The sequence below is a fragment of the Mycobacterium sp. E740 genome (genome assembly GCF_001672895.1).
Classification (GTDB): Bacteria; Actinomycetota; Actinomycetes; order Mycobacteriales; family Mycobacteriaceae; genus Mycobacterium.
The window spans coordinates 1-56,516 of record NZ_LZKP01000080.1; the positions used below are offsets into that span (position 1 = coordinate 1).

General features: G+C 68.2%; 59 protein-coding genes and 1 tRNA gene (1 of these 60 running past the window's edge). 38 read left to right on the top strand and 22 right to left on the bottom strand.

The features are described 5' to 3' along the window. From A5663_RS06935 to A5663_RS06945, 3 genes are all read right to left on the bottom strand, one after another. On the bottom strand, positions 1–1,028 hold a 1,028-nt coding region (locus tag A5663_RS06935), incomplete at its 3' end, for a PP2C family serine/threonine-protein phosphatase (RefSeq protein ID WP_068145771.1). Further along, a complete protein-coding gene (locus tag A5663_RS06940) occupies positions 1,025–1,492 on the bottom strand; it encodes an FHA domain-containing protein (protein WP_068145774.1) in 468 nt (155 codons plus the stop codon). The genes A5663_RS06935 and A5663_RS06940, both read right to left, overlap by 4 nt. A 136-nt stretch (positions 1,493–1,628) precedes the next feature. Then, positions 1,629–3,101: an FhaA domain-containing protein gene (locus A5663_RS06945; protein ID WP_068145777.1), complete on the bottom strand. Its 1,473-nt coding sequence runs from the start codon at positions 3,099–3,101 to the stop codon at positions 1,629–1,631. A 260-nt stretch (positions 3,102–3,361) separates the two neighbouring features. Between A5663_RS06945 and A5663_RS06950 the strand changes: the two genes are divergently transcribed. The 8 genes from A5663_RS06950 to A5663_RS06985 all read left to right on the top strand — a co-directional run bounded on the left by A5663_RS06950 (position 3,362) and on the right by A5663_RS06985 (position 9,635). Beyond that, positions 3,362–3,444: transfer RNA gene (locus A5663_RS06950), tRNA-Leu, on the top strand. 151 nt (positions 3,445–3,595) lie between these two features. Continuing rightward, on the top strand, positions 3,596–3,892 hold the full coding sequence (locus tag A5663_RS06955; RefSeq protein ID WP_068145779.1) for a WXG100 family type VII secretion target: 297 nt from the start codon (positions 3,596–3,598) through the stop codon (positions 3,890–3,892). Then, positions 3,892–5,706: an alpha/beta hydrolase gene (locus A5663_RS06960; RefSeq protein ID WP_068145781.1), complete on the top strand. Its 1,815-nt coding sequence runs from the start codon at positions 3,892–3,894 to the stop codon at positions 5,704–5,706. The genes A5663_RS06955 and A5663_RS06960 overlap by 1 nt, the downstream gene beginning before the upstream one ends. Positions 5,707–5,783: 77 nt before the next feature. Continuing rightward, positions 5,784–6,266, top strand: coding sequence for an LppA family lipoprotein (locus A5663_RS06965; protein ID WP_068145786.1), 483 nt, complete (start codon positions 5,784–5,786; stop codon positions 6,264–6,266). An 83-nt stretch (positions 6,267–6,349) separates the two neighbouring features. Next, positions 6,350–7,510, top strand: a complete 1,161-nt coding sequence (locus A5663_RS06970; RefSeq protein ID WP_231976712.1) for a hypothetical protein — start codon at positions 6,350–6,352, stop codon at positions 7,508–7,510. Positions 7,511–7,564: 54 nt separating this feature from the next. Next, positions 7,565–8,065, top strand: a complete 501-nt coding sequence (locus A5663_RS06975) for a pyridoxamine 5'-phosphate oxidase family protein (protein WP_068145792.1) — start codon at positions 7,565–7,567, stop codon at positions 8,063–8,065. A gap of 4 nt (positions 8,066–8,069) precedes the next feature. Then, complete coding sequence (locus tag A5663_RS06980; protein WP_068145796.1) at positions 8,070–8,549, top strand: nitroreductase family deazaflavin-dependent oxidoreductase; 480 nt, start codon at positions 8,070–8,072, stop codon at positions 8,547–8,549. Positions 8,550–8,675: 126 nt separating this feature from the next. Next, complete coding sequence (locus A5663_RS06985) at positions 8,676–9,635, top strand: hypothetical protein (protein WP_068145799.1); 960 nt, start codon at positions 8,676–8,678, stop codon at positions 9,633–9,635. A 61-nt stretch (positions 9,636–9,696) separates the two neighbouring features. Here A5663_RS06985 and A5663_RS06990 read toward each other — a convergent pair whose 3' ends face one another. The 4 genes from A5663_RS06990 to A5663_RS07005 are packed head-to-tail and all read right to left on the bottom strand — an operon-like array spanning position 9,697 to position 12,278. Further along, positions 9,697–10,500, bottom strand: a complete 804-nt coding sequence (locus A5663_RS06990; protein ID WP_068145803.1) for a thioesterase family protein — start codon at positions 10,498–10,500, stop codon at positions 9,697–9,699. 27 nt (positions 10,501–10,527) lie between these two features. Then, positions 10,528–10,860, bottom strand: coding sequence for a GNAT family N-acetyltransferase (locus A5663_RS06995; RefSeq protein WP_068145809.1), 333 nt, complete (start codon positions 10,858–10,860; stop codon positions 10,528–10,530). A gap of 7 nt (positions 10,861–10,867) precedes the next feature. Next, positions 10,868–11,842 (bottom strand): pirin family protein, encoded by a 975-nt coding sequence (locus A5663_RS07000; RefSeq protein ID WP_068145813.1) that lies wholly within the window; start codon positions 11,840–11,842, stop codon positions 10,868–10,870. Positions 11,843–11,858: 16 nt separating this feature from the next. Beyond that, complete coding sequence (locus A5663_RS07005; RefSeq protein WP_068145816.1) at positions 11,859–12,278, bottom strand: EVE domain-containing protein; 420 nt, start codon at positions 12,276–12,278, stop codon at positions 11,859–11,861. A 93-nt stretch (positions 12,279–12,371) separates the two neighbouring features. Here A5663_RS07005 and A5663_RS07010 point away from each other — a divergent pair, with 93 nt between their 5' ends. Next, positions 12,372–13,940: an acyl-CoA carboxylase subunit beta gene (locus A5663_RS07010; RefSeq protein ID WP_068145819.1), complete on the top strand. Its 1,569-nt coding sequence runs from the start codon at positions 12,372–12,374 to the stop codon at positions 13,938–13,940. Between the two features lie 49 nt (positions 13,941–13,989). Here A5663_RS07010 and A5663_RS07015 read toward each other — a convergent pair whose 3' ends face one another. Beyond that, on the bottom strand, positions 13,990–14,280 hold the full coding sequence (locus A5663_RS07015) for a WhiB family transcriptional regulator (RefSeq protein WP_068145821.1): 291 nt from the start codon (positions 14,278–14,280) through the stop codon (positions 13,990–13,992). Between the two features lie 278 nt (positions 14,281–14,558). Here A5663_RS07015 and A5663_RS07020 point away from each other — a divergent pair, with 278 nt between their 5' ends. Beyond that, the gene (locus A5663_RS07020; RefSeq protein WP_068145824.1) at positions 14,559–15,290 is read left to right on the top strand and encodes a hypothetical protein; all 732 of its coding nucleotides are present in this window, start codon (positions 14,559–14,561) and stop codon (positions 15,288–15,290) included. Between the two features lie 7 nt (positions 15,291–15,297). On the opposite strand, the gene A5663_RS07025 is transcribed toward A5663_RS07020, so the two are convergent. Continuing rightward, complete coding sequence (locus A5663_RS07025; RefSeq protein WP_082973969.1) at positions 15,298–16,605, bottom strand: MinD/ParA family protein; 1,308 nt, start codon at positions 16,603–16,605, stop codon at positions 15,298–15,300. A gap of 308 nt (positions 16,606–16,913) precedes the next feature. On the opposite strand from A5663_RS07025, the gene A5663_RS07030 reads away from it, so the two are divergent. The 13 genes from A5663_RS07030 (at position 16,914) to eccD (ending at position 31,194) form a co-directional block, all read left to right on the top strand. Further along, positions 16,914–17,258 (top strand): ESX-1 secretion-associated protein, encoded by a 345-nt coding sequence (locus A5663_RS07030; protein ID WP_082973971.1) that lies wholly within the window; start codon positions 16,914–16,916, stop codon positions 17,256–17,258. Between the two features lie 56 nt (positions 17,259–17,314). Further along, complete coding sequence (locus tag A5663_RS07035; RefSeq protein WP_082973981.1) at positions 17,315–18,076, top strand: ESX secretion-associated protein EspG; 762 nt, start codon at positions 17,315–17,317, stop codon at positions 18,074–18,076. Positions 18,077–18,097: 21 nt separating this feature from the next. Continuing rightward, on the top strand, positions 18,098–18,529 hold the full coding sequence (locus tag A5663_RS07040) for a secretion protein EspD (protein WP_068145830.1): 432 nt from the start codon (positions 18,098–18,100) through the stop codon (positions 18,527–18,529). After that, complete coding sequence (gene eccA, locus A5663_RS07045) at positions 18,522–20,243, top strand: type VII secretion AAA-ATPase EccA (RefSeq protein ID WP_068145972.1); 1,722 nt, start codon at positions 18,522–18,524, stop codon at positions 20,241–20,243. Before A5663_RS07040 ends, eccA begins: the two co-directional genes overlap by 8 nt. A 2-nt stretch (positions 20,244–20,245) precedes the next feature. Continuing rightward, positions 20,246–21,727 carry a type VII secretion protein EccB gene (eccB, locus tag A5663_RS07050; RefSeq protein ID WP_068145833.1) on the top strand — a complete coding sequence of 494 codons (1,482 nt, stop codon included), beginning with the start codon at positions 20,246–20,248 and terminating at the stop codon, positions 21,725–21,727. After that, positions 21,724–23,958 carry a type VII secretion protein EccCa gene (eccCa, locus tag A5663_RS07055; RefSeq protein WP_068145837.1) on the top strand — a complete coding sequence of 745 codons (2,235 nt, stop codon included), beginning with the start codon at positions 21,724–21,726 and terminating at the stop codon, positions 23,956–23,958. Before eccB ends, eccCa begins: the two co-directional genes overlap by 4 nt. Continuing rightward, entirely contained in the window at positions 23,955–25,712 is a 1,758-nt protein-coding gene (eccCb, locus tag A5663_RS07060; RefSeq protein ID WP_068145840.1) for a type VII secretion protein EccCb, read from the top strand. The genes eccCa and eccCb overlap by 4 nt, the downstream gene beginning before the upstream one ends. Positions 25,713–25,881: 169 nt before the next feature. Further along, complete coding sequence (locus A5663_RS07065) at positions 25,882–26,175, top strand: PE family protein (RefSeq protein WP_068145843.1); 294 nt, start codon at positions 25,882–25,884, stop codon at positions 26,173–26,175. A 53-nt stretch (positions 26,176–26,228) separates the two neighbouring features. Further along, positions 26,229–27,524 carry a PPE family protein gene (locus A5663_RS07070; RefSeq protein ID WP_068145846.1) on the top strand — a complete coding sequence of 432 codons (1,296 nt, stop codon included), beginning with the start codon at positions 26,229–26,231 and terminating at the stop codon, positions 27,522–27,524. Between the two features lie 85 nt (positions 27,525–27,609). Continuing rightward, on the top strand, positions 27,610–27,909 hold the full coding sequence (locus tag A5663_RS07075) for a WXG100 family type VII secretion target (RefSeq protein ID WP_068145849.1): 300 nt from the start codon (positions 27,610–27,612) through the stop codon (positions 27,907–27,909). 28 nt (positions 27,910–27,937) lie between these two features. Next, positions 27,938–28,237: a WXG100 family type VII secretion target gene (locus A5663_RS07080; protein ID WP_068145852.1), complete on the top strand. Its 300-nt coding sequence runs from the start codon at positions 27,938–27,940 to the stop codon at positions 28,235–28,237. Positions 28,238–28,324: 87 nt separating this feature from the next. Beyond that, entirely contained in the window at positions 28,325–29,671 is a 1,347-nt protein-coding gene (locus A5663_RS07085) for a MinD/ParA family protein (protein ID WP_068145856.1), read from the top strand. Continuing rightward, on the top strand, positions 29,668–31,194 hold the full coding sequence (gene eccD / locus A5663_RS07090) for a type VII secretion integral membrane protein EccD (RefSeq protein ID WP_068145859.1): 1,527 nt from the start codon (positions 29,668–29,670) through the stop codon (positions 31,192–31,194). Before A5663_RS07085 ends, eccD begins: the two co-directional genes overlap by 4 nt. Position 31,195: 1 nt before the next feature. Here eccD and A5663_RS07095 read toward each other — a convergent pair whose 3' ends face one another. Both A5663_RS07095 and A5663_RS07100 read right to left on the bottom strand, forming a co-directional pair. Continuing rightward, a complete protein-coding gene (locus A5663_RS07095; RefSeq protein ID WP_068145862.1) occupies positions 31,196–32,578 on the bottom strand; it encodes an acyl-CoA dehydrogenase family protein in 1,383 nt (460 codons plus the stop codon). A gap of 100 nt (positions 32,579–32,678) precedes the next feature. Continuing rightward, complete coding sequence (locus A5663_RS07100) at positions 32,679–32,978, bottom strand: hypothetical protein (RefSeq protein ID WP_068145865.1); 300 nt, start codon at positions 32,976–32,978, stop codon at positions 32,679–32,681. A 239-nt stretch (positions 32,979–33,217) separates the two neighbouring features. Between A5663_RS07100 and A5663_RS07105 the strand changes: the two genes are divergently transcribed. Continuing rightward, a complete protein-coding gene (locus A5663_RS07105) occupies positions 33,218–33,526 on the top strand; it encodes a hypothetical protein (RefSeq protein WP_068145869.1) in 309 nt (102 codons plus the stop codon). Between the two features lie 14 nt (positions 33,527–33,540). Here the strand turns inward: A5663_RS07105 and A5663_RS07110 are convergent, their stop codons facing one another. Further along, positions 33,541–34,932, bottom strand: coding sequence for an HNH endonuclease signature motif containing protein (locus A5663_RS07110; RefSeq protein ID WP_068145873.1), 1,392 nt, complete (start codon positions 34,930–34,932; stop codon positions 33,541–33,543). Next, entirely contained in the window at positions 34,929–35,192 is a 264-nt protein-coding gene (locus A5663_RS07115; protein ID WP_068145976.1) for a hypothetical protein, read from the bottom strand. The genes A5663_RS07110 and A5663_RS07115 overlap by 4 nt, the downstream gene beginning before the upstream one ends. A gap of 91 nt (positions 35,193–35,283) precedes the next feature. On the opposite strand from A5663_RS07115, the gene A5663_RS07120 reads away from it, so the two are divergent. Continuing rightward, complete coding sequence (locus tag A5663_RS07120) at positions 35,284–36,252, top strand: pirin family protein (protein WP_068145875.1); 969 nt, start codon at positions 35,284–35,286, stop codon at positions 36,250–36,252. Here the strand turns inward: A5663_RS07120 and A5663_RS07125 are convergent. Together A5663_RS07125 and A5663_RS07130 are read right to left on the bottom strand one after the other, a co-directional pair. After that, entirely contained in the window at positions 36,233–38,401 is a 2,169-nt protein-coding gene (locus A5663_RS07125) for an FUSC family protein (RefSeq protein WP_231976713.1), read from the bottom strand. The genes A5663_RS07120 and A5663_RS07125 overlap by 20 nt on opposite strands. A 15-nt stretch (positions 38,402–38,416) precedes the next feature. Beyond that, on the bottom strand, positions 38,417–38,983 hold the full coding sequence (locus A5663_RS07130; protein WP_068145882.1) for a TetR/AcrR family transcriptional regulator: 567 nt from the start codon (positions 38,981–38,983) through the stop codon (positions 38,417–38,419). A gap of 108 nt (positions 38,984–39,091) precedes the next feature. Between A5663_RS07130 and A5663_RS07135 the strand changes: the two genes are divergently transcribed. The 9 genes from A5663_RS07135 to A5663_RS07175 all read left to right on the top strand — a co-directional run bounded on the left by A5663_RS07135 (position 39,092) and on the right by A5663_RS07175 (position 47,241). Next, entirely contained in the window at positions 39,092–39,727 is a 636-nt protein-coding gene (locus tag A5663_RS07135) for a TetR/AcrR family transcriptional regulator (RefSeq protein WP_068145884.1), read from the top strand. 76 nt (positions 39,728–39,803) lie between these two features. Continuing rightward, positions 39,804–40,739: a class I SAM-dependent methyltransferase gene (locus tag A5663_RS07140; protein WP_068145887.1), complete on the top strand. Its 936-nt coding sequence runs from the start codon at positions 39,804–39,806 to the stop codon at positions 40,737–40,739. Positions 40,740–40,814: 75 nt separating this feature from the next. Continuing rightward, entirely contained in the window at positions 40,815–42,215 is a 1,401-nt protein-coding gene (locus tag A5663_RS07145) for an aldehyde dehydrogenase family protein (RefSeq protein WP_068145890.1), read from the top strand. A gap of 22 nt (positions 42,216–42,237) precedes the next feature. Further along, positions 42,238–43,101, top strand: a complete 864-nt coding sequence (locus tag A5663_RS07150) for an SDR family oxidoreductase (RefSeq protein ID WP_068145894.1) — start codon at positions 42,238–42,240, stop codon at positions 43,099–43,101. A gap of 6 nt (positions 43,102–43,107) precedes the next feature. After that, a complete protein-coding gene (locus A5663_RS07155) occupies positions 43,108–44,070 on the top strand; it encodes an NADPH:quinone oxidoreductase family protein (protein WP_068145898.1) in 963 nt (320 codons plus the stop codon). Further along, a complete protein-coding gene (locus A5663_RS07160) occupies positions 44,071–44,784 on the top strand; it encodes a haloacid dehalogenase type II (protein WP_068145902.1) in 714 nt (237 codons plus the stop codon). Between the two features lie 55 nt (positions 44,785–44,839). After that, positions 44,840–45,565, top strand: a complete 726-nt coding sequence (locus A5663_RS07165; RefSeq protein WP_068145904.1) for a methyltransferase domain-containing protein — start codon at positions 44,840–44,842, stop codon at positions 45,563–45,565. Between the two features lie 17 nt (positions 45,566–45,582). After that, entirely contained in the window at positions 45,583–46,068 is a 486-nt protein-coding gene (locus tag A5663_RS07170; RefSeq protein WP_068145907.1) for a DUF456 domain-containing protein, read from the top strand. Between the two features lie 9 nt (positions 46,069–46,077). Continuing rightward, the gene (locus tag A5663_RS07175) at positions 46,078–47,241 is read left to right on the top strand and encodes an LLM class flavin-dependent oxidoreductase (protein ID WP_068145911.1); all 1,164 of its coding nucleotides are present in this window, start codon (positions 46,078–46,080) and stop codon (positions 47,239–47,241) included. A 17-nt stretch (positions 47,242–47,258) separates the two neighbouring features. On the opposite strand, the gene A5663_RS07180 is transcribed toward A5663_RS07175, so the two are convergent. From A5663_RS07180 to A5663_RS07190, 3 genes are read right to left on the bottom strand one after another with little or no spacing between them, the layout of a single operon-like run. Next, complete coding sequence (locus tag A5663_RS07180) at positions 47,259–48,056, bottom strand: tyrosine-protein phosphatase (RefSeq protein ID WP_068145913.1); 798 nt, start codon at positions 48,054–48,056, stop codon at positions 47,259–47,261. Continuing rightward, positions 48,053–49,291 carry an acyl-CoA dehydrogenase family protein gene (locus A5663_RS07185; protein ID WP_197503325.1) on the bottom strand — a complete coding sequence of 413 codons (1,239 nt, stop codon included), beginning with the start codon at positions 49,289–49,291 and terminating at the stop codon, positions 48,053–48,055. Before A5663_RS07185 ends, A5663_RS07180 begins: the two co-directional genes overlap by 4 nt. A 34-nt stretch (positions 49,292–49,325) precedes the next feature. Further along, positions 49,326–49,592, bottom strand: coding sequence for a hypothetical protein (locus A5663_RS07190; RefSeq protein ID WP_068145919.1), 267 nt, complete (start codon positions 49,590–49,592; stop codon positions 49,326–49,328). Between the two features lie 218 nt (positions 49,593–49,810). On the opposite strand from A5663_RS07190, the gene A5663_RS07195 reads away from it, so the two are divergent. Both A5663_RS07195 and ahpD read left to right on the top strand, forming a co-directional pair. After that, positions 49,811–50,398: a peroxiredoxin gene (locus A5663_RS07195; RefSeq protein WP_068145922.1), complete on the top strand. Its 588-nt coding sequence runs from the start codon at positions 49,811–49,813 to the stop codon at positions 50,396–50,398. A gap of 2 nt (positions 50,399–50,400) precedes the next feature. Further along, a complete protein-coding gene (gene ahpD, locus A5663_RS07200) occupies positions 50,401–50,943 on the top strand; it encodes an alkyl hydroperoxide reductase AhpD (RefSeq protein ID WP_068145978.1) in 543 nt (180 codons plus the stop codon). A 59-nt stretch (positions 50,944–51,002) separates the two neighbouring features. On the opposite strand, the gene A5663_RS07205 is transcribed toward ahpD, so the two are convergent. Then, the gene (locus A5663_RS07205) at positions 51,003–51,245 is read right to left on the bottom strand and encodes a hypothetical protein (protein ID WP_068145926.1); all 243 of its coding nucleotides are present in this window, start codon (positions 51,243–51,245) and stop codon (positions 51,003–51,005) included. A gap of 176 nt (positions 51,246–51,421) precedes the next feature. Between A5663_RS07205 and A5663_RS07210 the strand changes: the two genes are divergently transcribed. Both A5663_RS07210 and A5663_RS07215 read left to right on the top strand, forming a co-directional pair. Further along, on the top strand, positions 51,422–52,075 hold the full coding sequence (locus A5663_RS07210) for a response regulator transcription factor (protein WP_255396201.1): 654 nt from the start codon (positions 51,422–51,424) through the stop codon (positions 52,073–52,075). Between the two features lie 28 nt (positions 52,076–52,103). Continuing rightward, entirely contained in the window at positions 52,104–53,288 is a 1,185-nt protein-coding gene (locus tag A5663_RS07215; protein WP_068145929.1) for a sensor histidine kinase, read from the top strand. Here the strand turns inward: A5663_RS07215 and A5663_RS07220 are convergent. The 3 genes from A5663_RS07220 to pntB form a co-directional block, all read right to left on the bottom strand. Beyond that, positions 53,278–54,417, bottom strand: coding sequence for an acyl-CoA dehydrogenase family protein (locus A5663_RS07220; RefSeq protein WP_068145932.1), 1,140 nt, complete (start codon positions 54,415–54,417; stop codon positions 53,278–53,280). The two genes, A5663_RS07215 and A5663_RS07220, sit on opposite strands and share 11 nt — an antisense overlap. A 64-nt stretch (positions 54,418–54,481) precedes the next feature. Next, on the bottom strand, positions 54,482–55,375 hold the full coding sequence (locus A5663_RS07225) for a DUF4436 domain-containing protein (protein ID WP_197503323.1): 894 nt from the start codon (positions 55,373–55,375) through the stop codon (positions 54,482–54,484). Positions 55,376–55,440: 65 nt separating this feature from the next. Beyond that, a protein-coding gene (gene pntB / locus A5663_RS07230) for a Re/Si-specific NAD(P)(+) transhydrogenase subunit beta (RefSeq protein ID WP_068145936.1) crosses the window boundary here: on the bottom strand, positions 55,441–56,516 show its 3' portion. The gene runs 370 nt beyond the window's last position; only the last 1,076 of its 1,446 coding nucleotides appear in the window; its start codon lies beyond the right edge, outside the window; it ends in the stop codon at positions 55,441–55,443.

A 56,516-nucleotide genomic window follows, 5' to 3' on the forward strand; every position in this document is an offset into this window, starting at 1 on the left:
CCGGGCACACCGCGCATGATCGAAACGGCGTCGTCGTGGGCGGCGACGTAATAGTTGCTGCGAATGATCTGGCGGCCGATGGCCAATCCGGCCAGGACGACAAGCACCAGCACGACGGCGGCGATGAACATTCGCCGCCGCGACTTGGGCGGCCGCGGCGGTTCCTCCGGTTCCGGTACAGCGCGTTTGGGTTCGTTGCGACGCGGGTTGAACGCCGATGCGCGGCCCGCTGCGGTGTTGGGCGGCGGCTGGTCGTCGTCCCCGGAGACTGCGCCGGCCAGGATCGGCTGGGTCTGGCCGTAGTCGTAGTCGCTGTTGTCGATGACGTCGGCCACCACGACGGTGACGTTGTCCGGTCCGCCGCCGCGAAGCGCCAATTCGATGAGCCGGTCGGCGCTTTCGGCCACATCCGCGATCTGCAGCGCCTCGAGGATCGTGTCGTGGCTGACCGGGTCGGACAACCCGTCGGAGCACAGCAGGTAGCGGTCGCCGGCGCGCGCCTCGCGCATGATCAGCGTGGGCTCCACCTCGTGGCCGGTCAGCGCGCGCATGATCAGCGACCGCTGCGGGTGGCTGTGCGCCTCTTCCGCGGTGATGCGGCCCTCGTCGACGAGGGTCTGAACGAAGGTGTCGTCCTTGGTGATCTGGTTGAGTTCGCCGTCGCGCAGCAGGTAGCCCCTGGAGTCGCCGATGTGTACCAGACCAAGGCGATTGCCCGCGAACAGGATCGCGGTCAAGGTGGTGCCCATGCCCTCGAGTTCCGGATCGGCCTCGACATGAGCGGCGATCGCCGAATTGCCCTCGCGCACCGCGGAGTTGAGCTTGGACAGCAGGTCGCCGCCGGGCTCGTCGTCGTCGAGGTGGGCTAGTGCGGCGATGACCAGTTGCGAGGCGACCTCGCCGGCGGCGTGGCCGCCCATGCCGTCGGCGAGTGCGAGCAGTCGCGCACCGGCGTACACCGAGTCCTCGTTGTTCGCTCGGACCAGGCCGCGGTCGCTGCGCGCGGCGTATCGCAGCACCAGTGTCACGGGCGCAGCTCGATCACGGTCTTGCCGATTCGAACCGGCGTGCCCATCGGAACCCGTACCGCCGTCGTCACCTTCGCCCTGTCGAGGTATGTGCCGTTGGTCGATCCTAGGTCTTCGACGTACCATTCCGGGCCTCGAGGCGAGAGCCTGGCGTGCCGCGTCGAGGCGTAGTCGTCGGTGAGCACCAGCGTCGAGTCGTCGGCGCGGCCGATCAGCACGGGTTGCGCACCCAACGTGATGCGGGTGCCCGCAAGCGCGCCCTCGGTGACCACCAGTTGACGCGCCACGTTACGACGGCCCCGGTTGGGCAGCAGCGAGGCCCGCAACGGCAGGCCCCGTCGCACCATCACGGCGCCGGGCGGGGCGTAGAGGTCGGTGCGCAGGATCCTGAGCACCGACCAGATGAACAGCCACAGCAGCAGCAGGAATCCGACGCGCGTCAGTTGCAGCACCAACCCCTGCATCTGACGTCCTCTCCGTCTCCATCCCGTTCACGTCGCGTCGGCGCACCCGACCAGCCTCGGCACCGTCACGATACTTGTACGGTCGCCGAGATGAGCGGGAAGCGACCAGCTTCGCCGCTTCGGCCGGCCCCGGTGCTCAGTGCACGCGGACGATGATCTCGGAGTGGCCCAGCCGGATCACGTCGCCGTCTGCGAGCTGCCACTCCTGCACCGGCGCGTTGTTGACGGTCGTGCCGTTGGTGGAGTTCAGATCGGACAGCAGCGCGACCTGACCGTCCCAGCGGATCTCCAGATGGCGCCGGGACACCCCGGTGTCGGGCAGACGGAACTGAGCGTCCTGACCGCGACCGATGACGTTCGTGCCCTCGCGCAGCTGGTAGGTGCGGCCGCTGCCGTCGTCGAGCTGCAAGGTGACCGTCGCGGCGCCCGCGGAGTAGTCGCCCTGGCCGTAGCCACCGCTGTAACCGCCCTGCTGGCCGTAGTCGTAGCCACCGCCCGCGGGCTCGGAGTAGCCGGGCTCGGCATAGCCGGCCGATTGTGCGTCACCGTAGCGGCCGTAGTCCGGCGGGGCGCCGTAGCCCTGGTCCTGGCGGCCGTAGGCCTGGCCGCCGTAACCGCCCTGGTCGCCGTAGCCACCCTGGTCGGGGTAACCCCCCTGATCCGGGTAGCCGCCCTGATCCGGATACGCGGGCCGCGGCTCGGGGCGGCCGTAGCCGCCGTCGTCGTGACGGCCCGGCGCAGGCGGGCGACCGTAGTCACCGCCGGAACCGCCGCCGTAGCCGGGCTGGCCGCCCTGGGGCGGACCGTAGCCGCCGGGCGCCTGGCGGTAGCCCTGGTCCTGGTAGCCGCCCTGCTGCGGGGGGCCGTAGCCGCCGGCGGGGGGCCGCTGCTCGTACGACGGCGGCGGGTAGCCCTGGTCGTAGCCGCCCTGATCCGGGTAGCCACCCTGCTCCTGATAACCGCCCTGGTCGGGGTAACCGCCTTGGTCGGGGTAGCCGCCGCCCTGACGGGGCGGGTACTGGTCACCCTGCGGCGGGTAGCCACCCTGGTCCTGCGGCGGATACTGGCCGCGGTCGTCGGGGCGGCCGTACCGCTCGTCGTGCGGACGGTCGTAGTAGTCGTCGGCGGGCCGACCCGGCCCCTGGCCGCCGCGGTAAGTCGGGTTGTCGCTCATCGGTCGTTCTCCTGATTCTGCGCTGGACGCACGTACTCGAGATGGGGGTTCGCCAGTGGTCGAGTCGGGATTGACCGCTCCACGCGCGCGAAACTGTCCGGTGTGCAGGGTGGGTGATTGTTCGAACCTGACGACAACATCACCATACGTTTGCCACCCCTGCTCACGGATGTATCCCTCCAAGTGCTTGGCGAAAGTCGCTGATGTGAGGTCTGGGTCGGCGCTCACCTTCTGATAGTCAGGCACACTGAGGGTAATGACGTAGTCGTTCGGGGCCAAAACCTGACCGTCGAGCACTTCGCGCGCGCCGCTGTCGGCTTCCCGGCGAAGCATCCCCTCGACTTCCTGGGGGACTATCGAGCCGCCGAACACCCGGGCGAACGCGTCACCGACCGTCGACTCGAGCTTGCGCTCGATACGGTCGACTAGACCCATATCACCGCCCGCCTCACTCGTCGTCGTACGTCGGCCCTGCTCATGGCCGCGGGTGCCCGCGTGTCGCCTGGCCACGATGCTCATCTGCATGGTATCGGCCCAGCGCCGCGCTGCGGGACCATCAGAATTCTGAGAATCGCAACATCGCAGCTCAGACACGCTCATTCACGATCGAATCACGGCGTCGAAAGGCCGTTGGCAAGGCGAGCGGCACGGTTGGGGCACGGGGTGCTCAGCGTGATAGGCTCCCCCGGTTGTTGGGGCGAGTGGCGGAATGGCAGACGCGCTGGCTTCAGGTGCCAGTGTCCTTCGGGACGTGGGGGTTCAAGTCCCCCTTCGCCCACAAACAGATGTGACGAGCCGGTCTTTCGGTCACACCTGAATCTGTCAGCAGCCGCGGGGTCGCGGCGTGCGCACCCGAATCGTCGCGGATGACGTTCGACGGCACTTCTATCCTTGGATGCGAAGCGCACGGGCAGATGTCAGGGGAACGAATGAAGGACCTCGAGGTCGATCCGATCGACCTGCGCATGTCATCCGATCATCTCGACATGCACCACTCCGAGCTGTCGGCCGCGCACACCGCAGCCGACGGCGCGATCGAGGAGGCACAAGCGGGCTGGGTCGGCACTTCGGCCGCCGCTTTGCAAGCCAAATTCGCCGAGTGGCAGGACACCACGGCCACGATGACCCGCGACCTCGCCGCGCACGGTGAAGCCTTCCGCGCAGCGGCTGCCGGGTACGAGACCGTCGACGGCACCAGTGCGGCGGCGCTCGACGACCTGCTCTGATGACGCTGACCCTCGCCGACGTCGAGCGCTGGGACGCCGGCGCGATCCGTGAGGTGTCCACTGCCCTGGCCAAACGCGGCGCCAGCGCCGACGAGGTTCGCTCCGGCCTGACCAAGCTGCCGCTGATCGCCACGTGGCGAGGCGCCGGCGGGGACTCCGCCCGCGCCTCCCTGGACAAGCTCAGTGGCTACCTGGCCGGCCACGGACTGGAGATGGCGCGGCTGTCCTCGGCCACCGGGGAGGCGGCCGACCAGATCGAGAGCATCAAGGCCAGCCTGCAGCGCATCAAGAGCGACGCCCAGCGCGACGGCTTCTCGATCGACATGGCCACCGGCAAGGTCACCCCGCTGTACCCCGGCATGGTCGGCGACCCGATCTACGCCCTGCAACAAGCAGACATCGAGACGCGCATCGCCGGCCTGCTCTCGCAAGCCAACACTGCCGACAGTGAACTGGCCAACGCGATCACCACCGCCGGTGAAGGGCCCACCGGCAAGCCGCCGATACCCGACGCGTTGTCGATGCCGCTGCCCGCGGATCCCAACCAGTTCCACGACTTCTGGGAGCGGCTGACCCCGGAGCAGAAGGACGCCCTGTACCAGCGCGACCATTCGATCGGAAACCGCGACGGCATGCCGGCCGTCGACCGCGACTACTACAACCGCTTGGCACTGGCGGACGCGATGACGCAGGCGCAAGCCGCCCAGGCGAGCGCCGACGCCCTGCGCAACCAACACCCCGACTGGGCCGACGGCCGAAACATTCCGCCACCGAACAAGCCGGGCGCCATTTTCGACGACCGGCTGAAATACGAAGCGTGGCAACGACAGTACGACGCGGCCCGAAGCGGCGCGAAGTATCTGCCCGACCTGCAGGCCGTCGAAAAAGCAGCGACGGGCACCGACCGCAAGCTGCTGCTGCTGGACACCAAGACCGGTGAGCGCGCGCACGCCGCGATCGCGATCGGCGATCCCGACACCGCCGAACACGTCGCCGTCACCACGCCGGGACTCAACACCACGGTGCACGACAGCATCGGCGCCATGACCGATGAAGCTCGTCAGCTGCGGCAGGAGACGCTGCGCCAGTTGCAGACCACGCCCGGACACGCCACCGACTCCGTCTCGACGATCGCCTGGATCGGCTACGACGCGCCGCAGATCCCAGGACTGGACGACGCGCGCGGATCACTGACCGGGGCCTGGGACGTCAGCCACGGCCAACTCGCCCAGGCAGGGGCGAAGGACCTCGCCGGTTTCTACGACGGACTGACCGCCAGCCACGAGGGCGTACCCGCCCAACTCACGGCCATCGGCCACTCCTACGGGTCGCTCACGACCGGGCTGGCACTGCAGGAGCCGGGCAATCACGGGGTCACCGACGCGATCTTCTACGGTTCACCGGGTATCGCAGCGACCACGCCGCAAGAGCTGCAACTCGGCGACGGCCACGTCTTCACCATGCAGACGCCGGACGACCCCATCCAACATGTCTTCGACACCCCCTGGGTGCGCGCGGCGGCGCCCCTGTTGCCGGAGCCGTTCGGATCGCTCGCCGAATCGGCTTTGCGCACACTGGATCTCACGGGCGCAGGCCAGTTCGGGCCCGACCCCGCGAGCAACCCGAATTTCACGCACCTCGAGACCGGGGCGGTCACAGTGCCGGACGGCAACGGCGGCTCGATGGACCTGGGCGCTGCCCACGGCCACAGCGACTATCCACGCTTCGGCGACAATGGCATGCCCCGCACCACCAACTACAACATCGCCGCGGTCATCGCCGGACTCGGCGACGACGCCATACGGGAAAAGTGAGGCAACCGCAGATGCGACGACGCAGACAGTTCGTCAGCGGCTGTGCAGTGGTCCTCACGCTAGCGACAGGGTGCCACGTGAATCAGCCCGATCAACCCACACCGTCGACGGACGCCGCGCACGCGGCCGAAGAGCTTCGTGCGCTGCCATCGTTCGAGGAGACGACATCGAAGCTCGACAGTGCGCTGAACTCCATCACGGCCGCGGCGTCGCAACGCGTCGGCAGCATAGTCTGGGTCAACGGAACCAACGAGGACACCGGGAGCTGCCCCGCGCCGTACGACAAGTCAGATGGGATGTCGGCGTACCTGCCGAACCGCATCGCCGAGAATGTCGTTGTCTCGGAAGACGATTGGCGACACGTGCTCGGCGTCGCCAAGGATTCGGCGGCGACGGTCGGTGCCACCGATGTTCAGACGCTGAAGGACGGACCGCGCAATCACGACGTCTGGTTCACCGGTACCGCGGGAGTCTTCATCAAGGTCTCCTACAAGGGAAATCTGGTGGTCTCCGGATACACCGGTTGCCGGCTGCCGCAAGGGAAGGGCGCTCCAACCTGAGCCGACCCGGTCGGCACGCCTGAACCATCGGTCGCGCGGGCGCGGGTAATTTCGACGGGATGCGGCACGCAATTCTTGCGCTCATGTCGGTAGTCGCGCTGGTCGTGACCGGCTGTACGGCGACGGTTCAGGGCGCGGCGGTCAAGGCCACCGGGGGACCGGCGGGCCCCACGCTCAACCTCGATCAGCTGGACGCGGGGCGGTTCCCGACGGCACCGCGAAACCCGTTGGGCGTCGCCGGGGATCCGCTGTTGGGTGCCGTGCTCGAGGGCCAGCGGCTGGCCGATCACGTCGTCGGGCCGTGGGAGGTCGATTCGGCCTTGACGGGTTCGTTCGGCTTCGGTGCGGTGGTGCTGCCCCGGCCCGAGGCGCTGGCCCTGATCGGGCCCATGAACCTCGCCGCGGCCGCGGGCCGGCACGACTTCGTCACCGGCTTCGCCTCGGTGCGCACCGAGAAGAACCGCCGCGTGCTGCTCAACGCGGTGCTGCGCTTCGCCGACGACGGCGCCGCGCAGGCCGCTGCCACCGACCTGAGCGACGCGGCGGCCCAGCAGCAGGGCGCGGGGCCGGCGCCCAAACTGGAGATCCCGGGCCACCCGGACGCCTGGGCAACCAGTTACACCGGCGCCGACCGGGAGATCGGCCAGTTCGGCGCGGCGCGGTCGTTCACCGCGCACGGCCCGTACGTGCTCATGCAGCAGGCGCAGGCGACGGCCGGCGTTGAGGCCGCAGCCCAGTTGGTGGCCAAGACCATCGAGGTGCAGGCGCCGGAGATCGACAAGTTCCGTGCCACCGACGTGAGCGAGCTGGCCGACATCTCGATCGATCCGACCGGGCTGCTGGCCCGCACGATCCCGCTCGACGGCCAGGACATGACGTTCACCAAGCCCGCGACATACGAGCAGCGGGGCGCGCTGCACTTCCAATCCGACCCCGCCCGTTCGGCAAAGCTGTTCTCGGCCACCGGCGTAGACCTCGTTTCGATGGCCGGCTCAACGGTCTACCAGACCAGCGACGCCGACGGCGCCAAGGGCGTTGTCGACGAGTTCTACGCCGAGGTGTCACCGACGGCGCAGCCCGCCAACCCGGTGCCGAACATGCCCGACAGCCGCTGCCTGCGGATGAGCGAAGGCGGCTTCTACTGCGTGGCGACGGCCGACCGGTACACCATCGAGACCAGCGCCCCGACCCTGCTGGCCACCCAGCAGATGACGGCAGCGCAGTACATCATGTTGATGAGCTAGCAGAACCGCATCCCGGTGCCGACGGCGGCGGCGGCGACCTGACAGTATTCGACCGTGGGCAAGAACGAGCGCGCGAAGATCGTCATGTCCGACGACGAGATCGCCGAATTCATCGAACGCAGCCGCACCGCCACGCTCGCGACCGTGCTGCCCGACGGCCGGCCGCATCTGGTCGCGATGTGGTACGCCGTGCTCGACGGAGAGATCTGGTTCGAGACGAAGGCCAAGTCGCAGAAGGCGGTGAACCTTCGGCGCGACCCGACCGTCACCGTGATGATCGAGGACGGCCACACCTACGACACCCTGCGCGGTGTCTCGATCGACGGCCGCGCCGAGATCGTCGACGATCCGGAAACCGTTCTGCGCGTTGGCATCAGCGTGTGGGAGCGCTACACCGGGCCGTACTCCGAGGAGATGCGCCCGTTCGTCGACCAGATGATGAACAACCGCATCTGTGTGCGGGTGGTGCCCACTCGGACGCGCAGCTGGGACCACCGCAAGCTCGGTATGCCGGAGATGCCGCTCGGCGGCAGCACCGCGCAGTATCTAGGTTGATCGTATGGATCCGAAGAACAAGCCCAAGCAGCTGAACTCGCCCGTCGTCTCCAAGGCCATGAAGTACGCGGGCAAGGCGCACGTGTGGGTGTACCGCCGATCCGGCGGCAAGATCGGCGCGAACTGGCGCGTCGGAGCCGGTTTCAAGAAGCCGGTGCCGACGCTGCTGCTCGAGCACATCGGCCGCAAGTCCGGCAGGCGGTTGGTGTCCCCGCTGGTGTACATCCACGACGGCGACGACGTGATCGTGGTGGCGTCCCAAGGTGGTCGCGACACCGATCCGCAGTGGTACCGCAATCTGGTGGCCAACCCGGACGCGCACATCGAGATCGGATCGGACGGCCGTCCGGTTCGCGCGGTGACCGCCACACCCGAGCAGCGAGCCCGGCTGTGGCCGAAGCTGGTCGAGGCATACGCCGACTTCGACACCTACCAGTCTTGGGCCGACCGCGAGATTCCGGTGATCATCCTGCAGCCGCGCTGACGCGCCGATTGCGACCCATCTCACACCCCTGACGCGTTCGACTTCCCCCGCCGGTCGGGTAGCCAACGGGACAGGTGCACCCCATGCGCCGACCGAAACCGTCAACGCTTAAGGGGCGAAATATCCATGACCAACACTGAATCCACCTTGCTCAACCAGCTGCGCACGATCCTGGACCTGACTCACACCGAGATCCAGGTCGCTGAGACGCGGATCGCGCAGGCCCGGACCGACGCCGTGCGTCGCGAGTTGACCCAGAACGCCGAGCACGGTCGCGTCCGCGCCGAGGCCATCGAGAAGGCGATCCGCGACCTGGGCGGTTTCCCCGACACCATCGGCCCGTTCCTGGGACGTGCCGCGGCGGCCGTCAAGGCGCTGACCGAGCAGGCTCAGCCGTTCGACGAGGCGCTGCTGGGTGACCTGGCGCTGGAGGACCAGCTGCTGGATCGGGCGCGCTACATCAAGGCGCTTTCCGTCGCGGCCAAGAAGCCGGACGTGCAGGACCTGGCGGACCGGCTGATCACCGCGCACTCGGCGACGGTGAACTGGCTGACCACCGTGCTGGCCGAGGATGCGCTCGGCGGCCCGGCGGCGCTGCAGCGCACCCCGCTGCAGGCGGCAGCGGGCACCGCGGTGAAGCTGGTCAACCTGCCCGGCCAGTGGTCGGCGCAGTCGGTGGAGCGGATCGCCGAGCTGGTGCGCTCGGCGGGACCGGCCGTCGAGGACCTGCGTCAGCGCGCCCAGCGCGCCGGCGAGATCACGATCAAGGCGCTCGGCGCTTCGCGGGACGGCGCTCTGAAGCGCGCCGAGGAGGTTGTCCGCCGGGAGGGCGCCGACGATGCGGCTGACGCGTTGCATCGGGCGCGTGCCCAGGGCGGTGTCGTCGACGCCGACGAACTGCCGATCGCCGGGTATGAGGACCTGAACCTCAACGAGGCCGTGGCCGCGGTGAAGGACCTCGACGATCCGAGCGACATCCGCACCATCGTCGCGTACGAGGAGATGCATAAGAACCGCCAGCGACTGGTGTCGGCGGCGCAGACCCGCCTGGCCGACATCGCGCAGGAAGTCGTCGGCCTCAGCTGATCGAACACGACGGAAGCACCCCGCGAATCTCGCGGGGTGTTTTCACTTGTGCCGCTGGGGTTTACATTCGCGGCGGAGCGAAGCCGGGGTTCGACAGCGCGTTGGCGACCCCGCTACCGATGGGACCGTGTTCATCGACGAGTGTGGCGGTGCCGGTGGCCACGCCGTCGTGGCTGTAATGCGTCAGCGCGGCCAGCCCGAGATACGGCCCGCGCGGCAGGCGCGCCAGCGTGACGGTGTAGTCGGCGTTGATCCACTGCAGACCGCTCGGCCCGAAGTGGGTCAACGAGCTCACCATGTCGCCGGCCATCGCCGCCCGGGTGAACGGCGTGAGCTCCTCGCCCTCGACGAGCGGCCGGAAGTCGCGCACCCAGATGTACTTGGGCCCCGAGTGCTGCCAGCCCGACAAGCCCTCACCGGGACTGGGTTCGTGGCCTTCCTTGCCGTACGTCCAGACCAGCGTCGACAGGCCGCGCGGGATGGGGTCCGGCGTCGGCGGCAGCGGCGGCATGGTGACCGGCGAGGTCCAGATCTCGTCCCGCGGTTGGTCGCCGCGGCGGAGGAACAAGGCGGTGGCCCGCGCGACGACCGTGTTGTCCTGGGTCATCAGCGCATCGACGAGCTTCAGGCGGCGGCCCTGGCGCACGGCCGCGGTTTCGACGCGCACGGCCGACAGTGCGGCGGGCCGGAACAGGTCGACGGTGAGACGGGCGGGCTGGAACTCGGGATTCCCGGCGTCGCGTTCGAGCACGTGACCGAGCAGTCCGCCGACGTAGTTGCCGCTGATGGTCTGACCCCACGGGCCCCGCGCGATGGGTGCGGGCACGAATGCGTCGCCGTCGGGAGTGAAGAACGCCGCCACCATCGCGACGACGTTAGTGGGCTGTTCGGATCAGTGACCAGCCAGCCAGCGCTTGATCTCGTCGGACACCGGATCGACGACGTCGGCGTACTCGTCGTGCTTCTCGACGTAGTTGGCCACCATCTCGCAGACGGGCACGATGCGCAGGCCGGCATCGCGGGTGCTCTGCAACGCCTCGCCGATCAGGATGGTGGCCAGGCCGCGACCCTCGAAGTCGCTGTCCACCTCCGTGTGGGTGAAGACGCGCTGGCCGTCGCGGTCGGCGAACTCGGCCAGGCCGACGTCCTTGCCGTCGACGGAGATCGTGTAGCGGTCGGATCCGGCAGCGACCTCGGTCGGCGCCCCGGTTTTGTCGGTGGTCATGTCTCCTCTATACCCGCGGGTTCGGCCGCGGACGCAAGGTGACGTTGGGCAAGGGAGGGGCGGGCAACCGCGAGACCGCGCCGCGGTAGCCCCGCACTGCCCCGAACCTGTCGTCGCCGGCTTCCCACTGCCGGCGGTACGTCACGATGTCGTCGTGATCGCGGCCGACGAAGTTCCACCACATCACCAACTGCTCCGGGAACGGTGGCCCGCCGAGCAGCATCAGCCGGGCGGACTGCGCGCCACGGTTGGTCAGGGTCAGCCGGTCGTGACCGGCGGCCTGGAACGCCAGATCCGCCACGTCTAGCGCTGTCCCCGCGACCGACACCTCGCCGTGGTCGAGCAGTACGCCGTGCTCGAACTCGGGGTCGACTTCCAGCACCAGGGCGGCGCCGGGTTCGAGGTCGACCTGGGCGCCGAGGAGCGGTGTGAACGTGTGCACGGGGGAGCGCAGCCCCTCGAGTTCGCCGAGGAACACGCGTAGCGTCGCGTCGCCGAGCCGGCCCGGTTCCGGCGCGAAGTGCGCGAAGTCGCGACCGGTGTCGCGCGCTTCGTCGGGCAGCGCCACCCACAACTGCACTCCATGCAACATCGGAGATGCCTCGGCAGGAGGCACGGAGACCTCGGAGTGACAGATGCCGGCGCCGGCCGTCATCAGGTTGAGCTCACCGGGCCGCACGATCGCGTGCACCCCAGCGCTGTCGCGGTGTTCGACCTCGCCGCTGAACAACCAGCTGACCGTCTGCAAACCGGTGTGCGGGTGCGGTGGCACATCCATCGGACCGCCGCTGCGCACGTCGTGCGGGCCGTAATGGTCCACGAAGCACCACGCCCCGATCAGCGAACGCTCCCGCTGCGGCAGCGTACGTCGCACCCTGATGGCCCGCGGCCCACCCAGCGGCACTTCGCGCGGATGCAGGATCCCGGCGAACGGCGATGCCGCGCAGGCGACTTCGGCCGGCGCCGGTTCGGTGTTGCTCACCAGTCCACGGTAGGCCTCATCCCGGGCTCGTCATCGCCGAACGGATCACCTCCAGATCGTCGTCATCGATCCGGAAGACCCCGGAGCGGAACTTGTAGCCCCACCGCGCCTTGTTCTCGATGAACCCGAGCTGCTCGATGAGCGGCCGGATCGGCGTCTCGACCGCATCGAGGAAGTCGACGTTGCGCCGCCACGATTCGAAATCCGACGACGCGTGATCCAGGTAGGGCTCGTCGTCGGCGACCCGCCCGATCGCGGTGAACGCCTGCAGCGGCGGCCCGTCCGGGTACACCGTCCGAGGCGAGTAGAACACGATCCAGTCGCCGCGTTCCATCTTGCGCAACATCGTGGGCCTGCCGTGGTTTGCCTGCGTGAAGCGGCCGCGCACGCCGAATTCGACATGGTCGCGGCTCACTGTGTTGATCCAGTTCGTCATGCCTCGAACGCTAGGCGCGACGGCCGACATCCGGACGTGTCGCGCACCCGCCCTGTGGATAACTTCCACGGTCGGTGATTAGCATCGGACGCCGTGAGTGACGAGTCGCTGCGCGACGACCACGCCGAACTGCTGCAGCGCCGCGCGCTCACCGAAGATGCGGCCCGGCCGGACGCCGTCGCGCGCAGGCGCACCGCGAACGCCAGGACCGCCCGGGAGAACATCGCCGACCTTGTCGACGAGGGCTCGTTCGTCGAGTACGGACGGTTCGCCATCGCGGCGCAGCGGCACCGCCGTGACCTCGACGACCTGATCGCCCGCACCCCGGCCGATGGTCTGGTCGCAGGAACGGCGCGGATCAACGGCGACCAGTTCGGGAACGACCGAAGCGCTTGCGCCGTGTTGTCCTACGACTACACGGTGCTGGCCGGGACGCAGGGTGCGCTGGGCCATCGCAAGAAGGACCGGCTGTTCGAACTCATCGAGCGGATGCGCCTTCCGACGGTGTTCTTCGCCGAGGGCGGCGGCGGGCGGCCGGGCGACACCGACATACCGGTGGTGTCCGCGCTCGACGCCCGGGCGTTCAAGCTGTGGGCGGCGCTCTCCGGCGTGGTGCCGCGGATCGCCGTCGTCCACGGCCGGTGTTTCGCGGGCAACGCCGTCATCGCCGGATGCTCGGATCTGATTGTGGCGACGGAGAATACGTCGATCGGCATGGGTGGCCCGGCGATGATCGCCGGCGGCGGACTCGGCGATGTTCCGCCCGACGAGGTGGGTCCGATCAGCGTGCAGTCGCCCAACGGCGTCGTCGACGTCGTCGTCGCGGACGAGGCCGAGGCCGTTGCGGTGACCAAACGGCTCCTCGGTTATTTCCAGGGCACGACGGCGCCCGGCCCGGTCGGCAACCAAACCCGTTTGCGCGCAATGGTTCCCGAGCGTGCGCGGCGCGCGTACCAGGTCGCTCCGGTGATCGAGACGCTGGCCGACGAGGGGTCGGTGACGTTCCTGCGCACACGGTTCGCGCCGGAGATGGTGACCGCGCTGGCGCGGTTCGACGGGCGCGCGGTCGGTGTCATCGCGAACAACACCATGGTGATGGCGGGGGCTATCACCGCCGCGGCGGCTGACAAGGCGGCCCGCTTCCTGCAACTGTGCGACGCGTTCGGGCTGCCGGTCGTCTCGCTCGTGGACTGTCCGGGCTACATGGTCGGCCCGGCCGCCGAGGCCGAGGCGTTGGTCCGTCGTGCATCGCGAATGTTGGTGGCGGGCGCGGCGATGCAGGTTCCGTTGGTGGCGGTGATCCTGCGGCGCGGATACGGGCTGGGCGCGCAGGCGATGACCGGCGGCAGTCTGCGCGAACCCGTGCTGACGGTGGCATGGCCGGGCGCGCACCTGGGACCGATGGGCCTGGAGGGCGCGGTGCGGCTGGGCATGCGCAAGGAGCTCGACGCGATCGCCGACGACGCTGAACGCGAAGAGCGGGTCCGCCAGGCGACGGCCGCGGCGCAGGACAATGCCAAGGCGCTCAACGCCGCTGCGCTGTTCGAGATCGACGACGTGATTGACCCGGCGGACACGCGCGACGTGGTGGTCAACACGCTGGCGGCAGCGACTGCGCACGCACCGCATCGTGGTGGCCGGCGTTTCGTCGACACCTGGTAGCGGCAGGCCCGCCGCCGACCCCCCGATCCGGCGGCGGGCGAGCCTGGCGTCAGGCGGACTCGGCGAACAGCCGACGGTCGCGCACCGGCTGGCCATGCCGCTCGGCCAGTGACTTGAGCTGCCGCAGGGCAAATGTACGGCCTCGACCGGTCTCGGGGACGAAGATGCCGGCCCAAAGACCTTCGGCGCGCGGTAACTCGCACGCTTCGCGGGCGCAGAGCCAGCGCCGCGGGCAGGCCCGGCAGATCGCCTTGGCTTCCGCATCGGCCGACGTGGTCCACCGCTCGGGATCACGGGTGCACGCGCCGACGGGGATTTCGTCCCACTCAGTTCTGTTCATCGTTGTCGCTCCTCTGCGCTGTCAGCGGCGGACGTGCCGCGGTGGTTCGTAAACGTAGCGAAGAAACCGTAGCGACGCAACAGTTAGAAACTGCGGACCAGGGCGTGGGCCTGGGACGCCTGCGCAAACCGTAGCGACAGCACTATTTCAGCATGCGCAAACCGCAGCAGCGACGCGACTCGAGAACGCCTCCAGCGGTCAAGCCGTAGCGCTGGACGTAGCGGTGGTTAGGATTGCGGAGCCGTTTTCGCCACCGCCTTCCGAGGATCGCCGCGCCAATGACCAACCCGGAGTCGATCGAGCAACCGTCCGCGGTGCCCGATCCCGGCATGGTTCGCGCCGGGGGAGCGGCGGCGGCACGGCGTCGTGAACTCAACATCAGCCAGCGCAGCCTCGCCGCCGACGGCATCATCAACGCCGGCGCCCTGATTGCCTTCGAGAAGGGCAGGAGCTGGCCGCGGGAGCGCACCCGAGCAAAGCTCGAAGAGGTTTTGCGGTGGCCGCCGGGAACGATCGCGCGGCTCCGGCGAGGAGAAGCGGCCGGCGGCGATTCCGAACCGCCACCGCCTGCCGGCACCGACGAGGTTCCCCTGATCGCGCAGGCGGTACTCACGGCGGTGAGCACCTTCGACTCCGCGATCGCGGGGCTGCCTGAGCCCGACCATCCCGAATTCGGGCCGAAGGCGACGAAGATCCTGGCGGACCTGCGCCAGCTCGAGGGCGTGGCGGCCCGGGCCGCGCAGATCAGCCGGGTGACGCCGCCGCTGATCAAGGCGCTGAGCGCGGTGCGGACGCGTTACGACGGCTTGATGATGCGCGCGGCACGCGGCCCGCACGCCACGCTCGGCCAGCGACTGTATGCCGTGCGCCGTCGCGCGAACCTGACGATCTCCGAGACTGCGCAGGCCGCCGGGGTCTCCGACAACGACGTGGTCGATGCCGAAGCCGAACGACAGGTGTCAGCGGCGGCCGTCGAGGCGATCAACGGGCTCATCGGCCAACTGGCCTGAGCAGACGTCAGTGCCTGTCCCGACTGCGGTCGTCGGTGGCCGGAAAGTGCTCGGCCAGCGCGGCCGCGATCTCGAGGAACCGCCGCCGAGTGGCCGCCGACATCTCCGATGTGCCGTTGATGACACCGCCCGGCCGCAGGTGCCCGTCGAACGGCACCTCGACCACCTGCTGCCCTTGTCCTGAAAACTGGTGCGCGAGAACCGAACGCGTGCGCTTGTCCGCGTGACCATCGGAGTCGTTGAGGACGATGACCGTGCGCTGCAGGAGCCCCGTCAGACCGCGGGCGGCCAGCCAGTCCAGCGTCTGACCCGCTGCGGCGGCACCATCGACCCAGGGCGAGGACACCACGATCAACGCATCGAGGTCGCGCAGCACCTCCTGGGTGACCGGCGCGTCCATCGTCGAACTGCAGTCGACGATCGAGATCGTGAAGTGGCGGTCCAGCCGCGACGTGGCCTCTCGGTAGATCGCCGGGTCTAGGACGCGCCGGCGGGCGGGGGTCGCTTCGCCGGCGAGCACGAACAGTCCGGCCGCGTTGTTGCCCACCCGGCTGCGAACGTCGGCGAAGGTGTCCAGGTGCTGATCGGAGGCCAGCTCCCAGTACGAGCCCTGCGCCTTCGGATCGACCCGGCTGCCGAGCTTGCCGAACGCAGTGTCGGCGTCGATCGCGACCACCCTGTCGTCCTGGCGCAGCTCGGCGAACACCGAACCGATGCTGGCCGAGACCGTCGTCTTGCCGACGCCGCCCTTGCCCATCACGCCGATCTTGTAGTGGCCACGCAGGACGCCCCGGATCTTGGCTTCCAATTCCGTCTGCCGGACCTCGTCCGGTCCCGGCCCGAGGTTCACCAATCCGAACGTTGCCCGGTGGAGGGCTCTGCGCCAGCCGCGACTCGGCGGCACTCGGCGCGGCCGTACCAGTTCGTCGGCCCTGATGCGATCGGCATACGAACCGGCCGGTGGCGGGCCCGGCGGCCGTGCTTCGGGCCCGTATCCGGGGCCAGGCCACCGCCCGGGCCACGGCGGAGGCGGCTGCTGGGACGGACCCGGCAAATGAGGTGGGTGCGGCGGCTGCTGCCTCGGCGGCGGCTGCAGCTGCGGCCCAACGTCCGTCGGCCCCCCGTGGCGGCCCACGACGGGCACGGGCCCGGTGTCCCGCGGCGCTCCCGGTGGCGGCCCGAATCGCGACGGCGCCTGGCGGAAGCTGGCCGGTGGAGTCCTGGGGTCCGAGTCGATCGCCGGCGGTTCGTGGTCGGTTTCTGCAGGGCCGGTCCAGCCGAGTTCTTTCCGCAATGCGTCATCGCGGTCGGTCACTGCGCTCTCCTTCGGACGTCGTGGTCGGCCCCTCATCAAGTATCAACTACCGCCTCAGGCGGGCGGACCGCGCGCTTTCGTCGCGGCGAAAACTGGTGACCTGAGCGGTGGTGCACCGCTGGTACGCTGACCTGCGACGAAGTGTTCTGCGAGGTTGCCTCGTAGTCGCATGCCAGCGCGTGGCGGCAAGGGAACGGCCGACAGTGCGCAGCGGAGCCGGCCCGGTGAGGCCGGCATTGATTCAGTGGCGCCGTAGCAGCAGGCTGTCCGTTGATCAACCGGGCTGGGCGATAATCGCGGAACGAGAAGTGAGGAGCAAGGGACCGTTGTCCGGCGAAGATCTGCGCGTCAGCAGCGCGCACCTCGGTGAGCTGGCAGGCCGACAGGCTCAGGCGGCCGGCGAGGTGCGGACCGCATCGCTTCCGGCCGACGGCGCCGTCGCCGAAGTCAACAGCACCCACGGCAGCATCGCCGCGGCCACCTCCAGCGCATTGAAAGCTGTGCTCGCGTCTCGGCAAACTGCTGGAACGACGGTGGCCGGCGTCTCGGTTGCGTTGTCCGGCACGCTCACCGCTTCTGCCGCGCGCTACGACCAAACCGACAGCGAGGCGGGATCGGCGCTGGATTCACAGATGCGGCCGGGCCAGTCGTGAGCCCGGACGCCACCCACATCGACGACGTCGTCGGAGTCGAGGTCACGATCGACGGCATGCTGGTGATCGCGGACCGGCTGGGCTTGGCGGACTTTCCCCCCGCGCTGGGCATCCGGCTGAACATTCCCCAGCCCGATCTGCGTGAGCGGGTGTGGGAGCAGGTGGCTCGCGATCTGACCGCACAAGGTGTGCTCGACGTCTTCGGCGAACCGCACCCTGAGGTCGGGGCGATGGTCGGCACCCTGAGCCGCGCCGAGCGCATCCTGGAAGGGCGGTGGTGGCGGCGCGACGGCGGCGGCAAGATGATCCGCTTCGTGGTCTGTCGCAAAGGGGACCGACATGTCGTCGCCGCTCGGGACGGCGACATGCTGGTCCTGCAGCGAATCGCGCCGCAGGTCGGTCTCGCGGCCATGGTGACCACGGTGCTCGGCTCGGCGACGCCGGCCGACGTCGAGCCCCTGACGGGAATCGCCAGCGAATTGGCACGATGTTGGAACCCGAACCAGATTGCGGCATATGGGATCTCGCCGGCATCGGCGCGCGCCTACGCCGGCATCATCGCCGAGCCCCAGGGCTGGGTCGAGATCACCGCGATCGAACGCCACCCAGGCGGCACCTCGACCCAGGCCGGTGTCGCGGCCGGTGTCCTGGACTCGACGCAGGGGCGCATCGTGTCCATTCCGCGCCGGGTCAGCGGCGAACTCTATGGCAGCTTCCTTCCGGGCAGTCCCGAGAACCTGCAGCGGGCGCTGGACGGGCTGATCGAATTCCTGCCCTCGGGCAAGTGGTTCGACCACGCGGATTCCGGACCGGTATGAGACGAGTGAGGAAGACACGACATGGTGGGTGAGACTCCCCCCGAAGGCGACGCGAACGAGTCCATTCTCGACGCGTTGGCGATGTACGGCCCGGACGAGCCCGAGCAGACCGACACGGAGGCTCGCGTGTTCACGGTGGCCAATCCGCCGGGCAGCGTGGCCGTCAGCGCGCTGATGGACGGCCGGATCAGCGAGATCGACCTGGGGCCCAAGGCCGGCGAACTCAGCGAAGCCGACCTCGCCGAGGAGATCGTCGTCGTCGCGGGCCTGGCCGCCCGGGACGCGAAGTCCGCCCAGCACGCCGCCATGCTCGACGGCATGCGCGAACAGGGCCATGACGACGCGGCGACCCGCGACTTCCTCGCCCGCGATCTCGGCCTGCCCACCCCCGACGAGGCCCACGCCGAGCGTGCGCGTGTGTTCGCGACAAGGTATGGCGGTGCCGGTGACTGAGCACCTCGCCGGCCTCTTCGGCAGCGCTGTCGGCATGCTTACCAGCGCACCTGCGCGCTCGTTCGAGATCTTCACCGAGATCACCGATGTCGACGAATCCGCTTGCGACGCATGGGTTGGGCGCATCCGCTGCGGCGACACCGACCGGGTCACGCTGTTTCGGGCCTGGTACTCGCGAGCCAACTTCGGCCAGCTCGCCGGTGCGGCCGAGATCTCGATGAACAGCCTGAACGCTCGCGTGCCGATAGGCGGACAGTTCGGAGACATCACCTACCCGGTCAACTCGCCACTGGCCATCACGATGGGCTTCGCGGTGAACGAGGCGGCGGTAGGCAACTTCGCCGATGCCATGGAAGCGCTCGAGGACGTCCCGGCCGCCGGCGCAGAGCACCTGCTGTCCTGGGTCAGGGCCGTTGTCTACGGCGCGGCCGAACGTTGGACGGACGTGATCGACGAAGTGCGGACGGCCGCTGGTTGGCCTGACAAGTTTCTGGCCGCGGCCGCCGGGGTGGCACACGGCGTCGCCGCAGCCAATCTGGGCTTGTTCACCGAGGCCGAGCGACGGCTGACCGAGTCGAACTCCTCGCCCGCAGGGGAAGCATGCGCACCGGCGATCGCGTGGTTCCTGGCGATGACCCGCCGCAGTCAGGGCCACGAAGACGCCGCACACGCCCTGCTGGAATGGCTTCAGGCCACCCATCCGGAACCGAAAGTCACTGCAGCGCTGCGGGATCCGTCGTTCCGACTGGTCACCACGACCGCGGAGAAGATCGCCGCCCGCCGGGACCCGTGGGACCCCTCGAGCGTGCAGGCCGACGCGTCGGGCCGCGACCTGCTGCTCGCCGAGGCGCAAGCCGAATTGGACCGCCAGATCGGCCTGACCCGGGTGAAGGAGCAGATCGAGGCGTACCGCGCGGCGACGCAGATGGCCAAGATCCGCGCGGCCCGCGGCATGAAGGTCGCGCAGACGTCGAAGCACATGATCTTCGCCGGGCCCCCGGGTACCGGGAAGACGACGATCGCGCGCGTGGTGGCCAACATCCTGACCGGTCTCGGTGTGATCAGCGAGCCGAAACTCGTCGAGTCGTCCCGCAAGGATTTCGTCGCCGAGTACGAGGGGCAATCGGCGGTGAAGACCAGCCGCACCATCGACCGTGCCCTCGGCGGTGTGCTGTTCATCGACGAGGCGTACACGCTGGTGCAGGAGCGTGACGGCCGCACCGACCCGTTCGGCACCGAGGCACTCGACACGCTGCTGGCCAGAATGGAGAACGACCGCGACCGGCTGGTGGTCATCATCGCCGGCTACAGCGCGGACATCGACCGGCTGCTGGAAACCAACGACGGCCTGCGATCGCGGTTCGCCACCCGCATCGAGTTCGACTCCTACACTCCCGGCGAGATCGTGGACATCGCCAAAGTGATTGCGGATGCCAACGATTCGGCTCTCGACCCAGACGCCGCGAAGCGGGTGCTGGAGGCTGCCACGCTGCTGAGCGAGCGGGCGCTGAACGGCAAGCCCGCACTGGACATCGCCGGCAACGGCCGCTACGCCCGACAACTCGTCGAAGCCGGTGAACAGAACCGTGACATGCGACTGGCGCGCTCGATGGACGTCGAGAACCTCGACGTCGAACAGCTCAGCCAGATCAACGGTGAGGACATGGCCGCCGCGATCACGGCGGTCCACGGACGTCTGAACGTCGGCGAGTAGAGATGGCGAGTTTCCGGCTCACTACCAAGGTGCAGGTCAGCGGATGGCGCTTCCTGCTACGACGCGTCGAGCACGCGATCGTGCGGCGGGACACCCGGATGTTCGACGACCCGCTGCAGTTCTACGGCCGCGCCGTGTCCGCCGGCGTCGTCATCGCTGTTCTCATCTGCCTCGGCGCCGCGCTGCTGGCGTACTTCAAGCCGCTTGGAAAGCGGGGGAGCGACACCCTTCTCGTGGACCGCAGCACCAACCAGCTCTATGTCGTGCTCCCGTACACCGGCCAGTTGCGGCCGGTGTACAACCTGACGTCGGCGCGGCTCGTTCTCGGTAACGCGGGGACGCCGGCAGCCGTCAAATCCGATGAGCTGAACCGGATGTCGAAGGGCCAGCCGATCGGGATACCGGGCGCCCCGTACGCAACCCCGGTCGGTGGCGCGAGCTCGATGTGGTCGCTGTGTGACACCGTCACCAAGCCGGAGAGCGTGGCGCCCAGCCTGGAGACGTCGGTGATCATGCGACCTCTGGTGATCGACTCCTCAGTCGGGCCGATGCGCGCCAACCAGGGCATCCTGGTCTCTTACCGAAACGAGAGCTGGCTGGTCACCGAAACCGGCAGGCATGACATCGATCTCGCCGATCGCGCGATCGCCTCGGCGGTCGGCATCCCGGTCACCGCCAGGGCCACGCCGATCTCGGAGGGGCTGTTCAACGCGCTGCCCAACGCCGGGCCGTGGCGGCTTCCCGTCGTCCCGTTCGCGGGAGCGCCGAATACCGTCGGACTGCCACCGAATCTGGTGATCGGCTCGGTGTTCAAGGCGCTCACCGAGGACGGTGACCAGCACTTCGTGGTGCTTCCGGACGGCGTCGCACGGATCAACGACACCACCGCCGCGGCAATCCGCGCCACGAACTCGTTCGGCCTCGTCACGCCGCCGTCGGTGGAGGCGAGCGTGGTCGCAAAGGTCCCGGAGCAGGTGTTCGCCTCGCCGCTGCCCGCGGAGTCGCTGGACATCCTGCTGCGCGAGGACGCTCCCACGCTGTGCTGGGCGTGGCAACGCGAACCCGGCGACCAGGCGCCCAAGACGACGGTGATCGCCGGTCGGCACCTGCCGATCCCGCCGTCGACGATGAACACCGGGATAAAGCAGATCGGCGGTGACGCAACCGTTTTCGTCGACGGCGGAAAGTACATCCGGCTACAGTCGCCCGATCCGCGCCACGGCGAGAGCCTGTACTACATCGATCCGCAAGGTGTGCGCTACGGCTTGCCCGACGAGGAGACCGGACGCACTCTCGGGCTGAGCGGGCCGACGACCGCACCGTGGCAGGTGGTCGAGCTGCTGGTGGACGGCCCGGTGCTGTCCAAGGAGGCCGCGCTCGTCGAACACGACACGCTGCCGGCGGATCCGAACCCGCGCAAGGTCGGCGACGGCTCGGCAGGTGCGGCGCAGCCGGCCGCGTCACCCACCGGAGGCGGCCGATGACAACCAAGAAGTTCACCCCGATCATCAAGCGCGGCCCGCGACTGACCCCGGGCGAGATCAACGTCACGCCGCCCGAGGACCTCGGCGTCGAGATCCCGCCCTCGGGCATCCAGAAGGCGCTGCCGTGGGTGATGGGCGGCGGCATGCTCGGGATGGTCGCGATCATGATCTTCACCGGGATCCGGCAACTCTCGCCCTACATGCTGATGATGCCGTTGATGATGATCATGGCCACGGTCGGGTTCATGGCGGGCGGCGGTCCGGGCGGCAAGCGGGTTCCGGAGATCAACGCGGACCGCAAGGAGTACCTGCGTTACCTGGCCGGTCTGCGCACGCGGGTCACCTCGTCGGCCGCAGCGCAGGTGACGTTCTTCAACTACCACGCGCCCCACCCGGCGGACCTGTTGTCGATCATCGGGACGAACCGCCAGTGGTCGCGGCAGACGAACGCCGATTTCTACGCCGCGACCCGCATCGGCCTGGGCGCCGAACCCGCAGTCGACCGGCTGCTCAAGCCGGCGGTCGGCGGCGAGTTGGCCGGCCCTCAGGGCGCGCCGCAGCCGCACCTGGAACCGGTCAGCCACATGTGGGTGACGAAGTTCCTGCGCACCCACGGGCTGATCCACGAATGCCCGAAGCTGTTACAGCTACGCACTTTTCCGACGATCGCCATCGGCGGCGATCCGACCGGCGCCGCCGGCCTGCTGACCGCGATGATCTGCCACCTGGCGGTGTTCCATCCGCCGGACCTGCTGCAGATGCGCGTACTCACCGAAAACCCCGAGGACCCGGACTGGGCCTGGCTCAAGTGGTTGCCGCACGTGCAGCATCAGACCGACCTCGACGCCGCGGGTCCGACCAGGATGATCTTCACCAGGCCCGACGGCTTGAGCGACCTGACCGCTCGCGGACCGCACACCGCGGACGCGGCGCCGAGCGGGCCGTACGTCGTGGTCTTCGACCTCACCGGCGGCAAGGCAGGCTTCCCGGTCGACGGCCGCGCCGGCGTCACCGTCATCACGCTCGGCAACCACCGCGGCTCGGCGTACCGGATCCGGGTGGCGCCCGACGGCACCGCCGACGACCGGCTGCCGAACCAGACCTTCCGGCTGATCACCTCGACGGTCGACCACATGACCGCCCAGCAGGCCGGTCGTGTCGCGCGCAAACTGGCCGGCTGGTCGATCACCGGGACGATCATCGACAAGAGCGTCCGCGTGCACAAGAAGGTCGCCACCGAATGGCATCAGCTGGTCGGCGCGCAGTCGATCGAGGAAGTGACCCCGGCGCGGTGGCGCATGTTCAGCGACACCGACCGCGACAGGTTGCGCATCCCGTTCGGTCACGAGCTGAAGACCGGCGACATCATGCACCTCGACATCAAGGAGGGCGCCGAATTCGGCGCCGGCCCGCACGGGATGCTCATCGGCACAACGGGTTCGGGCAAGTCGGAGTTTCTCCGCACCCTAATCCTGTCGCTGGCCGCCACCCATCACCCGGACCAGGTCAACCTGCTGCTGACCGACTTCAAAGGCGGCTCGACATTCCTCGGCATGGAGAAACTGCCGCACACCGCCGCGGTGGTCACCAACATGGAAGAAGAGGCCGAACTGGTCAGCCGCATGGGCGAAGTGCTCAGCGGCGAGTTGGACCGCCGACAGTCGATCCTGCGACAGGCGGGAATGCAGGTGGGTGCAGCCGGCGCGCTGTCCGGGGTGGCCGAGTACGAGAAGCACCGTGAGCGCGGAGCCGACCTTCCCCCGCTGCCAACCCTTTTCGTGGTGGTGGACGAGTTCGCCGAACTGCTGCAGAACCACCCCGACTTCATCGGGCTGTTCGACCGCATCTGCCGCGTCGGCAGATCGCTGCGCGTACACCTGCTGCTGGCAACGCAGTCACTGAACACCGGCGGGGTGCGTATCGACAAGCTCGAACCGAACCTCACCTACCGGATCGCGCTGCGCACGACGAGTTCGGCGGAGTCGAAGGCCGTGATCGGAACGCCTGAGGCGCAGTACATCACGAACAAGGAGAGCGGTGTCGGGTTCCTGCGCGTCGGCATGGAAGACCCCGTGAAGTTCCATAGCGTCTACACCGGCGTCAACTATGTGCCCACGACGCAGCACGAAGACAACGGCGAGGTGAAGCCGAAAATCAACGGGCAGAGTCGGTTGCGGGTTCGGCAGTTCACCGCGGCGCCGATCTTCGATACGGCGGGAGTCGAGGCATGAGCGTCCAACCGGAACAGCGGGTGCTGCGTGAGGTGGTGCTCGACCAGCTGACCACCGGCAAGACCCGCGCCTACCGAATGTGGTTGCCGCCGTTGGCCGATCCCACGCCGGTCAACGAGCTGATCGCGAACGACCACCAGCGTCGGCCACTGCGCTTCGGGCTCGGCATCATGGACGAGCCGCGCCGGCACCGCCAGGAGGTGTGGGGCATCGACGTCTCGTCCGCGGGCGGCAACATCGCCGTCGGCGGGGCGCCGCAGACCGGCAAGTCCACATTCCTGCAGACGCTGATCCTGTCGGCCGCCGCCTCGCACACGCCGCGGCAGGTCCAGTTCTATTGCATAGACCTTGGCGGCGGCGGTCTGCTGTATCTCGAGGACCTGCCGCATGTCGGCGGTGTCGCGACCCGCTCGGAACCGGACCGGGTGAACCGGGTGGTCGCCGAGATGAAAGGCGTGCTGCGCCAGCGGGAGGCGATGTTCAAGCAGTACCGGGCCGGCTCGATGGCTGCCTACCGCCAGATGCGCGACGACGCAAGCCATCCCGTGGCGGCCGACCCGTTCGGTGACGTGTTCCTGGTGATCGACGGGTGGCCGGCGTTCGTCGCGGAGTTCCCCGACCTGGAACCGGTGGTGCAGGACCTCGCCGGGCAGGGACTGCAGTTCGGGGTGCACACGATCATCTCGACACCGCGCTGGACCGAGCTCAAGTCACGTGTGCGCGACTACCTCGGCACGAAGGTCGAGTTCCGGCTCGGCGATGTGAACGAGACCCAGGTCGACCGCATCACCCGCGAAATTCCCGCCAACCGTCCGGGCCGCGCGGTCTCGATGGAGAAGCACCACTTGATGATTGGGGTACCGCGGCTGGACGGTGTGCACAGCGCCGACAACCTCGTCGCCGCAATGTCGGAGGCGGTTGGGCTGATCGCCGCGCAGCACACCGATCAGGCACCGAAGGTCCGCGTGCTACCCGAGCGCATCTATCTACACGATCTCGATCCGAACCCGCCCGGGCCGGACGCCGACTACCGCACGCGATGGACGGTGCCGCTCGGCCTTCGCGAATCCGACATGGGCGTCGCCTACAACCACATGCACACCACGCCGCATCTGTTGATCTTCGGAGGGCCGAAGTCGGGGAAGACGCGCATCGCCCACGCCGTCGCGCAGGCGATCTGTGCGCGCAACAGTCCCGAGCAGGTGAGGTTCATGCTGGCCGACTACCGCTCGGGCCTGCTCGACGCCGTGCCGGAGAGTCACCTGTTGGCCGCCGGGGCCGTCAACCGCAACAATGCCTCGCTGGAAGAAGCGATCAAGGCATTCGCGATCAATCTCAAGAAGCGGCTTCCGCCCGCGGACCTCACCACCGCACAGCTGCGGGCCCGGTCATGGTGGAGTGGTCCCGATGTGGTGCTGCTGGTCGACGACTGGCACATGATCGTCGCCGCCAGCGGCGTCGTCCCGCCGATGGCCCCGCTGTTCCCGCTGCTACCGGCGGCCGCCGACATCGGCCTGCACATCATCGTCACCTGCCAGATGAGCCAGGCCCACCGCGCGACCATGGACAAGTTCGTCGGAGCCGCCTACGGGGCCGGTTCGCCGACGTTGTTCCTCTCGGGCGAGAAGCAGGAATTCCCGTCCAGCGAAATCAGGCTGAAGCGGCGACCGCCTGGCCAGGGCTTCCTGGTCTCACCAGACGGGAAAGAGGTCATCCAGGCGGCCTACGTGGATCCGCCCGAAGAACTGGTGTAAGGGGCACCCCTGAAGCGCGGTTAAGATATATGCAGGACGCGCCCAGCAAACTTACAGCGGGTCGCCGGCAAAGGGGTCGGGGGACGATTCCACGCTTCCGGGCAACCGGCGTTTCAGCGCGCACAAATTCATATGCATTGACTTCAGTTCTGACGAGGAGAGGCTGCAAATGCAACCGTTGACGCACAATCCGGGTGCCGTGGGAATCGGCGCAGAGGTCGTCGCTAATGGCACGCGCGGGCTGGCCGCCGGCACTACGGCCACCGCGGCGGTCACGGCGCTGGTGCCGGCGGGCGCGGACGAGGTGTCCGCCCAGGCGGCGCTCGCCTTCGCCGCCGAAGGCGTCGAAGCACTCGCGATGAATACGTTCGCGCAGGAGGAGCTGGCTCGGATGGGCGCGGGGGTCGTCGAGAGCGCCGGTATCTACACCGCCGTCGACGGCGCGAACGCCACCACACTCTGATCACGTCGTTCACAAGCGGCCCCTGACTCGACGAACCAGGAATGACCTAGACGATGTTCTGGCATGCCCTGCCGCCGGAATTCAACACTGCGCGGCTGATGGCCGGCGCGGGCGCGGTGCCGATGCTGCAGGCCGCAGCAGGGTGGGAAGCACTGGCGATCTCACTCGAGACGCAGGCCGACGAACTGGCCGCAAGCCTGGCATCACTGCAGTCGGTGTGGAGCGGTTCGGCAAGCGAACGGGTCGTTGCCGCAACCATGCCGATGGTCGCCTGGCTACGAACGGTGGCGGCTCAGGCGCAGAAGAGAGCGCTGCAAGCGACGGCGCAGGCGAACTCGTACAGCTTGGCCATGGCCACCACGCCGCCACTGCCGGAGATCGAACAGAACCACGTCACCCATGCGGTCTTGGAAGCGACCAACTTCCTCGGCGTCAACACCGTCCCGATCGGCGTCAACGAGTTCGACTACTTCATCCGCATGTGGAACCAGGCGGCCGGGGCGATGGACCTCTATCAGGCGGAGACCGCCCTGAACATGTTGTTCGAGCCGATCATGCCGCCGAAGCCCATCGTCGTGCCCGGAGTGGCTGCCGGGGGCGCGTCCGCCGCCGTCGGGCACGCGGCGGCAGGGGCGCCGGGGCGGGCCATGCGCGACCTGGTCGTCGCCCAGGTGAGTACACAGGCCTCGCTGGAGTCGGCGGTGCTGCAGGGTGGACGCGCGACCGCTCAGGTCGGCATGACTGCCAAGCACGCCGAGGGCCAGGTGCGCAAGGCCGACGACATCGCTCAGCAGGCGGCGAACCCGAACCAGACGATGCAACAGGGCATGCAGATGGGCACGCAGCTGGCGTCCCAGCTCGGCTCGACACTGGCGCAGTTGCCGCAGCAGGGCATGCAGATGGTGATGCAGCCGGTGCAACAGATGACCCAGCCGCTGCAGCAGGTCACCTCGCTGTTCAGTCAGCTCGGCAGCAGCCTGGGCAGCGAGAAGATGCAGGTCGGTCTCGTGGGCGCCAGCCCGCTGTCGAATCATCCGCTGGCCGGCGGTTCGGGGGCGACGTCCGGCGCCGGCCTGGTGCGCGCGGCGTCGCTGCCCGGGGCCGGCGGCACGCTGGCACGCACCCCGTTGCTGGCCGGCCTCATCGGCGAACCCGCCACGGTTCCCGCCGCGCCTGGCGCCGCGGCGGGCGGAAGCGGTAGCGGCCTGGCGCCGGTCGGCGCGGGCGGTAACGCAGGACCGATGGGGCACGCCGGCCAACGAGCGAGCAGCGGTGGCAGCAGACAGGGATTGACGGCACCTCGCGTGCTGCCACAGGACCTCGGCGAAGACGAGGACGACGACTGGTGACCCCGCGCCAAGACTTCCCGGCCACCCGGCCGGCAAGACTCGCCATCAGTGGTGAGGACACAGGAAGAGAGAAAGAGTATCCAGCATGGCAATGAATACCGACGTTGCTGTCCTCGCCAAGGAGGCAGCGAACTTCGAACGGATCGGTGGGGAGCTGCAAGCGGTCATCGGTCAGGTCGAGTCGACGGCCGGTGCGCTGTCGGCGCACATGGTCGGTGACGCGGGGACGGCCGCTCAAGGTGCCCTGCTGCGCTTCCACGAGGCCGCCGTTCGTCAGGTCCAGGCGCTCAACGACATCTCGGCCAACATCCACTCCGCCGGCACGCAGTACGCCGCGACGGACAGCGACCAGTCCACTGCGCTGTCCACAGCGATGCAGTTCTGAACCCACTGATACGAACGGAGAAGACGACATGAGCGAGAAGGTTTACAACTACGCGGCGATCGACGGTTCGTCCGCCGAGATCACCACCGCCGTCGGACAGACGGAGAGCCTGCTCGAGGAAGGCAAGGGCTCGCTGGCTGCCCTCGCCGCCGTCTGGGGAGGCACCAGCTCCGAGGCTTACCAGGCCGTCCAGCTGCGGTGGGACACGGCTTCGGCGGAGCTCAACGCCGCCCTTCGGCAACTGGCCGGCACGATTCACGAGGCCGGCGGCACCGGGGGCACCATGTACCAGGCCGACAAGCTCATCGAGGGCTCGTTCGGCGGATGACACTGCGCGCAGGTGGGCGGGCCCGTCCTTCGGGACGTCTTGCCCACCTCGCGCGTCCGCACTCACCGACAACACTGAGAGGTACCCATGTCGGCCGACTATGACCGGCTCTTCCACTCCGCAGGCGATGCCGCGCAGACCGCCGGCGACGACGGAGTAGACCGCGACGTTGCTGCCACCGGCTCGGTCGCGCCCATGCCCATGCCCGTCGCGCAGACCATGGCGACCCAGGCGCCGCCTCCGCGGCAGACCGAGGTCACCACCCAGATGGCCCCTGCCCGGGCGACGATTCCGCAGCACCAGCCGAACGCGATGATGCGCACCCCGCAGTCGCCCGGTTCAGCGGGGGCGCGATTCGAGCAGCCGCGAGCCATGCCGGTGCCCGCACCGAGGCCCGCGCCCGCCCCCGCGCCGAGTCAGCACTTCGCTGACGCACCGCCCGAAACCAACGGGGTGGTGCGGGCAGGTCATTCCGCGCAGACGTCGGCGGCGACGATCGGGAACCACCGCGCCATCGACGCGCTGTCTCACGTCGGCGTGAAGTCCGCGGTCAAGATGCCGTCGCAGCGCGGCTGGCGTCACGTGCTCTACCTGCTGACCCGGATCAACCTCGGCTTGTCCCCGGATGAGCTCTACGAGATGGAGCTGAACACCCGGATCCGCCGAAATGCCCGCGATTCCTATCAGATTGGCGTTTTCGGGCTCAAGGGTGGCGTCGGCAAGACCGCGGTCACCGTCGCACTCGGGTCGGCACTGAGCAAGGTACGCGGCGACCGGATCCTGGCCGTCGACGCCGATCCCGACGGCGGCAACCTCGCCGACCGCGCCGGCCGACAGTCCGCCGCCACCATCGCAGATCTGCTCGCCGACAAGGAACTGGCGCGCTACAACGATATTCGCGCGTACACGAGCATGAACGCCGCCAACCTCGAGGTGCTGTCGAGCGAGGACTACAGCGGCGCGCGGCGGGAATTCAACGACGAGGACTGGAAGGGCGCGACGAACATCGTCTCGCGCTACTACAACCTCGTGCTCGCCGACTGCGGGGCCGGCTTGTTCCAGCCCGCGGCGCGCGGTGTCCTGTCGACGGTTTCGGGCCTGGTCATCGTGGCGAGCGCCTCCATCGACGGCGCCCGCCAGGCGGCGATGACGATGGATTGGTTGCGTCAGAACGGATATCAGGATCTGCTCGGCCGCTCGTGTGTGGTGATCAACCACGTCGTGCCGGGCAAGCCGAACATCGACGTCGAAGACCTGGTGGCGCAGTTCGAGCGGCACGTCCCACCGGGACGCGTCATCGTGTTGCCGTTCGACAAGCACATCGCGGCCGGCACCGAGATCCAACTCGAGCTGCTGAGCAAGAGCTTCCGCCGCCGGATCGTCGAGCTGGCCGCAGCCCTGTCCGACGACTTCGACAGGCTCGAACGACGGTGACCGCCACCGCCGCAGCAGCATCCACGTCGAGCGTCACGCCCGGCCGCCCGTCGACCACCCGTGTCACGGTGCTCACCGGCCGGCGGATGACCGACTTGGTGCTGCCGTCGGCGGCGCCGATCGAAACCTACATCGACGAAACGGTGTCGGTGCTGGCCGAACTGCTCGAGGACACACCGAAAGACGTCCTCGCCGGGTTCGACTTCACCGCGCAAGGGGTCTGGGCGTTCGCGAGGCCCGGCGCACCGCCGCTGAAGTTCGACGAGTCGTTGGACGACGCGGGGGTCGTCGACGGGTCACTGCTGACGCTGGTGTCGGTCAGTCGCACCGAACGGTATCGACCGCTCGTCGAGGATGTCATCGACGCGATCGCGGTGCTCGACGAATCGCCGGAGTTCGACCGATCGGCACTCAATCGCTTTGTCGCCCTGGCCATTCCGTCGGTTGCCCTCGTCGTGACCGCGATGGCGCTGGTGGGTTGGTCCCGGGCGGGACACGGGTGGTGGTGGGCCGTGGCCGTCGGCGTGGTGGGGATGGGTCTGCTCGGTGGCAGTGCGTTGGCCACCAGCCGGTACCGCAATCTCGACATGTCCGAGAGCCTGCTGGCTGCGGCGTTACCGACGCTCGGCGGCGCGGCCGCACTGGCGGTGCCGTTACCCCGCGGCGTCGAGTCGCTGGGGGCGCCACAGATTGCGGGTGCGGGCGCCGTCGTGCTGCTCTTGACGCTGGCCACTCGCGGCGGCCCGCGCCGAAGAGCTGAGCTGGCGGCATTTCTCGCGGTCACTGCGATCGCGGTCACCGCTGCCGCGATCGCCTTCGGCTACGGCTGGCAGGCGTGGGTGCCGGCGGGCGCAATCGCCTTGGGCCTCATCGTCATCACCAACGCGGCGAAGCTGACGGTCGCGGTGGCCCGGATTGCGCTGCCGCCGATTCCGGCGCCCGGCGAGACGGTGACCAACGATGAGTTGCTCGATCCCGTCGCAACTTCCGGCACGGACGAGGAATCGCCGACGTGGCAGGCGATCATCGCGTCGGTCCCGGACTCCGCGGCACGACTGCATGAGCGCAGTCAGTTGGCCAAGCGGCTGCTGATCGGGTTCGTCACCGCCGGAGCGCTCGTGCTGTCGGTGGGCGCGATCGCGGTTGTGGTGCAAGGGCATTTCTTCGTGCACAGCATGATCGTCACCGGGCTCGTCACTGCCATCTGCGCGTTCCGGTCGCGGCTGTACGCCGAACGGTGGTGCGCGTGGGCGCTTTTGACTGCGGCCGTGGTGATCCCGACGGGCGTGATGGTCCGGCTCTGCCTCTGGTATCCGGATTCGGCATGGCTGGCGTTGGCCGGTTACCTCGCGGTCGGGATCGTCGCGTTGATCGTCGTGGGCGCTACCGCGAGCGTGCGACGGGTGTCGCCTGTGACGAAACGGGTTCTCGAACTGCTCGACGGCGCGGCGATCGCCGCGGTGATACCGATGCTGTTGTGGATCGCCGGCGTCTACGACCTGTTGCGCAACTTGCGGTTCTAGCTCACTTGCGCGGCGGGCGCAGCACGTTCATCGCCAGCCGCATGATCGGCGCAGGCACCCGGTCCTTGGCGGCCAGCGCGGCATCGGCGGCGCGGCCCCGTAGCGGTGTGCCGCGGCCGAAGACGCGGTTGATCGGCCCGCCGGTCGGTTCGAGGTCGAAATGCAGCGGCGGCTTTCCGTCGGCGGCGCCGAGTGCGTTGGAGATCACGACCCGTTGAATCTCGCTGGTGCCCTCGAAGATGGTGTACAGCTTGGCATCTCGATACCATTTCTCGACGGGGTGGTCCGTGATGTAACCCCAGCCGCCCATGGTCTGAATCGCGCGTTCGGTGGCGCGGACCGCGACTTCACTGGCCGCGAGCTTGGACATCGAACCCTCGCCACGCTCGAACGGCACACCGCTTGCCGCCATCCACGACGCGCGCCACGTCAGCAGACGAGCGCCGTCCAGCGCAGTCGCCAGTTCAGCCAATGGGAACGCGATGCCCTGGTTGTCGATGATCGGCGCGCCGAACGCTTCCCGCCGGTTCGCGTACTCCGTTGCGTATTCAATTGCGGCCCGGGCGATTCCGAGCGCCTGCGCGGCCACCATCGGGCGGGTCTGCTCGAAGGTGCCGAGTGTGGCCGATCCAGAGCGTTTACCGCCTTCGACGGCTTCGCGCGCCTTGGCGAGCTTGTGTTCGAGTTTCTCGTGGCCACCGAGCAGATTGCCGCCGGGAACGCGGACGCCGTTGAACTTCAACTCCGCGGTGTGCGACGCCCGACACCCGAGCTTGTCGAGCTTGCGGACCAACTCCAGGCCCGGGGTGCCCCCCGGGACGATGAACAGCGCCTGTCCCTTGTGCCCGAGGTCTTGGTCGACGACGGCGTTGACGACGTGCACATTGGCGATGCCGCCGTTGCCGATCCACATCTTGTGGCCGTCGATGATCCAGTCGTCACCGTCACGGCGGGCCGTGGTGCGTAGGTTGCGGACGTCGCTGCCGCCCTCGGGCTCCGATATCGCCAGCGCGGCCAGCTTGAGGTCGCCGGGTGTGCCGAAGCACTCGGGCGCCCACTCCAGCATCTGCTCGGGCGAGGCGGCCTGGCCGATCGCAGACAGCGCGAGCGCGGGCATCACGACCGCGAGGCCGATGCCGGCGCAACCCCAGAACAATTCCTCCATGAACATCGGCAGCGACAGGCCCGTCGGATCACCGATGAGATCGCGGTAGAACAGCGGGCTGTAGAAACCTCGCTGTGCTGCTTCCTCGAGCACCGGCCACGGGAATTCCTGGCGCTGGTCGTACTCGAGTGCCACCGGACGGACGCATTGCTCGGCGAACTCGTGGGTCCGTCGTGCCAGGTCGTGCTGCGCCACGGTGGGCGTCAGATCGAAGGCCACGACAGTGAGTTAACCCGCCGCAGGCTTTCCGAAACACTTGTTCGCCGAAACTGGACAGGCCCCCGGATGCCGAGCATCGCGGGGGCCTGCCAGCCAGGTGTCACTGCACGTCGACGTAGATCGTTTTGTTGACCACGCGGGTGTTGAGGTCGCCGCCCACTCCCAGGCTGTTGGTCTGGGTGTACGTCTGACCCTGCCGCACCGCCACCACGCTCGCCTCGTCCAGCGGGGCAGTGCCGATCCGGTTGACGATCACGTGGTAACCCTGTGCTTCCAGCTCGCTGATGGTCTGCTGCGCGCTTCCGGGTCCGGACGGAGCGGCCTGGGCGGGCGCTGCCAGTCCGATCAGGGCGGCGGCCAAGGCGCTGGCGGCGACGGTGGCGATTCCAAACTTCTGCATTTCTTCAGAGCCTCTTCTCTCGTACGTTTCGTATCCGAGCCGTGGCTTGTGTCGCGGTTCGTAGCTGCAGCTGATCTTGGAAACCGAGAGGTCAACCGGTTTAATTCCGCTGGCAGAAATTGGTTGCCGGTTGGCAGCAATCCTGCTGCGGGACAGCCGATCGCCCACATTCGGATACACGAAACGTGCGGCGCCGGCGTTCAAATCCATCCATCCGGACCCGAACGTATGATCGAACAATGGGCGAGCTGAAAGGCATCGGATACAACGGCCAGCCCATCCAACAGGCGTTCCGCCGGGTCGATCCGCCGGTGACCGTTCTCGTCGACCTCGCCGCGGTGTTTCCGCGCGAGCCCCACGCGGCCGGCGGCTACAACCCGGCCGGCCTCCAGATGCACGCGGTCGTGGACGGGACGTTGACCTGCTGGGCGCTTTGCGAGCAGGGCTATTGGTGGGGCCTGGTCACATACGAGATCGCCTACGGGGCGCGTCGCAAAGCCGTCACGCACTGGATTCCCGCCTGGACGCTCAAACCGAAGGCCGAATGAGGCTACGGACGTGGCTACGGACCTTCGTCGTCTTCGGGCAGCAGGTACTTCTCGGGGTGGTGGTAGTTGTTGACGCGGCTCTGTCCGGTGTCCAGTTGCGGCGGCGGGAGCCATTCGACGCGTCCGTCCTCGCGCACCCGGGTGGTCCACCCGCCGTCGGCGACCAGTCGGTTGTGTGGTCCACAAGCCAGCGTCAGGTCGGTGACGTCGGTCTTGCCGCCGTCGGCCCAGTCCTGGGCGGCGTGATGGACCTGCGCCCAGTACGCCGGCGCGGTACACCCGGGCTTGGAGCATCCGCGGTCGCGGTTGTAGAGCACGATGCGCTGTGCCCGCGTAGCCAGGCGTTTGGCCCGGCCCACATACATCGGGACTTCACGGTGATCTTCGTAGACAACCAGATAGTGCGCACTGGTCGCGGCCATCCGGATGACATCGGCCATCGGCAGCAGCGATCCGCCGCCGGTGACCGCGAAGCCGGCCGCCGACTGCAACTCCTTGAGCGTGGTGGACACGATGATGGTCGACGGCAACCCATTGTGGGAGCCCAACTGTCCGGAGGCCAGCAGCGCGCGCCCCGCCGCGGCGAGCGCGTCATGGTTGCGCTGGGCTTGGCTGCGCCCGTCGCGCACCCGATTGTCACCCGACGCGGGCCCGTCCACGCACGGGTCGGGATCGTCGGGGTTGCACATCCCGGGCGCGGCCAGCTTGGCGAACACCGCTTCCCACGTCGCACGCGCTTGCGGATCGAGCAGGCCGCTGACGCGGCTCATCCCGTCCCGGCCCTGGCGGTGAATCGTGAATGAGCGCTTACGCGCACGGTCGCGTTCGGCGTCTTGCGGACCCGGCCCGTCCTCGTCGATCAGCTGCGCCAAGCGATCGGCGACCTTGCGCAACTCCTCCGGACACAACCCGCTACCCGCGCGGGCGAGGTCGGCTTCGGCCAGCTCTCGGACTTCGTAGTTCACCGTGGCCGGGAGCTGATCGAAGAAGCCTTCGATGATGCGCACGTGCTCGTCGCCCAGATCACCGCCGGCCTGCGCTGCGGCCGTCGCCTCCAGCACCGGAGCCAACGGCTCACCGGTCAGCGCCCGGCGCGGACCCAACACCGCAGCCGAGGCGATGCGGCGCTTGGCCTCCTTACGCGAGATCCGCAACGCCGTGGCCAATGCCTCCGCCCACGACGAGGCGCCCAACGCCTTCGGGTCAGCCTCGGCGACCAGGCGCGCGATGATCGAGTGATCAACCGGCGACCGCGCGCTGAACATTCGTTCCCGCCGGCCCATCAACGCCACGAGCTCAGGAGCGCTCAACCCGTCGAGCGATAGCTCGGCCACCTTCGCCAGCGCAGCTGCCAGCTCGTCATAGACCGCCGCGACGGTCTGCGAGTCGACGCTGCCCATGCTCATGCCCCGCGCAACCGCCGCTGCGCCTCTGCCGGCGAGATCCGTAGTCGGCGGGCGACATCCCGGCTCGACAGACCGCCTGCGGCGAGCAGCCGACCCATCAGGCGCTGGTCGAGCGCGGCGCGTTGATGGTCCAGTCGGTCGAGCCGTTCCAGCAGTGCGTACAACTCGGTGCGGGTCAAGCCGTCGAATCGCAGCGCCGCCAGCTGCTTGTATGCGGACTCCACCGCAGCCAGGACATCCGCGACCTCATTCGAACGCATGTACGAGATCATAGTGTCGTCCACCGACGCGCGAAAAAAGTTATCCACAGGGTCGAGGAATATAGCGGACCGCAGTCCGGTTAACGATGGCATGCCTGCAATCATCGCTGACACGCTCACTCTTCCCCGCATCACCGCACCCGCCGCGTCCGACACCGAACGGCCCGTGCGGTCCATCACCACCGGACCCCGAGGCTTCGAAGGCGAGGGCTTCCCGGTGGTGCGCGCGTTCGCCGGCGTCCCCGCTGCCGATCTCGACCCGTTCGTCCACATGGACCAGATGGGCGAGGTGGAGTACGAACCCGGAGAACCGAGGGGAACGGACTGGCACCCGCACCGCGGCTTCGAGACCGTCACCTACATGATCGACGGCCGATTCGCGCATCAGGACTCGCACGGCGGCGGCGGGCTCATCACCGACGGCGCCACCCAGTGGATGACCGCCGGTTCGGGCATTCTGCACATCGAGACGCCGCCGGCCGAACTCGTCGAAAGCGGGGGCGTGTTCCACGGCATCCAGCTGTGGGTGAACCTGCCGCGCAAGGACAAGTTCGCCAGCCCGCGCTACCAGGCCATCGAAGGCGACGAAGTGAGGCTCCTGGCCTCAGGCGACGGCGGTGCACTCGTGCGCATCATCGCCGGCGACGTCGACGGCCACGTCGGCCCCGGAGCCACTCACACCCCGATCACCCTGGCGCACGCGACCGTCCAGCCCGGGGCGCGGCTGGATCTGCCGTGGAACCGCGACTACAACGCGCTCGTCTACGTGTTGTCCGGCCGCGGGACCGTGGGTCCGGTCAGGCATCCGATTCAGCAGGGCCAGCTCGCCGTGCTCGGGCCCGGGGACCGGATCAGCGTTGGGGCGCAACAGGATCAAGACGCACACCGGCCGGCGCTCGAGGTGCTGATCCTCGGCGGCAGGCCGATCCGCGAACCGGTGTACCAGTACGGGCCGTTCGTGATGAACAGCAAGTCGGAGCTGATCCAGGCGCTCGAGGACTACCAAGCCGGCAAGTTCGGCACCATTCCGCCGAATGCGCTCATGCCGCACCGGGTTTAGCCGCTTCGGCTGGAGCAGGTTTCGGGTACAGCAGCTCCAGCTCGCCGAGGTGGGCCGCGACGGTCACCAGTGGCAGTGCGGCAGCCACCGCGAGTTCGTCGTCGGTCGCTTCGGCTCGCAGCGCTGTCACGAAATCGTCGCTGATCGCGGCCGGCAGATCGGCCGTGCCACCGGCGGCGCGCGCGCAGATAGCCTCGACGTGCGATTCCAACACGGCTCGTGTCCGCGAGTAGATCCCGAGCGGTGGCGGGACGACGTCGGCGATCAGCTCGGCCGCAGCCCGCAGCCTGATCGCCCGGTTGGCCGACCGGACGGCAGGCGCGCGAATGTCGGTGGGGCCGCTACCCTCCGAAAGGAACTGTCGCACAGCATCATCCACGGTCCGCGACGCCTCGAGTGCGTCGTGGCTCAGCGCAAGCACCCGGCCGGCGGCCTCCTCGGAGGCACCGCGAGTGACGCGCAGCACGGCAGCGTCGAGGAATGTCGCGCCGACGGCGAATGCGTCGTCGATGGCACGGGACAGACGAACGCCTGTGCCGCGCGGCCACAACAGCACCGACACCACCACGCCGACCAGAGCTCCGACGATGACGTCCTCGACGCGGATCAACCCGACACTCCAACCCGTCGGGGCGATGAGGTTGAAGATGATCAACACCATCATCGTGAAGGCGGCCTGGCCGGCGATGAATGACGCCACCTCGGGCACGAAGGCGGAACCGAAGGCCACCACCGGCAGCAGCATCCACATGACGACCGGTTCCACGCCGACGAGTTCGATGAGCCCGACGCCCAGCAGGAATCCGAGCCCCGTGCCCGCCACCGCCCGCAGCACTCGGGTGCCGGTGGTGAGCGCGCTGCTGCGCAACACCGACATCGCACCCAGCACCACCCAGAAGCCGTGCTCAAGAGGGAAAAGGTGAGTGACGGCCACTGCCATCGCCAAGCCGAGGCCGGTGCGAAGGCTGTTGCGCAGCACCACCGCCCGGGTGGCGAGCAATCCACGCGTGATCGCGGCGACGGCCGTCGTCTCCGGCATCACCCAGTCCGCGGTACCAGTTTTCGGCAGCCGACGACCCAGCACGCGCGCCCACACCGGACGAGCGTCTGCGGCCGCAGCGTTGCGGATGATCCGGCCCGTTACCCCGACGGTCGCGGAGAAAGTGCGCCGCCCCAACAACTCTCGTCCGACGGCGACCGCGGCCGCGTCGTCCGATGACGCCAGGATCTCGACGATGTCCTCGCGGTACCGCCCCTGCGCGATGGACCGCAGTTCGCTCAGCGCCTCGTTGAGATCGACGCTGTGCGCGCCGCGCCGGGACGGGTCGGAGATGCGCAGCACCGCAGCGGAATCCCGCAACACGCGGATCAGCGAATCCCGCATGTCGCCGAGCAGTCGCCCGGTGTCGTCGGTGATCCGGTCGGCCAGCCAGCCGAGATCGTCGACCACGCGGACGAGCGCGCGGCTGCCCGCGGTGAGCGCGACCGGGCGGAAGTCCGCGCTCAGGAACGTCTCCCAGAGCCGGTTCATCGCCCGGGTGGCATCCTTCGCGGCCGCCGTGCCCGCGAGGCAGTCGGCCAACCGGTTGCACACCCGCGCGGCGTCGCCGCGCAGCTCGTCGTGGTGTCGCGGCGGCAGGACGAACAACGCGGCGGGCACACAGACCGCGAGCGCGATGAGCCAGCCGAGCAGCCGATCGGGGATCGGGCCCACCGGCGTACAGGCGGGCAGCACGAACGTCAGCAGCGTGGCGCGCTGTCCGGCGGCGATGATCTCGCTCAGCACCCCGGAGAACGTCACGACCACGCCCAGGACGAACATCACCGCGACGCTCAACCACGGGTGCGGAGACACCAGCGTGCCCAGAGTGATGAGGATGGCGCCGTTGCAGGCCAGCCCGCCGTAGGCGAGCGCGCGAGCCGGGCGGTTGCCGGGAAAGTCGACGAGGATCAGCAGCGCGACCGAACCGAAGATCGTGAACATCGGGGTCTGCGAGCCGCCACCGACCGCGAAGCTGACCGCCGCGGCGATCGGTAACACCAGGGCCGCCCGGGTCGCGCGACGCAGCGCGTCGAACTCGGGATCGCGCCGGCGCAGGCGGTCGATCACGCTGCGTCGCACGGAGGCGACGACCCTGGTGCGCGACAACCCCGTTGCCTGTCGCTACTCGGTGCCGGGAACCGACCCGACGCGCCCGGAGTCGAGTGCCTGGGCGAACTGGTCGGCGGCCCACCGCAGCGCCTCGGCGTCGCGCGGCAGCGTCGTCTGCTCGTATCCGACCAGCAGATAGACCGCCCACGAGGCGAACCGCTGCGCCTGCCGTGCGTCTTGGAGCACCTCGAACGCCGATTCGTACATCACGTCGAAGCGCTGTTGATCGACCGCCACCTGTACCGCGTGCACGTGCGCATCGAGCGAGCTCCACACGCGGATGGCGGCCTCCGCGCCGTGCGGCAGTTCGAGGGCGGACTGGATCAGTGCGTCGATGCGGCGCCACGGGTCGGATTCGCCGCGCACCGCTTCGATGACGCGCACGGTCCGGACCTGAGTCCAGTGCGAGAGCAGTTCCCGGGTGTATGCCGACCAGTTAGGGAAGTAGTGATAGAACGATCCGGTCGTCACGCCGAGGCGGTTACACACCTCTGCCAGCTTCAGGCCGCCGTAGCCCAGGTCGGCGAGGATGTCGAGACCAGTCTCGAAGTAGCCCTCGCGCGATACGACGCCCGCCATGGACGGGACACTAGTTCTTCGGATGCGAACTTCTCTAGGTAAAGCGTTCGGCGGAGCCTTTATCAGGCATCGTCCGGTGGCACCAGTGACGTATGGCACAATTTGACCGTGCCGCATACGGCGAGTAGGGGTCCGGGCCGTCCCCCCGCAGCGAAGGCCGCCGAGACGCGAGAGCGCATCATAGGAGCCGCTCGCGAGGTCTTCAGCGAACTCGGGTACGACGCTGCCACCTTCCAGGCGATCGCGGTCCGCTCAGATTTGACGCGCCCGGCGATCAACCACTACTTCGCGAGCAAGCAGGTGCTGTGGCGAGAAGTCGTCGTGCAGACCAACGCCGCCATCGTCAGCGCCGGAAAGGCCCGCGCTGAGAGCGAGTCGAATCTGCTCAACCGGCTGTCGGCATATTTCACGGCGGCGATGCAGGCAGACTCCGAGGAGCGTTCGGCCGCAGCATTTCTCGTGACGTCCGTTTTGGAGGCGCAACGCCATCCGGAGCTGAGCGACTCGGAGCACGACTCGCTCAGGCACTCCCGCGAGTTCGTGGCATGGGCGGTCAACGACGCGATCGAGCGCGGTGAGCTGACCACCGACACCGACGTCGGCTCGCTGGTGGAGATGCTGGTCGCGGTGATGTGGGGGATGGGTTTCTACGCCGGCTTCGTCGGCACCCACGAAGAGCTCAAGGCCGTGATGCAGCAATTCGAGCTGCTGCTGTCGAACAACCTCTGGCGGCTGCGGGACTGATCGCGGCGGTCAGCGGCGGTGAGATGCCGCACACTTCGTATAGAACACCTAAGTTTTTGCGCTAGCATGGCGCTCGATGAGTTCGCTGCGCACCGACGACGACACCTGGGACATCGCGACCAGCGTGGGTTCGACGGCCGTCATGGTCGCCGCTGCCCGCGCCGGTGAGACTGCGCGCGACGACGCACTGATCCGCGATCCGTTCGCCGAACTGCTGGTCGCCAAGGCCGGCGACGGGGTGTGGGACCTCATGCTCGATCCTTCCGTCGGCGCCAAGGTCGCCGAGCTGGATGCCGAGGTCGTGGCGATCTTCGAGCACATGGGCAACTACCAGGCGGTGCGGACGCACTTCTTCGACGCCTACTTCGCCGACGCCGTCGCCGCGGGCATCCGGCAGGTCGTGATCCTCGCCTCCGGTCTCGACTCGCGGGCGTACCGGCTGGAGTGGCCGGCCGGCACCGCGGTGTTCGAGATCGACCAGCCCAAGGTGCTCGAGTACAAGGCCGCCCGGTTGGCCGAGCACGGCGCACTTCCGGCCGCCCGGCGCGTCGCGATACCCGTCGACCTGCGCCACGACTGGCCGAAAGCACTGCTGGACGCCGGATTCGACCCCGATTCCCCGACCGCGTGGCTGGCCGAGGGGCTGCTGATGTATCTGCCCAGCGAGGCCCAGGACCGGCTCTTCGCCGAGATCACCGCGCTCAGTGCAGCCGGCAGCCGGGTTTCGGTGGAGACCGTCGGGGTGCAGGCCGAGGACCGGCGCGAGCAGATGCGGGAACGTTTCGAGCGCATCCGCGCGCACGTCGGCATGGACGAGTCCGTCGACATCGCGGAGTTGATGTACAACGACGCCGACCGGGCGGACGTCGCCGAGTGGCTCGACGCGCACGGATGGCGATCGAGCGCGGTCAGCTCGCAGCAGGAGATGCGCAGGCTGGGACGGTGGGTGCTGCCCGCCGAGTTGACCCACGACGACGCGTTCTCGGAGTTCGTCACCGCAGAAAAGCTCTGAGGCGCGAGCTCTTCTGGGCGGTCCAACTGGTTGGTTAGGATCGGGTCATTCCTCGGGTCAGGAAGGACTCCCACCATGACCACCGATATCGCCGCGCCGGCACAAGCCGCCGAAGACATCCCCGGCGTCGTCCGCCGACTGCGCGACACGTTCAAGACCGGGCGGACCAAGAGCCTCGACTGGCGCAGAGAGCAGCTCAAAGCGATGGAGCGGCTCGTCATGGAGAACGAGCAGGCGATCGCCGCCGCGCTCGAGCAGGACCTCGGCCGCAAACCGTTCGAGGCCTGGCTGGCTGACATCGCCAGCGTGGCCGGTGAGGCCAAGGACGCGGCGAAAAACGTCCGCAAGTGGACCAAGCGCAAGTACCGGATGCTCGAGATGTCGCAGCTGCCGGGCCGCGGCTGGGTGGAGTACGAGCCGTTCGGCACGGTGCTGATCATCGGCGCGTGGAACTTCCCGTTCGCGTTGACGCTGGGGCCGGCAGTCGGTGCGATCGCTGCGGGCAACACCTTGGTGCTCAAGCCGTCGGAGGTGGCGCCGGCGTCGTCGGCGCTGATGGCCGAACTGGTGCCGCGCTACCTCGACAACGATGCGATCGCGGTGATCGAGGGCGACGGCAGCGTCAGCCAGGAGCTCATCGCGCAGGGCTTCGACTATCTGCTTTACACCGGCGGCACCGAGATCGGCCGCAAGGTGTACGAGGGCGCGGCGCCGCACCTGACGCCCGTCACGCTTGAACTCGGCGGCAAGAGCCCGGTGATCGTGTCGGCCGACGCCGACCTCGACGTCGCAGCCAAGCGCATCGCCTGGACCAAGCTGATCAACTCCGGCCAGATCTGCATCGCGCCCGACTACGTGCTGGCCGACGCGAAGATCCGCGACGAGCTGGTCGGCAAGATCAAGGCGGCGGTGGAGACGTTCGAGTCGAAGGATCCCGACGGCAAGCGCATCGTCAACGAGCGTCACTTCGACCGGCTGACCAGCGCGCTGGCCGCGACCAAGGGCGACGTCGTGATCGGCGGCGGCTCCGACGCGTCCAAGATCAGCATCCAGCCCACCGTCGTCGTCGACCCCGACCCCGCGGAGCCGCTGATGACCGACGAGATCTTCGGCCCGATCCTGCCGATCATGACGGTCCAATCACTCGATGACGCAATAACTTTCGTCAACTCGCGGCCCAAGCCGCTGGCCGCCTACCTGTTCACCAAGACCAAGAGCATCCGCGAGCGCGTGGTCAAGGAGGTCTCCGCGGGCGGCATGGTGGTCAACCATCTGCTGTTCCACTTCGCGACGAACAAGCTGCCGTTCGGTGGCGTGGGCCCGTCCGGCATGGGGGCGTACCACGGCAGGTTCGGTTTCGAGACGTTCAGCCACAAGAAGACCGTGATGACCAAGCTGACCCGACCCGACGTCGGCGCCTTCATCTATCCCCCGTATACAGAGAAGGCTTGGAAGCTCGCCAGACGGCTGTTCTAAGGCGAATCTAGAAAGGAACCCCATGCCAGGAGTGCAGGATCGCGTCATCGTCGTCACCGGGGCCGGAGGCGGGCTCGGACGGGAGTACGCGTTGACCCTCGCCCGGGAGGGCGCCAGCGTCGTCGTCAACGACCTCGGCGGTGCGCGCGACGGCACCGGCGCGGGCCACAACATGGCCGACCAGGTGGTCAGCGAGATCAAGGACGCCGGTGGCCGGGCCGTGGCGAACTACGACTCCGTCGCCGAACCCGAGGGCGCCGAGAACATCATCAAGACCGCGATCGACGAGTTCGGCAAGGTCGACGGGGTGATCTCGAACGCGGGCATCCTGCGCGACGGCACGTTCCACAAGATGGAGTTCGCGAACTTCGACGCCGTGATCAAGGTGCACCTGTACGGCGGCTACAACGTGATCCGCGCGGCGTGGCCGCACTTCCGGGAGAACAACTTCGGGCGGGTCGTGGTCGCGACGTCCACCAGCGGTCTGTTCGGCAACTTCGGCCAGGCCAACTACGGCGCCGCCAAGCTCGGCCTGGTCGGGATGATCAACACGCTGGCCCAGGAGGGCGCGAAGTACAACATCAAGACCAACGCGGTCGCGCCGATCGCGGCGACCCGGATGACGCAGGACATCCTGCCGCCGGAGGTCTTCGAGAAGCTCACCCCCGAGTACGTGGCGCCCGTGGTGGCTTACCTGATGAGCGAGGAATTGCCCGACACCGCTTCGGTTTTCGTCGTCGGCGGCGGCAAGGTGCAGCGCACCGCGCTGTTCCAGAACGAGGGCGTCACGTTCTCCGAGGTGCCCTCGGTCGACGACATCGCCGCGAAGTGGGGCGAGATCACCGACCTTTCGGCGGCGCAGCGGGCCACCTTCAGCCTCGGCTGAGCCTGCATGAAAGCGCTTGTCGCGCAGCAGCTCACCGGGCCCGCCGGCCTGGCCTACACCGACGTGGACGATGTTGGCGGCGATGACGTCGTCGTCGTCGACGTCGGTGCGGCCGGGGTCAGCTTCCCCGACCTGTTGCTGCTGCGCGGCGAGTACCAACTGAGGTTGGAGCCGCCGTTCGTCCCCGGCATGGAGGTCGCCGGGGTGGTGCGATCGGCGCCGTACGAGTCGGAGTTCAAACCCGGTCAACGGGTGACCGCGCTGTCCATGCTGGGCGCGTGGGCCGAGCGGGTGGTGGTGCCGGCGGCCAACCTCACGCACACTCCCGACGATCTGGACGACGCGGAATCGGTTGCGCTGCTGGGCAACTACCAGACGATGTACTTCGCGCTGGCCAAGCGTGGCGCACTGCGGCCCGGCGAGACTGTGCTGGTGCTGGGGTCCGCGGGCGGCGTCGGCACTGCGGCCGTGCAGATCGCGAAGGCGCTGGGCGCCAAGGTGATCGCGATGGTGCACCGGCCGCAGGGAGTCGAGTTCGTCGAATCGCTCGGCGCAGATGTGGTGCTCCCGCTCACCGACGGCTGGCTAGAGGCGGTCAAGGAGGCGACCGACGGCCGGGGCGTCGATCTGGTGGTCGATCCGGTCGGCGGCGAGGCTTTCGACGACGCGATCCGTGCGCTCGCCGTCGAGGGCCGGCTGCTGGTGATCGGCTTCGCCGCCGGCGGGATCCCGACCGTCAAGGTGAACCGGCTGCTGCTGCGCAACGTCTCGGTGATCGGTGTCGGCTACGGCGAGTACGTCAATCGCAAGCCCGGCTCCCAGGCGGTGTTCGAGTTCGGCGTCGCGCAACTGGTCAAGGCCGGCTTGCGGCCCCCGCCGCCGGTGCGCTTTCCGTTGTCGCGGGGTGCTGAAGCGCTGCAGGCGCTGGCGGACGGCGCAGTGCTCGGCAAGGTCGTGCTGGAGCCGTAGGTGCCCGAGGCGTTGGCGTTCGACGTGTTCGGGACGGTGGTCGACTGGCGTTCGAGCATCGTCCGCGAGCTCGAGCAGTTCGGCCGAACCCATGGCGTGCAACGGGATTGGGCCGCATTCGCCGACGACTGGCGGGCCGGTTACCCGCCCGCGATGGATCGCGTGCGACGCGGTGAGCTGCCGTGGACCAAGATCGACAGCCTGCACCGGATGATCCTCGTCGACCTGCTCGAGCGGACGGGCATCGCGGTCGGCGACGACGACATCGACCACCTGAACCGGGCATGGCACCGGCTCGACCCCTGGCCGGACGTCGTCGACGGCCTCACGCGGCTGAAGGCCCGCCATGTCATCACGACGCTGTCCATCGGAAACATGTCGCTGCTGACCAACATGGCCAAGCGCGCCGGCCTGCCGTGGGACTGCGTGATCTCTGCAGAACTGTTCCGCCACTACAAGCCCGACGCGCAGGCGTACCTCGGCTGCGCCGAGATGCTCGACGTGGCGCCCAGCGAGCTCATGTTGGTGGCGGCGCACGCGAGTGATCTGCGCGGCGCGAAACGCGCAGGGTTGATGACGGCGTATGTCGACCGGCCGCTGGAGTACGGTGCCGGCCGGCGCCGCCCGTCGAAGATTGACGACGGGGAGTTCGACGTCATGGCGACTGATTTCGGCGACCTGGCGGACCAGCTGGAACGCGGGATTTGTGAGTGAAAACAGTCGCTGCGCGAGCGGAATCACTCACAAATCGCGGAGGTAGCGTGGGGGTATGACGCCAGCGCTGGAACGGGCACTCGAACTCTTCACCGATCCGCCGTCGCATCCCGACGTCAGCAAGGGTTATCTGGACCTGCTGGGCAACGGGGCCTCGACCGGCGAGACGCCGCCGAAGAACAGCGGGTTGATCCAGGCGGCATGGGCGTCCGGTCCGGGGTCGATGCTCTACGACCACGCGCAGGCGTTGGCCCGCAGGTTCGTCGGGGCGTGGCAGCTGCCGATCGACTGGCTCGACATCCCCGAAGGGGCCGTCGCGCTCGACATCGGCAGCGGCCCAGGCAACGTGACCGCAGCGCTGGCGCGCGCCGCCGGGCCGGACGGGCTGGCCGTCGGCATCGACATCTCCGAACCGATGCTCAACCGGGCGGTGCGCGCTCAGACCGCGCCGAACATCTGTTTCCTGCGGGCCGACGCGCAGCAGCTGCCGTTCCGGAAAGAGTCCGTCGACACGGTGACCTCACTGGCGGTGCTGCAACTGATCCCCGAGCCGTCCACGACGGTCGCGGAGATGTCCCGGGTGCTGCGGCCGGGCGGCCGGATCGCGATCATGGTGCCGACGGTGGGCAGCCTGCCGGCGCCGCTGCGCCTGTTGTCCAGCGGCGGGGCGCATTTCTTCGGCGAGGACGACCTCGGGGACCTGTTCGAACAACACGGTTTCGTCGGCGTGCGCACCAAGACCCTCGGCAACGTTCAGTGGGTCCGCGCCCGGCGACCGTGAGGCGATAGCTTGGTGCCATGAGCTCCGGCGGCGTCGTCCTGGTAGCGCTGGCGATCGCCGTCGGACTGGTGGGCATACTCCTCCCCCTGCTGCCGGGAACCCTGCTGGTGTTCGGGGCGATCGCCGTCTGGGCCGTCGTCGAGCACAACACGACCGGATGGGTGACGCTCGGGGTCGTCACCGCGCTGCTCGGCGCCTCGTTGTTGGTCAAGTACACCTGGCCGGTGAAACGCATGCGGGCTGCCGACGTCCGCACGCTGAGCCTGGTGGCCGGGGCGGCGCTGGGAATCGTCGGGTTCTTTGTGATCCCCGTCCTCGGCCTGGTGATCGGCTTCGTGCTCGGTATCTACCTCGCCGAATTGGCCACTCGGCGCGACCGGCGGCTGGCGTGGGCCTCGACGAAGCATGCGCTCAAGGGGGTCGCCCTCTCGGTCGGCGTCGAAATGGCAGGCGCGCTGCTCGCCACGGTCGTTTGGGCTATCGGGGTGTACTTGACGCAGTAACTTGCTTCAATGGCCAAGCTGCGCTTCGGATACTTCATCGCACCGTTTCACCGCGCCGGCACCAATCCAACGCTCGCCCTGCAACGCGACCTCGAACTCATCGAGCATCTCGACGCGGTCGGCTACGACGAGGTGTGGATCGGGGAGCACCACTCCGCCGGCAGCGAGATCATCAGCTCGCCGGAGGTGTTCATCGCCGCGGCGGCCCAGCGCGCCAAGAGGATCCGCTTCGGCACGGGCGTCATCTCCCTGGCGTACCACAACCCGCTGTGGACCGCTGACCGGCTGATGCTGCTGGACCACCTCACCCACGGCCGCATCATCGGCGGAATGGGTCCGGGCTCGCTGCCCACCGACGCGGCGATGATCGGGCTGACGCCCACCGACACCCGTGAACTGCTGGAGACCAACCTCGACATCGTGGTGCGTCTGCTGGCCGGGGAGACGGTCTCGGCGAAGACGCCGACGCACGAGTTGTTCGACGCCCGTTTGCAATTGGCGCCCTACTCCGAGGACGGCATCCCGCTCGCCGTCGCGGCCGTGGCATCTCCGACCGGCGCTCGGCTGGCGGGCAAGCACGGCATCGGCCTGTTGTCGATCGGTGCGACGCTGGTCGTCGAAGGGTTCGACGCGCTCGCCCACCACTGGGGCATCGTCGAGGAACGGGCGACCGCGTTCGGCACCACCGTCGACCGCAGGAACTGGTCGCTGGTCGGGCCGTTCCACATCGCCGAGACCGACGAGCAGGCTCGCGCGGACGTCCGCTTCGGAATCGAGCCGTGGTTCAACTACTTCCAGAAAGTGGCGGCGTTCCCGCAGATGACGATTCCGGGCGACCGCATCGACGACATGATCGACATCATCAACGAGGCGGGCGCCGGCGTGATCGGCACACCGGAGCGGGCCAGAGCGCAGGTGCAGCGGCTCTGGGACCAGTCCGGCGGCTTCGGTTGCCTGCTGCAGATGGGCCACGAGTGGGCCAACCCGGCGGCCACGAAACGTTCGGCGGAGTTGTTCGCCGCCGAGGTGTTCCCGCACTTCCAGGGCCAGGCGCAGCCGACCCTGGACGCCGCGGCGCGGGCCGGCGACGTGCGCGAGGAGCTGGCCCAGACGCAGCTGTCGGCCATCGACCACATGACCAAGAAGTACGAGGCAGAGAAGGGCTCGGGCTAGCGGCGCGGTCGGTCAGCTCAGTCGAGGAGCGTGGCGCGCACGCGCCGGACGTCCTCGTCGCTGACGCCGGCCGCTTCGAGGTAGCCGCGCAGCGAGCCGTAGTTCTCTTCGATGGACCGGCGCGACGCGGCCAGGTATTCCTCGCGCACCCCGAGCACCGCCTCGGTCAACCGGGCCTCGACGAACGTGACTTCCTCGTCGGTCTCGATCCGCTCGCGCACCGACAGCATGATCTGCTCCCGCAACCGGGGTACCGCGTCGTTGCTGCGCAGGAAGTCGGCCATGATCACGTCGCGGTCCACGCCCACCGCGTCGAGAGTCGTCGACACCGTGAAACCGGTCCTGTCTTTACCGGCGAAACAGTGCGCGATCACCGGGCGGCCCGCCGCAAGCAGCGAAATCACTTGCCGCACAGCGCGTTGTGCGCCAGGCAACGTCGGGAAGCGTTGGTACTCCTCGGTCATGAACCGCGACGCGGCCACGCTGATGTCCTCGTCATCGGACTTGTCGGTCATCATCTTCTGGAAGGCCGACTCGTGCGGCGCTTCGGCGGTCACGGCGGTGACCTCGTGGAAGTGCAGGTGGTGCACTTCCACACCTGCGGGCACCGCGCCCGTGCCGTGCCGTTCCACCTCCCGCGCTGAGCGGAGATCGGCGACGTCGGTGATGCCGAGTTCGAGGAGGCGACGGCGGCCGGCGTCGTCGAGACCGCTCAGTTCGCTGGACCGGAAGAACCTGCCCGGCCGGACACCCGTCTCGGCGGCGACGTCACGGAAGTTCCATGCGCCGGAGAGCTCGCCGATTCCGATGCTCACCGGCCGATCGCCGGACTTGATTGGCGGCTCGCCGCCGTCGCGAAAGCGCTTTTCTCCCTACCCAGTTCGGCTCGGGCGATCGTCCGCATGTGCACCTCGTCCGGCCCGTCGAACAACCGCATTGCGCGGTGCCAGCTGTACAGCCGGGCGAGCGGGAAGTCGTCGCTGACCCCGGCGGCGCCGTGCACCTGGATCGCGCGGTCGATGACGTCGCAGACCACCTGCGGCGCAACAGCTTTGATCTGGCTGACCAGTACGTGCGCTTCCTTGTTGCCACGCTGGTCGATGGTCCACGCGGCCTTCTCACACAACAGCCGCGCCTGGTCGAGTTCGTTGCGCGACTTGGCGATCGCCTCACGCACCACGCCCTGCTCGGACAGCGGCTTACCGAAGGCGACCCGCTTCTGCACCCGGTTCACCATCAGCGCCAGCGCCCGCTCGCCGGCACCCAGCGCGCGCATGCAGTGGTGGATGCGGCCGGGGCCCAGCCGCGCCTGCGCGATCGCGAACCCGCTGCCCTCCTCGTGCAGGAGGTTCTCGGCCGGCACACGCACGTTGTCGAAGACGATCTCGCAGTGCCCGTGCTGGTCCTGCCAGCCGAACACCGGCAGCGAGCGCTGGATGTCGACGCCGGGCGTGTCCACCGGCACCAGGATCATCGACTGCTGCTGATGGCTGGCCGCCTCCGGGTTCGTGCGGCCCATCACGATAAGGATCTTGCAGCGGGGGTCGGCCGCCCCGGTGATCCACCACTTGCGACCGTTGATGACGTAGTCGTTTCCGTCGCGCAGCATCGTGGTCTCGATGTTGCGGGCATCCGAGGACGCCACCGCCGGTTCGGTCATCGCGAAGGCGCTGCGGATCTCGCCGGCGAGCAACGGCTCGAGCCATTGTTTGCGTTGCTCCTCGGTGGCGAACAGGTGCAGCGTTTCCATGTTGCCGGTGTCGGGCGCGGCACAGTTGAGCGCTTCGGGCGCGATCTCCATGCTCCACCCCGAGAGTTCGGCCAGCGGCGCGTACTCCAGGTTGGTCAGCCCCGATATCGACGGCAGGAACAGGTTCCACAGCCCGCGGTCCTTCGCGAGGGCTTTCAACTCCTCGACGATGGGCGGGACGGTGTGGTCCTTGGGCCCGGCCTCCTCGCGATAGCGGTGGTATTCGGCCTCCGCGGGGAAGACGAATTCCGTCATGAACTCGGTCAGGCGCGCGTGGTAATCCTGTGCCTTGGCCGACATCGCGAAGTCCATGCCGCCACGATATGACACCCCGTCAGAGCGGCTTGTGCTGCGTCGGACTTTGATCCGACTCCCATTTCGCCTCGAGCGAACGGGTGACGCGGGTGCCCGCGGCGTACTCGACCTGGAAGGTCGCGCCGTCGTCGACTTCGTAGGTGACGACGCACTTTCCGTCGGGGCCGCCGTCCTCGGCGGCTTTGTGGACCACCTTGCACGGGACGGTTCCGGCGTCGCGCTCGACGAGCACGATGTCGCCGGGCGCGACGTCTTCGATGCGGTCGTTCTCGGAGATGTTCGACATCCTGCCGACGGTAGCAACGCACCGCCGCGCGAATGCGGCGTGGGGGACGATACGGTGACCTCGGCGACCGCCCCGCGAAATCTGCTGGAACCGAACCAATTTCAGCGCAGGCCTGTGGCCACAATCACGTCCGGCCGCCTTGTCTTCCGACTGCGGAAGGCGCAGAATCGATTAGGTAATCTGGACTGAATCAAAATTAGAAGGATGGTGTGCTAGCGATGGCATTGTTGACGATCGGTGACCAGTTCCCCCGCTACGACATGGCGGCGGTGGTCGGCGGTGACCTCTCCGAGGTCGATGCCAAGCAGCCTGACGACTACTTCATCCGTGTGACCAGCGACGACCACGACGGCAAGTGGCGGATCGTGTTCTTCTGGCCGAAGGACTTCACGTTCGTGTGCCCGACGGAGATCGCCGCGTTCGGCAAGCTCAACGAGGATTTCGAGGACCGCGACGCCAAGGTCATCGGGGTGTCGGTCGACAACGAGTTCGTCCACTTCCAGTGGCGCGCGCAGCACGAGGACCTCAAGAAGCTGCCGTTCCCGATGGCTTCCGACCTCAAGCGTGAGCTCGCGCTCGCGACCGGCGTGCTCAACGCCGACGGTGTCGCCGACCGCGCAACGTTCATCGTCGACCCCAACAACGAGATCCAGTTCGTCTCGGTCACGGCGGGTTCGGTGGGCCGCAACGTCGACGAGGTGCTGCGGGTGCTCGACGCGTTGCAGTCCGACGAGCTGTGCGCCTGCAACTGGAAGAAGGGCGATCCCACGATCAAGGCGGGCGAGCTGCTCGCAGAGGCGGTGTGACCGTGAGCATCGACAACATCAAGGAAGCGCTGCCCGGGTACGCCAAGGATCTCAAGCTCAACTTCGGCAGCATCGTGAAATCCACGGAGCTGTCCGAACAGCAGCTGTGGGGTGCCCTCGTGGCGACCGCCGCTGCGACCAAGTCGGAGCGGCTGCTGCGGGAGATCGCCGAGGACGCGCTGGACATTCTCAGCCAGGAGGCGTACGACGCCGCCCTGGGAGCCGCGGCGATCATGGGGATGAACAACGTGTTCTACCGCAGCAAGGGCCAGCTCGACGGTGCGTACGACGATCTGCGCGCCGGCCTGCGGATGAACATCATCGGCAATCCCGGTGTCGCCAAGGATGATTTCGAGCTGTGGTCGCTGGCGGTCTCGGCGATCAACGGCTGCGGCCACTGCCTGGCGGCGCACGAGAAGACGCTGCGGGACGCCAGCGAGAACCCGGTTTCGCGGACGGTGATCTTCGAAGCGATCCGGCTGGCGTCGATCGTCGCCGGCGTCGCGCAGGCACTGCAGACCGCCGACATCCTGGCGGGTGTCTGACCGAACCAAACGCCAAGAGCGGGGCACCTTTCGTGGGTGCCCCGCTCTTGTCGTGCGGATCAGGGGTGATAGCTCGGCTGCACGGTCTGCAGATGGTCGATGCGGTGCCCACTCGTCATGGATCCCGCCGAGGGCGCGGTGACCTGCGGGATGGCGACGATTCCCGGTCGCGGCGTGTTGTCGGGCGTGTAGGTACCGGCGCTGGCGGTACCGGCGAGACCGAGTGCCCCGGCGAGGATTCCGCCCGCGACGATCGGGATGGCGAAGAAGCGGGCGAAGCGGCGGTTGGTGTTGGTGGTCATTTCGAATTCTCCTGTGGTGGTTGCTTTTCGGCTGGTCTGCCGGTCTGTTCCGGCGATGACTCAAGAGTGGCGCAGCGCCGCCGCGGTGTATGTCGGACGAACGGTCGGCGGAGCGGCTGAATCGGTTGTCCCCCAATCGGAGGAAACCCGCCGCCCGCTATGCCAAGCTGAAAAGCGTGGCGACGGGTTTCACCAGCGAAAAGGTCCGGGTGGTGGTCGGCGACGACCACCCGATGTTCCGCGACGGCATGGTGCGCGCGCTGGTGTCCAGTGGTCAGATCGACGTGGTGGCCGAGGCCGACGACGGAAAGGCCGCGCTGGAGGCGATCCGCTCGCACACCCCGCAGGTGGCGCTGCTGGACTACCGGATGCCCGGGATGGACGGCGCCGAGGTTGCCGCCGCGGTGGTGCGCGACGAACTGCCCACCCGGGTGTTGTTGATCTCCGCGCACGACGAGTCCGCGATCGTCTATCAGGCGTTGCAGCACGGAGCGGCCGGATTCCTGCCCAAGGAGTCGACCCGCTCGGAACTGGTCGCCGCGGTGCTCGACTGCGCCAAGGGCCGAGACGTCGTCGCACCGACGCTGGCCGCCGGGTTGGCCGGCGAGATCCGCAAGCGCGCCGAGCCCGAAGGCCCGGTGCTCAGCCCGCGCGAACGCGAGGTGCTCAAGTTGATCGCGTCCGGGGCCAGCATCCCCGCGATGGCCAAGGAGTTGTACCTGGCGCCGTCGACGGTCAAGACCCACGTTCAGCGGCTCTACGAGAAGCTCGGTGTCAACGACCGCGGCGCCGTCGTCGCCGAGGCGATGCGCCGCAAGCTGCTGGACTGACCTCGGGTGACCGGATGACACGCCCGTGATGGACCGCATCGCGAACTTCTTCGCCTCAGAACCCGTGCGCGTCAGCGCGATCCTGCGGCTGCCCTTGATCGCGTTGGTCGCCGTGCTGGTGTGGATCTGGGAGGTCGACCACTGGCTGCCCGGCGTCTACGCCGCGGTGCTCGGGCTGTGGGTGGTGGCAGCGCTGGTGTGGCTCGCCATGGTCATGCGCGGACCGGTGCCGCGGTGGGCGGACTGGGCGTCGACCGGGGTGGACGTGTTCGCCATCGTGACGCTGTGCGTGGTCTCCGGCGGCGCCACGGCGGCGCTGCTTCCGGTGTTCTTCCTGCTGCCGATCGCGGTCGCGTTCCAGGACCGGCCGATGCTGACCTGTGTGCTCGGAATCGGCACGGCCTTCGCCTATCTGGGAGTGTGGATCGTCTACTCCAAACGCGACGACACGGTCGGCATGCCGGACGTCGTCTACACCCAGTTCGGTTTCCTGCTTTGGTCAGCGGCGGCGATGACCGCGCTGTGCGTGGTGCTGGTGCGACGGCAGGCCCGCGTGACGAAGCTGCAGAACGTGCGGCGCCAACTGGTGTCCGAGGCGATGCAGGCCGACGAGCGGCACAACCGGGAGGTCGCCGAGCATCTGCACGACGGCCCGCTGCAGACCCTGCTCGCCGCGCGCCTCGACCTCGACGAGGTCCGCGAACGCGCGGGCGACCCCGCGCTGGACACGGTGCATGCCGCGCTGCAGCAGACCGCCGCGGCGTTGCGCTCGACGGTGAGCGAACTGCACCCGCAGGTGCTGGCCCAGCTCGGGCTCATGCCCGCCGTGCGAGAACTGCTGCGGCAGTTCGAGTCTCGTGGCGACTACGTGGTCGAGGCGGATCTGGCCGACGTCGGTAAGCCGGAATCGCAGCAGCTGCTGTACCGCGCGGCCCGGGAACTGCTCGCCAACATCCACAAGCATGCCGAAGCACGCCTGGTCCGCGTCGGGTTGTCGCGGTGGGGAGACCGGATCGTGTTGACCGTCACCGATGACGGCAAGGGCTTCGATCCGGCGATCGTCGAGCAGTACGTCGCGGATGGGCATATCGGGCTCGGTTCGCTGCTGGCCAGGTTCGACGCGATGGGCGGGTCGATGCGGATCAGCTCCGAGGACGGCTACGGGACGCAGGTCACTGCCACGTCGCCGCCCGAACCTGCGGTCACGAACTGAGCCCGCGGGCGATGACGAGGCGCTGGATCTGGTTTGTGCCCTCGAAGATCTGGGTGATCTTCGCTTCGCGCATGTAGCGCTCGACGCGGTAGTCGCGGGTGTAGCCGGCGCCGCCGAACACCTGCACCGCATCGGTGGTGACCTTCATCGCTGCGTCGGTGGCGACGAGCTTGGCCACACTGGCCTGCTGCGAGTAGTCACGGCCGGCGTCGCGGCGACGTGCGGCGTCCAGGTACGTCGCACGCGCGCTGGCGACCGCGGCCGCCATGTCGGCGAGCAGGAAGCCCAGCCCTTGGTGGTCGATGATCTTGCGGCCGAACGTCGTTCGCTCGTTGGCGTAGGCGACTGCCTCGTCGAGTGCGGCCTGCGCCAGGCCGGTCGCGACCGCGGCGATGCCCAGCCGGCCGGAATCCAGTGCGGAGAAGGCGATTGCAAGGCCCTGGCCCTCCGCGCCGATCAACCGGTCGGCATCGAGGTGGGCGTCCTCGTAGAACGCCGACGTGGTCGGGATCGCATGCAGACCCATCTTCTCCTCGGGGTTGCCGAACGTGAGCCCGGGCAGGTCGCCCGGCACCAGGAAGCACGAAATGCCGCGCGACCCTTCGCCCGTGCGCGCGAACAAGGTGTAGAAGTCGGCCCGGCCGCCATGCGTGATCCAGGACTTCGAACCGTTGAGCGTGTAGCCGTTGTCCGTCCTGGTCGCCGCGCAGCGCAGTGCCGCGGCGTCGGAACCGGCCTGCGGTTCGGAGAGGCTGTAGGCGCCGATCTGCTCACCCGACAACATCCCGGGCAGCCAGCGCCGCTTCTGCTCGTCGCTGCCGAACGTCAGCAGCGGATGCGACGAGAGGCTGTGCACGCTGACCGCGACGGCCACCGCCGCCCAGCGCGCCGCCAGTTCCTCGAGCACCTGCAGGTAGACCTCGAACGGCTGGCCGCCGCCGCCCCACTCCTCGGGCTGCGGCAGGCTCAGCAGCCCCGCCGCGCCCAGTTGCGCCATCACACCTTCGGGATAGCGCTCGGCTTTCTCGTGGTCGTCGACGATCGGGTCGAGCACCTTGTCGGCGATGTCGCGGGTGAGCGCGAGCAGGTCCGCTGCGTCGGCGGAAGGCAGCAATCGGTCGACCGTCATGCGTGTGGACTGTAATCCGCGACGACAGGCAACTCGGCGAGGGACCGACGACGGGGGGAGCAGCTCAGTCGCTGCGCCGCCACCAGGCGGTGAAGTACAGGACCATGGCCGCGGTCAACGCCAGCAGCACCCACAGCACGAGGATGCGGTCGATCCACGCCCCGGGCGGCGGCGCGCCCGGCATGAAGTTCCGGATCGGAATGACCGCGAACAAGGTCGCCGCGTACCAGGTGCCGAACGGCGGAAGGAAAGTCTTGCGGCCGCGCAGCATCTCGATCGACACGAACAACGCCAGCGCGGGCAGGGTGAACAGCACCAGGCACAGTCCGAGGTCGAAGGCGAGCGGGCCGCGTGCCCGGCTCAGCGTCACGGTCTGGTAGTCGCCGTCGCCCAACGACTGGGTGGCCGGACCGCTGCGTGTGCTGGTGATGTCCCAGCTGTTGAGGCTCCCCGTCACCTCGACCCGAGCGGGTTCGAACCGCCGCTCATCCCCGGTCCCGACGATCACATCGGCTCCGAGCGCGCCGAGCGTGTACGAGTCGAAGGGCCAGTCCTCCGAGTCACCTTTGATCGCGATCTTGGTGCTGATCTCTTCCGGCAGCTTGCCTTTCGGCGTTTCCAGGTCTCCGCCGAGGCTCACCTCGTTCAGGAAGAGCCGCACCGCGATGTCGGTGTTCACCACGTTGAGTTCGGTGTTCATGTGGGCGTCGGCGGGAAAGACGATGACCCTGGCGTCCACCTGGTGGTCGACCGGGCGAATCGCTTCGAGGGTGACCTGCACGATCGTGTCGCTGTTCTCACCGAGATCCGGTGGGTCCAACGACTTGGCGGGGCCCGCGACGTAGTGGTAGCCGGCCAGCGCGGCGGCGTAGATGAGGACGATGATCCCGACCGTGCCAATGCTGGCCAGTCGTCCGTTCCACTTGCCGTCAGACTGCGCCGGTTCGACTCCCTGCACTCGGGGGATGCTAACTGCACCCGGCCGCGCACCCCGTGCGACGAGCCGAGCGAACTGCGCGGACTCTAGTGGCCTGCGGCGACCGTTTCAGAGAGCGCGGCGTTGATCGCGTCGACCCGGTCTTTGGCGTCGCCGAACAGCATCTGCGTGTTGTCCCGGAAGAACAGCGGGTTCTGCACGCCCGCGTACCCAGAAGCCATGGACCGCTTGAAGACGATGACGTGGTTGGCGTTCCACACCGTCAGCACCGGCATGCCGGCGATCGGGCTGCCCGGGTCCTCGGCCGCCGCCGGGTTGACGGTGTCGTTGGCGCCGATGACCAGCACGACGTCGGTGTCGCTGAAGTCGTCGTTGATCTCGTCCATCTCCAGCACGATGTCGTAGGGCACCTTGGCCTCGGCGAGCAGCACGTTCATGTGGCCGGGCAATCGTCCCGCGACGGGGTGGATGCCGAACCGCACGTTGACGCCGCGGTCGCGCAGCTTGCGGGTCAGGTCGGCGACGCCGTACTGGGCCTGCGCGACGGCCATGCCGTAGCCCGGCGTGATGATGACGGAGTGGGCCGAGGCGAGCAGTTCGGCGGCGCTCTCCGCGTCGATTTCGCGGTGGGTGCCGTAGTCCTTGTCGTCGGCGGGCCCAGCTTCGATGCCGAAGCCGCCGGCGATCACCGAGATGAACGACCGGTTCATGGCCTTGCACATGATGTAGGACAGGTAGGCACCGGAGGAGCCGACGAGCGCGCCGGTGACGATGAGCAGGTCGTTGGACAGCAGGAAGCCGGAGGCCGCCGCGGCCCAGCCCGAGTAGCTGTTGAGCATCGACACCACGACGGGCATGTCGCCGCCGCCGATCGAGGCGACCAGGTGCCAGCCGAGCAGCAGTGCCAGCACGGTGACCACGACGAGCAGCCACAACTGCGGGTCGATCACGAACCACACCGTCAATGCGGCGAAGACGACGAGCGCGCCGACGTTCAGAAAGTTCTTGCCGGGCAGCATCATCGGCGCGGACTTCATCCGCGCCGACAGCTTCAGGTTGGCGACGATCGAACCGGTGAACGTCACCGCACCGATGAAGACGCCGATGACGACTTCCGCGGAGTGAATGCCCAGCATGCCCTCGGAGCCGAGCTTGAGCGCTT

Bases quoted from the DNA above. Each gene is read 5' to 3' on its own strand.
- A5663_RS06940 (WP_068145774.1), bottom strand. From the start codon at position 1,492: ATGCAGGGGTTGGTGCTGCAACTGACGCGCGTCGGATTCCTGCTGCTG.
- A5663_RS06945 (WP_068145777.1), bottom strand. From the start codon at position 3,101: ATGGGTCTAGTCGACCGTATCGAGCGCAAGCTCGAGTCGACGGTCGGT.
- A5663_RS06955 (WP_068145779.1), top strand. From the start codon at position 3,596: ATGAAGGACCTCGAGGTCGATCCGATCGACCTGCGCATGTCATCCGAT.
- A5663_RS06960 (WP_068145781.1), top strand. From the start codon at position 3,892: ATGACGCTGACCCTCGCCGACGTCGAGCGCTGGGACGCCGGCGCGATC.
- A5663_RS06970 (WP_231976712.1), top strand. From the start codon at position 6,350: ATGTCGGTAGTCGCGCTGGTCGTGACCGGCTGTACGGCGACGGTTCAG.
- A5663_RS06980 (WP_068145796.1), top strand. From the start codon at position 8,070: ATGGATCCGAAGAACAAGCCCAAGCAGCTGAACTCGCCCGTCGTCTCC.
- A5663_RS06985 (WP_068145799.1), top strand. From the start codon at position 8,676: ATGACCAACACTGAATCCACCTTGCTCAACCAGCTGCGCACGATCCTG.
- A5663_RS06990 (WP_068145803.1), bottom strand. From the start codon at position 10,500: ATGGTGGCGGCGTTCTTCACTCCCGACGGCGACGCATTCGTGCCCGCA.
- A5663_RS06995 (WP_068145809.1), bottom strand. From the start codon at position 10,860: ATGACCACCGACAAAACCGGGGCGCCGACCGAGGTCGCTGCCGGATCC.
- A5663_RS07005 (WP_068145816.1), bottom strand. From the start codon at position 12,278: ATGACGAACTGGATCAACACAGTGAGCCGCGACCATGTCGAATTCGGC.
- A5663_RS07015 (WP_068145821.1), bottom strand. From the start codon at position 14,280: ATGAACAGAACTGAGTGGGACGAAATCCCCGTCGGCGCGTGCACCCGT.
- A5663_RS07020 (WP_068145824.1), top strand. From the start codon at position 14,559: ATGACCAACCCGGAGTCGATCGAGCAACCGTCCGCGGTGCCCGATCCC.
- A5663_RS07035 (WP_082973981.1), top strand. From the start codon at position 17,315: ATGCTGGTGATCGCGGACCGGCTGGGCTTGGCGGACTTTCCCCCCGCG.
- A5663_RS07040 (WP_068145830.1), top strand. From the start codon at position 18,098: ATGGTGGGTGAGACTCCCCCCGAAGGCGACGCGAACGAGTCCATTCTC.
- eccB (WP_068145833.1), top strand. From the start codon at position 20,246: ATGGCGAGTTTCCGGCTCACTACCAAGGTGCAGGTCAGCGGATGGCGC.
- eccCa (WP_068145837.1), top strand. From the start codon at position 21,724: ATGACAACCAAGAAGTTCACCCCGATCATCAAGCGCGGCCCGCGACTG.
- eccCb (WP_068145840.1), top strand. From the start codon at position 23,955: ATGAGCGTCCAACCGGAACAGCGGGTGCTGCGTGAGGTGGTGCTCGAC.
- A5663_RS07065 (WP_068145843.1), top strand. From the start codon at position 25,882: ATGCAACCGTTGACGCACAATCCGGGTGCCGTGGGAATCGGCGCAGAG.
- A5663_RS07070 (WP_068145846.1), top strand. From the start codon at position 26,229: ATGTTCTGGCATGCCCTGCCGCCGGAATTCAACACTGCGCGGCTGATG.
- A5663_RS07075 (WP_068145849.1), top strand. From the start codon at position 27,610: ATGGCAATGAATACCGACGTTGCTGTCCTCGCCAAGGAGGCAGCGAAC.
- A5663_RS07080 (WP_068145852.1), top strand. From the start codon at position 27,938: ATGAGCGAGAAGGTTTACAACTACGCGGCGATCGACGGTTCGTCCGCC.
- A5663_RS07085 (WP_068145856.1), top strand. From the start codon at position 28,325: ATGTCGGCCGACTATGACCGGCTCTTCCACTCCGCAGGCGATGCCGCG.
- A5663_RS07100 (WP_068145865.1), bottom strand. From the start codon at position 32,978: ATGCAGAAGTTTGGAATCGCCACCGTCGCCGCCAGCGCCTTGGCCGCC.
- A5663_RS07105 (WP_068145869.1), top strand. From the start codon at position 33,218: ATGGGCGAGCTGAAAGGCATCGGATACAACGGCCAGCCCATCCAACAG.
- A5663_RS07110 (WP_068145873.1), bottom strand. From the start codon at position 34,932: ATGAGCATGGGCAGCGTCGACTCGCAGACCGTCGCGGCGGTCTATGAC.
- A5663_RS07115 (WP_068145976.1), bottom strand. From the start codon at position 35,192: ATGCGTTCGAATGAGGTCGCGGATGTCCTGGCTGCGGTGGAGTCCGCA.
- A5663_RS07120 (WP_068145875.1), top strand. From the start codon at position 35,284: ATGCCTGCAATCATCGCTGACACGCTCACTCTTCCCCGCATCACCGCA.
- A5663_RS07130 (WP_068145882.1), bottom strand. From the start codon at position 38,983: ATGGCGGGCGTCGTATCGCGCGAGGGCTACTTCGAGACTGGTCTCGAC.
- A5663_RS07140 (WP_068145887.1), top strand. From the start codon at position 39,804: ATGAGTTCGCTGCGCACCGACGACGACACCTGGGACATCGCGACCAGC.
- A5663_RS07145 (WP_068145890.1), top strand. From the start codon at position 40,815: ATGACCACCGATATCGCCGCGCCGGCACAAGCCGCCGAAGACATCCCC.
- A5663_RS07150 (WP_068145894.1), top strand. From the start codon at position 42,238: ATGCCAGGAGTGCAGGATCGCGTCATCGTCGTCACCGGGGCCGGAGGC.
- A5663_RS07155 (WP_068145898.1), top strand. From the start codon at position 43,108: ATGAAAGCGCTTGTCGCGCAGCAGCTCACCGGGCCCGCCGGCCTGGCC.
- A5663_RS07165 (WP_068145904.1), top strand. From the start codon at position 44,840: ATGACGCCAGCGCTGGAACGGGCACTCGAACTCTTCACCGATCCGCCG.
- A5663_RS07170 (WP_068145907.1), top strand. From the start codon at position 45,583: ATGAGCTCCGGCGGCGTCGTCCTGGTAGCGCTGGCGATCGCCGTCGGA.
- A5663_RS07175 (WP_068145911.1), top strand. From the start codon at position 46,078: ATGGCCAAGCTGCGCTTCGGATACTTCATCGCACCGTTTCACCGCGCC.
- A5663_RS07185 (WP_197503325.1), bottom strand. From the start codon at position 49,291: ATGTCGGCCAAGGCACAGGATTACCACGCGCGCCTGACCGAGTTCATG.
- A5663_RS07190 (WP_068145919.1), bottom strand. From the start codon at position 49,592: ATGTCGAACATCTCCGAGAACGACCGCATCGAAGACGTCGCGCCCGGC.
- A5663_RS07195 (WP_068145922.1), top strand. From the start codon at position 49,811: ATGGCATTGTTGACGATCGGTGACCAGTTCCCCCGCTACGACATGGCG.
- A5663_RS07205 (WP_068145926.1), bottom strand. From the start codon at position 51,245: ATGACCACCAACACCAACCGCCGCTTCGCCCGCTTCTTCGCCATCCCG.
- A5663_RS07215 (WP_068145929.1), top strand. From the start codon at position 52,104: ATGGACCGCATCGCGAACTTCTTCGCCTCAGAACCCGTGCGCGTCAGC.
- A5663_RS07220 (WP_068145932.1), bottom strand. From the start codon at position 54,417: ATGACGGTCGACCGATTGCTGCCTTCCGCCGACGCAGCGGACCTGCTC.